General features: G+C 62.6%; 56 protein-coding genes and 2 pseudogenes (1 of these 58 running past the window's edge). 23 read left to right on the top strand and 35 right to left on the bottom strand.

Annotated features, from left to right (window positions below; genetic code table 11):
• Positions 1-346: pseudogene (locus HWY05_RS35755) on the bottom strand (RHS repeat protein); the annotation flags it as partial.
• Positions 347-687: 341 nt separating this feature from the next.
• Here HWY05_RS35755 and HWY05_RS35760 point away from each other — a divergent pair.
• On the top strand, positions 688-957 hold the full coding sequence (locus tag HWY05_RS35760) for a cupin domain-containing protein (protein WP_035560374.1): 270 nt from the start codon (positions 688-690) through the stop codon (positions 955-957).
• Between the two features lie 91 nt (positions 958-1048).
• On the opposite strand, the gene HWY05_RS35765 is transcribed toward HWY05_RS35760, so the two are convergent.
• Together HWY05_RS35765 and HWY05_RS35770 are read right to left on the bottom strand one after the other, a co-directional pair.
• On the bottom strand, positions 1049-2164 hold the full coding sequence (locus HWY05_RS35765; RefSeq protein WP_176061271.1) for a succinylglutamate desuccinylase/aspartoacylase family protein: 1116 nt from the start codon (positions 2162-2164) through the stop codon (positions 1049-1051).
• A gap of 39 nt (positions 2165-2203) precedes the next feature.
• The gene (locus HWY05_RS35770) at positions 2204-2971 is read right to left on the bottom strand and encodes a transporter substrate-binding domain-containing protein (RefSeq protein WP_176061272.1); all 768 of its coding nucleotides are present in this window, start codon (positions 2969-2971) and stop codon (positions 2204-2206) included.
• A gap of 122 nt (positions 2972-3093) precedes the next feature.
• Between HWY05_RS35770 and HWY05_RS35775 the strand changes: the two genes are divergently transcribed.
• Positions 3094-4014: a LysR substrate-binding domain-containing protein gene (locus HWY05_RS35775; RefSeq protein WP_176061273.1), complete on the top strand. Its 921-nt coding sequence runs from the start codon at positions 3094-3096 to the stop codon at positions 4012-4014.
• Between the two features lie 48 nt (positions 4015-4062).
• On the opposite strand, the gene lysA is transcribed toward HWY05_RS35775, so the two are convergent.
• The gene (gene lysA, locus HWY05_RS35780) at positions 4063-5307 is read right to left on the bottom strand and encodes a diaminopimelate decarboxylase (protein WP_244146790.1); all 1245 of its coding nucleotides are present in this window, start codon (positions 5305-5307) and stop codon (positions 4063-4065) included.
• Positions 5308-5419: 112 nt separating this feature from the next.
• Here lysA and HWY05_RS35785 point away from each other — a divergent pair, with 112 nt between their 5' ends.
• Together HWY05_RS35785 and HWY05_RS35790 are read left to right on the top strand one after the other, a co-directional pair.
• Positions 5420-6349 (top strand): LysR family transcriptional regulator, encoded by a 930-nt coding sequence (locus HWY05_RS35785; RefSeq protein ID WP_176061275.1) that lies wholly within the window; start codon positions 5420-5422, stop codon positions 6347-6349.
• A gap of 264 nt (positions 6350-6613) precedes the next feature.
• Entirely contained in the window at positions 6614-7468 is an 855-nt protein-coding gene (locus HWY05_RS35790; protein WP_035560392.1) for an oxidoreductase, read from the top strand.
• 98 nt (positions 7469-7566) lie between these two features.
• On the opposite strand, the gene HWY05_RS38520 is transcribed toward HWY05_RS35790, so the two are convergent.
• From HWY05_RS38520 to HWY05_RS35830, 8 genes are all read right to left on the bottom strand, one after another.
• The gene (locus HWY05_RS38520) at positions 7567-7977 is read right to left on the bottom strand and encodes a rubredoxin (protein ID WP_244146793.1); all 411 of its coding nucleotides are present in this window, start codon (positions 7975-7977) and stop codon (positions 7567-7569) included.
• Positions 7978-8391: 414 nt separating this feature from the next.
• Positions 8392-9381 (bottom strand): alpha/beta fold hydrolase, encoded by a 990-nt coding sequence (locus tag HWY05_RS35800; protein WP_035560396.1) that lies wholly within the window; start codon positions 9379-9381, stop codon positions 8392-8394.
• 159 nt (positions 9382-9540) lie between these two features.
• Positions 9541-10785 carry an aromatic ring-hydroxylating dioxygenase subunit alpha gene (locus HWY05_RS35805; RefSeq protein WP_035560400.1) on the bottom strand — a complete coding sequence of 415 codons (1245 nt, stop codon included), beginning with the start codon at positions 10783-10785 and terminating at the stop codon, positions 9541-9543.
• A gap of 174 nt (positions 10786-10959) precedes the next feature.
• The gene (locus HWY05_RS35810) at positions 10960-12411 is read right to left on the bottom strand and encodes a glycosyltransferase (protein ID WP_176061276.1); all 1452 of its coding nucleotides are present in this window, start codon (positions 12409-12411) and stop codon (positions 10960-10962) included.
• A gap of 57 nt (positions 12412-12468) precedes the next feature.
• A complete protein-coding gene (locus HWY05_RS35815; protein ID WP_176061277.1) occupies positions 12469-13062 on the bottom strand; it encodes a cytochrome b in 594 nt (197 codons plus the stop codon).
• Positions 13063-13463: 401 nt separating this feature from the next.
• Complete coding sequence (locus HWY05_RS35820) at positions 13464-14573, bottom strand: cyclopropane-fatty-acyl-phospholipid synthase family protein (protein ID WP_035560409.1); 1110 nt, start codon at positions 14571-14573, stop codon at positions 13464-13466.
• 61 nt (positions 14574-14634) lie between these two features.
• Complete coding sequence (locus tag HWY05_RS35825; RefSeq protein ID WP_176061278.1) at positions 14635-15411, bottom strand: DUF1295 domain-containing protein; 777 nt, start codon at positions 15409-15411, stop codon at positions 14635-14637.
• Positions 15412-15525: 114 nt separating this feature from the next.
• Entirely contained in the window at positions 15526-16125 is a 600-nt protein-coding gene (locus HWY05_RS35830; protein WP_176061279.1) for a lipocalin family protein, read from the bottom strand.
• A 188-nt stretch (positions 16126-16313) separates the two neighbouring features.
• Between HWY05_RS35830 and HWY05_RS35835 the strand changes: the two genes are divergently transcribed.
• From HWY05_RS35835 to HWY05_RS35850, 4 genes are all read left to right on the top strand, one after another.
• Positions 16314-17207 (top strand): LysR family transcriptional regulator, encoded by an 894-nt coding sequence (locus tag HWY05_RS35835; RefSeq protein ID WP_176061280.1) that lies wholly within the window; start codon positions 16314-16316, stop codon positions 17205-17207.
• 71 nt (positions 17208-17278) lie between these two features.
• Entirely contained in the window at positions 17279-18349 is a 1071-nt protein-coding gene (locus HWY05_RS35840) for a DMT family transporter (RefSeq protein ID WP_176061281.1), read from the top strand.
• Positions 18350-18518: 169 nt separating this feature from the next.
• A complete protein-coding gene (locus HWY05_RS35845; RefSeq protein ID WP_035560421.1) occupies positions 18519-18722 on the top strand; it encodes a DUF3562 domain-containing protein in 204 nt (67 codons plus the stop codon).
• A 145-nt stretch (positions 18723-18867) separates the two neighbouring features.
• A complete protein-coding gene (locus tag HWY05_RS35850) occupies positions 18868-19971 on the top strand; it encodes an FAD-dependent oxidoreductase (RefSeq protein ID WP_176061282.1) in 1104 nt (367 codons plus the stop codon).
• A gap of 55 nt (positions 19972-20026) precedes the next feature.
• Here the strand turns inward: HWY05_RS35850 and HWY05_RS35855 are convergent, their stop codons facing one another.
• Positions 20027-21499 (bottom strand): PLP-dependent aminotransferase family protein, encoded by a 1473-nt coding sequence (locus HWY05_RS35855; RefSeq protein ID WP_176061283.1) that lies wholly within the window; start codon positions 21497-21499, stop codon positions 20027-20029.
• Positions 21500-21627: 128 nt separating this feature from the next.
• On the opposite strand from HWY05_RS35855, the gene HWY05_RS35860 reads away from it, so the two are divergent.
• From HWY05_RS35860 to HWY05_RS35875, 4 genes are all read left to right on the top strand, one after another.
• Entirely contained in the window at positions 21628-21918 is a 291-nt protein-coding gene (locus tag HWY05_RS35860; RefSeq protein ID WP_176061284.1) for a hypothetical protein, read from the top strand.
• 56 nt (positions 21919-21974) lie between these two features.
• Positions 21975-22436, top strand: coding sequence for a GNAT family N-acetyltransferase (locus HWY05_RS35865; RefSeq protein WP_176061285.1), 462 nt, complete (start codon positions 21975-21977; stop codon positions 22434-22436).
• A gap of 172 nt (positions 22437-22608) precedes the next feature.
• Positions 22609-24318, top strand: coding sequence for a molecular chaperone HscC (locus tag HWY05_RS35870; protein ID WP_176061286.1), 1710 nt, complete (start codon positions 22609-22611; stop codon positions 24316-24318).
• Positions 24319-24324: 6 nt separating this feature from the next.
• Positions 24325-25974, top strand: a complete 1650-nt coding sequence (locus HWY05_RS35875) for a J domain-containing protein (protein WP_176061287.1) — start codon at positions 24325-24327, stop codon at positions 25972-25974.
• A gap of 333 nt (positions 25975-26307) precedes the next feature.
• Here the strand turns inward: HWY05_RS35875 and HWY05_RS35880 are convergent.
• The 15 genes and pseudogenes from HWY05_RS35880 to HWY05_RS35950 form a co-directional block, all read right to left on the bottom strand.
• Positions 26308-26838, bottom strand: a pseudogene (locus HWY05_RS35880) (PAAR domain-containing protein); the annotation flags it as partial.
• A 296-nt stretch (positions 26839-27134) separates the two neighbouring features.
• Positions 27135-28538 (bottom strand): MFS transporter, encoded by a 1404-nt coding sequence (locus tag HWY05_RS35885; RefSeq protein WP_035560434.1) that lies wholly within the window; start codon positions 28536-28538, stop codon positions 27135-27137.
• A 25-nt stretch (positions 28539-28563) separates the two neighbouring features.
• On the bottom strand, positions 28564-29829 hold the full coding sequence (locus HWY05_RS35890) for an FAD-dependent oxidoreductase (protein ID WP_176061289.1): 1266 nt from the start codon (positions 29827-29829) through the stop codon (positions 28564-28566).
• Positions 29822-30787: a VOC family protein gene (locus HWY05_RS35895; RefSeq protein WP_035560438.1), complete on the bottom strand. Its 966-nt coding sequence runs from the start codon at positions 30785-30787 to the stop codon at positions 29822-29824. Before HWY05_RS35895 ends, HWY05_RS35890 begins: the two co-directional genes overlap by 8 nt.
• Before the next feature lie 31 nt (positions 30788-30818).
• Complete coding sequence (locus HWY05_RS35900; RefSeq protein ID WP_176061321.1) at positions 30819-32309, bottom strand: aldehyde dehydrogenase; 1491 nt, start codon at positions 32307-32309, stop codon at positions 30819-30821.
• Between the two features lie 57 nt (positions 32310-32366).
• A complete protein-coding gene (locus HWY05_RS35905) occupies positions 32367-33197 on the bottom strand; it encodes an aspartate dehydrogenase (RefSeq protein ID WP_035560442.1) in 831 nt (276 codons plus the stop codon).
• The gene (locus HWY05_RS35910) at positions 33190-34848 is read right to left on the bottom strand and encodes a thiamine pyrophosphate-binding protein (RefSeq protein WP_176061290.1); all 1659 of its coding nucleotides are present in this window, start codon (positions 34846-34848) and stop codon (positions 33190-33192) included. Before HWY05_RS35910 ends, HWY05_RS35905 begins: the two co-directional genes overlap by 8 nt.
• Positions 34841-35650 carry an SDR family oxidoreductase gene (locus HWY05_RS35915; protein ID WP_176061291.1) on the bottom strand — a complete coding sequence of 270 codons (810 nt, stop codon included), beginning with the start codon at positions 35648-35650 and terminating at the stop codon, positions 34841-34843. The genes HWY05_RS35910 and HWY05_RS35915 overlap by 8 nt, the downstream gene beginning before the upstream one ends.
• Positions 35650-36534 (bottom strand): IclR family transcriptional regulator, encoded by an 885-nt coding sequence (locus HWY05_RS35920; protein WP_035560451.1) that lies wholly within the window; start codon positions 36532-36534, stop codon positions 35650-35652. Before HWY05_RS35920 ends, HWY05_RS35915 begins: the two co-directional genes overlap by 1 nt.
• Entirely contained in the window at positions 36531-37451 is a 921-nt protein-coding gene (locus HWY05_RS35925; RefSeq protein ID WP_176061292.1) for an alpha/beta fold hydrolase, read from the bottom strand. Before HWY05_RS35925 ends, HWY05_RS35920 begins: the two co-directional genes overlap by 4 nt.
• 59 nt (positions 37452-37510) lie before the next feature.
• A complete protein-coding gene (locus HWY05_RS35930; protein ID WP_035560458.1) occupies positions 37511-38038 on the bottom strand; it encodes a cupin domain-containing protein in 528 nt (175 codons plus the stop codon).
• Positions 38039-38064: 26 nt separating this feature from the next.
• Entirely contained in the window at positions 38065-38832 is a 768-nt protein-coding gene (locus HWY05_RS35935; protein ID WP_035560461.1) for an SDR family oxidoreductase, read from the bottom strand.
• On the bottom strand, positions 38825-39937 hold the full coding sequence (locus tag HWY05_RS35940; protein ID WP_176061293.1) for an aromatic ring-hydroxylating dioxygenase subunit alpha: 1113 nt from the start codon (positions 39935-39937) through the stop codon (positions 38825-38827). The genes HWY05_RS35935 and HWY05_RS35940 overlap by 8 nt, the downstream gene beginning before the upstream one ends.
• 49 nt (positions 39938-39986) lie before the next feature.
• A complete protein-coding gene (locus HWY05_RS35945; protein ID WP_035560465.1) occupies positions 39987-40298 on the bottom strand; it encodes a recombinase-like helix-turn-helix domain-containing protein in 312 nt (103 codons plus the stop codon).
• Between the two features lies 1 nt (position 40299).
• Positions 40300-40614: a non-heme iron oxygenase ferredoxin subunit gene (locus tag HWY05_RS35950; RefSeq protein ID WP_035560467.1), complete on the bottom strand. Its 315-nt coding sequence runs from the start codon at positions 40612-40614 to the stop codon at positions 40300-40302.
• Positions 40615-41054: 440 nt separating this feature from the next.
• On the opposite strand from HWY05_RS35950, the gene HWY05_RS35955 reads away from it, so the two are divergent.
• The gene (locus tag HWY05_RS35955; RefSeq protein WP_035560469.1) at positions 41055-42128 is read left to right on the top strand and encodes a porin; all 1074 of its coding nucleotides are present in this window, start codon (positions 41055-41057) and stop codon (positions 42126-42128) included.
• A 106-nt stretch (positions 42129-42234) separates the two neighbouring features.
• Here HWY05_RS35955 and HWY05_RS35960 read toward each other — a convergent pair whose 3' ends face one another.
• Positions 42235-43209 carry an IclR family transcriptional regulator gene (locus HWY05_RS35960; protein WP_176061294.1) on the bottom strand — a complete coding sequence of 325 codons (975 nt, stop codon included), beginning with the start codon at positions 43207-43209 and terminating at the stop codon, positions 42235-42237.
• Positions 43210-43385: 176 nt separating this feature from the next.
• Here HWY05_RS35960 and HWY05_RS35965 point away from each other — a divergent pair, with 176 nt between their 5' ends.
• Together HWY05_RS35965 and HWY05_RS35970 are read left to right on the top strand one after the other, a co-directional pair.
• A complete protein-coding gene (locus HWY05_RS35965; protein ID WP_176061295.1) occupies positions 43386-43673 on the top strand; it encodes a hypothetical protein in 288 nt (95 codons plus the stop codon).
• 102 nt (positions 43674-43775) lie between these two features.
• A complete protein-coding gene (locus tag HWY05_RS35970) occupies positions 43776-45479 on the top strand; it encodes an acid phosphatase (protein ID WP_176061296.1) in 1704 nt (567 codons plus the stop codon).
• A gap of 127 nt (positions 45480-45606) precedes the next feature.
• Here the strand turns inward: HWY05_RS35970 and HWY05_RS35975 are convergent, their stop codons facing one another.
• Complete coding sequence (locus HWY05_RS35975) at positions 45607-46281, bottom strand: DUF4410 domain-containing protein (RefSeq protein ID WP_176061297.1); 675 nt, start codon at positions 46279-46281, stop codon at positions 45607-45609.
• A 160-nt stretch (positions 46282-46441) separates the two neighbouring features.
• On the opposite strand from HWY05_RS35975, the gene HWY05_RS35980 reads away from it, so the two are divergent.
• The 3 genes from HWY05_RS35980 to HWY05_RS35990 all read left to right on the top strand — a co-directional run bounded on the left by HWY05_RS35980 (position 46442) and on the right by HWY05_RS35990 (position 48186).
• Positions 46442-46801: a DUF3564 domain-containing protein gene (locus HWY05_RS35980; protein ID WP_035560487.1), complete on the top strand. Its 360-nt coding sequence runs from the start codon at positions 46442-46444 to the stop codon at positions 46799-46801.
• Between the two features lie 382 nt (positions 46802-47183).
• On the top strand, positions 47184-47933 hold the full coding sequence (locus tag HWY05_RS35985) for a DNA/RNA non-specific endonuclease (RefSeq protein ID WP_176061298.1): 750 nt from the start codon (positions 47184-47186) through the stop codon (positions 47931-47933).
• Entirely contained in the window at positions 47926-48186 is a 261-nt protein-coding gene (locus tag HWY05_RS35990; protein WP_176061299.1) for a hypothetical protein, read from the top strand. The genes HWY05_RS35985 and HWY05_RS35990 overlap by 8 nt, the downstream gene beginning before the upstream one ends.
• Positions 48187-48201: 15 nt before the next feature.
• Here the strand turns inward: HWY05_RS35990 and HWY05_RS35995 are convergent, their stop codons facing one another.
• Both HWY05_RS35995 and HWY05_RS36000 read right to left on the bottom strand, forming a co-directional pair.
• Positions 48202-49425 (bottom strand): type II toxin-antitoxin system HipA family toxin, encoded by a 1224-nt coding sequence (locus HWY05_RS35995; RefSeq protein ID WP_176061300.1) that lies wholly within the window; start codon positions 49423-49425, stop codon positions 48202-48204.
• Positions 49422-49724 carry a helix-turn-helix transcriptional regulator gene (locus HWY05_RS36000; protein ID WP_035560498.1) on the bottom strand — a complete coding sequence of 101 codons (303 nt, stop codon included), beginning with the start codon at positions 49722-49724 and terminating at the stop codon, positions 49422-49424. Before HWY05_RS36000 ends, HWY05_RS35995 begins: the two co-directional genes overlap by 4 nt.
• A 524-nt stretch (positions 49725-50248) precedes the next feature.
• On the opposite strand from HWY05_RS36000, the gene HWY05_RS36005 reads away from it, so the two are divergent.
• The 3 genes from HWY05_RS36005 (at position 50249) to HWY05_RS36015 (ending at position 52110) form a co-directional block, all read left to right on the top strand.
• Positions 50249-50629, top strand: a complete 381-nt coding sequence (locus HWY05_RS36005; RefSeq protein WP_176061301.1) for a hypothetical protein — start codon at positions 50249-50251, stop codon at positions 50627-50629.
• Between the two features lie 249 nt (positions 50630-50878).
• Positions 50879-51223, top strand: a complete 345-nt coding sequence (locus tag HWY05_RS36010) for a hypothetical protein (protein WP_176061302.1) — start codon at positions 50879-50881, stop codon at positions 51221-51223.
• Between the two features lie 2 nt (positions 51224-51225).
• The gene (locus HWY05_RS36015) at positions 51226-52110 is read left to right on the top strand and encodes a 4-hydroxy-tetrahydrodipicolinate synthase (RefSeq protein WP_176061303.1); all 885 of its coding nucleotides are present in this window, start codon (positions 51226-51228) and stop codon (positions 52108-52110) included.
• 62 nt (positions 52111-52172) lie between these two features.
• Here the strand turns inward: HWY05_RS36015 and HWY05_RS36020 are convergent, their stop codons facing one another.
• Together HWY05_RS36020 and HWY05_RS36025 are read right to left on the bottom strand one after the other, a co-directional pair.
• Positions 52173-52751, bottom strand: a complete 579-nt coding sequence (locus tag HWY05_RS36020; protein ID WP_244146792.1) for a lytic transglycosylase domain-containing protein — start codon at positions 52749-52751, stop codon at positions 52173-52175.
• Between the two features lie 208 nt (positions 52752-52959).
• Positions 52960-53679, bottom strand: a complete 720-nt coding sequence (locus HWY05_RS36025; RefSeq protein ID WP_176061305.1) for a Crp/Fnr family transcriptional regulator — start codon at positions 53677-53679, stop codon at positions 52960-52962.
• Between the two features lie 91 nt (positions 53680-53770).
• Here HWY05_RS36025 and HWY05_RS36030 point away from each other — a divergent pair, with 91 nt between their 5' ends.
• Positions 53771-54310, top strand: coding sequence for an Mpo1-like protein (locus HWY05_RS36030; RefSeq protein WP_035560511.1), 540 nt, complete (start codon positions 53771-53773; stop codon positions 54308-54310).
• Positions 54311-54349: 39 nt separating this feature from the next.
• On the opposite strand, the gene rarD is transcribed toward HWY05_RS36030, so the two are convergent.
• Positions 54350-55246: an EamA family transporter RarD gene (rarD, locus tag HWY05_RS36035; RefSeq protein ID WP_176061306.1), complete on the bottom strand. Its 897-nt coding sequence runs from the start codon at positions 55244-55246 to the stop codon at positions 54350-54352.
• Positions 55247-55861: 615 nt separating this feature from the next.
• Between rarD and egtD the strand changes: the two genes are divergently transcribed.
• Positions 55862-55976 carry the beginning of an L-histidine N(alpha)-methyltransferase gene (gene egtD / locus HWY05_RS36040; protein ID WP_035560517.1) on the top strand. The gene runs 866 nt beyond the window's last position, so 115 of the gene's 981 nt are visible here — the first part of the coding sequence; its start codon is at positions 55862-55864; the stop codon falls past the right edge of the window.

The raw sequence follows: 55976 nt of genomic DNA on the forward strand, positions 1-55976 counted from the left end.
CGTCACCGCTGACGAAATCGGCCTCTGTTAGCGTGACGGCGCCATTACCCGGATACACCGGATCAGCGATCGGACAACTGGCCTCCGGCTCGTTTGCCTTCGGCGCCGCGCACCATTGGTCAATCAGTGCAAGGTCGTTGATACACGCATAGTTGCCCATCCCGCCGGGCGTATTACCCACCACATCGAGACGGCACGTCTTCGATCCCGGCGTCGCACCGGACTGCGCGTAGAGCGTGAGACAGTCTGTCGCATTCGCGCCGAATGCGACCAACAGCAACGCGAACATGGCGAAAACGCGCGCCAGGTTTCCCGTCATTCCGCAAAACGGGTTCTCATTTTTCATACGTTCCCCTTCTTTGTCATGCGTCGTTAGAAATCCGTAACGACCAGACGCTGAATCAGGGAGATAAAACTCAGAATAAGAGAATTCGGAAAAACGAAAATTTGAAGCGCATCTTTACGAATGTGCGGAATTAACAGGCAGCACTCGGAAAGAGCTGCGCGCGATGCCATCTATTCCTACACGGCACGCCCAGACCTCGACATGAAGCTGAAGAAAAATCCAAACGATCAAAGTTAGCGATCGAGACACGCCGCGAATGCGGCGTCGATGACGACACGCCCTGCAGAAAAACCCGCCGAGCGTTAAAGTGAATCTCCCCACCCCACAGCGAGAAAATCACCATGGATCGCGAAGCATTCACTGAAAGCCTGACGAAAGACGGTTTCCCAGAAGCCGTGGTGACCAGGAAGGAACCCAACATCACGATGGCCGTCCACACGCATCCCTTCGAGGCCAAAGCGTTGATCCTGGAAGGCGAGCTGCACATCGTCTGCGGCGACGAAGAACGGTTGTACCAGGTCGGCGACGTCTTCCACCTGGCGGCGAACAAACCGCATTCAGAGCGCTACGGTCCGAATGGCGTGACGTATCTGGTGGGAAGGAAAGAGTAGAGAACTGCAGACAGGCAACTACGGGCGAGGCGATTCCGGTTTCAATCTCAAACATCGAAACACGCCACGCCCGCAGAGAGAAAACGTAGATTCAAGCGCCCAACAACACCCCAGTCCTGAACGGGCGCGTCCCCGTCACGCGGCCCAACGGCGCACCCGTCGTCACGAAGCGAATCGCGCGGCGCATATAAAACACGCCTTCGGTATTGCTCGAAATCGTGGTGGTCTCATCCGTCAATGGATCGACGATATCGAACAGCGCCTGCCCAACGCGAATCGTCTCACCAATCTTCGCGCGATGAATGAGAATCCCGCTGACCGGCGCATAAAACTGCTCACTGCCGGCGAGCGGCGTCGCCGGCGACAGCAACGCGGGCATCGGTTTCACTTCACGTCGAATCGCCTTACGCCACACCAGATAATCGACAATCGCATCCGCGTCCTCTTGTGCCACTTCGTAGGACACATCGCGCTGACCGCGGCATTCCACCGTCACCGCAATCGCACCGTTCGGCACCGGTTTATCCGCCGGCATGTCCTGCTGCAATTTCCACCACAACAGGCTATGCGTCTCGTCGAACGATTCGCCGCCTGAGTTCGTCGCCAGCAACGACGCCTGCGCGCCAAGATACCGCGACAAAGGCTCGAACTCCGGCCACGCTGCTTCGCTGGTGTAGAGATGCATCGCCGCTTCCAGCGAGCAATGCAGATCGATCACCACGTCCGCATCGTACGAAAGCTTCAGCGAAGCCCATTGCAGCGACTCGAACTCGGTCGACGGTTTCTGCTCGGCCAGTTCCTCGGCAATCAGCTTCCGCACGAGCCGCACGTTTTCCGCGGCGTCGGAACCCAACACCTCTTTGGCCCGCGCGTTCAACTTCGTGAACTGCAGGAAATGGCGATTGAAGTTCTTCCCGCTGCCCAGATCGAAACGTCCAAGAAACTGTCCGAGCACGTATTGCCCGAGCCCCACCGGATTCGCCACCGGCACGAGCACGATTTCCGCATCCAGCGCACCCTGCTGTTCCAGTTCCAGCAAACGGCGCTTCAGTAACACCGTCGTCAACATCGCGGGCGTTTCGTCGGCATGCAGCGACGACTGGATATAGATTTTTTGCCCACGATCCGTCGGGCCAAAATGAAACGACACCAGTTCGCGGTGCGTGCCGATAGCCGGCGAGAGAAGCGGAATCGATTGCCTGTTCATGAACGGAAAGCCTGGTGCGAAAGAGTAGGAGTAAAAGAATCAATTGCCGTACGGATCGAAGTCGAAGTACTTCTTCGCGATCTGCGCGTAAGTGCCGTCCTTGAGCATGGAGGCAATCGCTCCGTTGATCGATGCCTGCAACGCCGTCTCGTCCTTGCGGAGGCCGATGCCCACACCGTGATCGCCCATGGAAAGCGGCTCGCCGACAAACGCAAAGCCCTTGCCCGCCGGCGTGCGCAGAAAGCCGTAATCCGCTTCCACGGTGCCGAGCAATGCGCCGTCAAGCCGCCCGTTCTCCAGGTCGGCGAATACTTCGTCCTGGCTCTTGTAGGCCACCACGTGCACGCCGTTCGGCGCCCAGTTCTTCAGCGCATACGACTCGAACTGCGTGCCCGACTGCACGCCGATCTGCTTGCCAGACAACGCGTTCATGCCGCCCGCGAGCGGCGAACCTTGCCGCGCGATCAGCCGCGATTTGAATTGAAACAGCTTCGATGAAAACAGAATCTGCTGCTCGCGCTTCTCCGTGATCGCCATCGACGACATGACGGCGTCGATCTTGCGCGCCTGCAGTGCCGGAATCATCCCCGAGAATTCGAGCTCCACCCACTGGCAGCGCGCGTGAATGCGCTTGCAGATTTCGTTGCCCAGATCGACGTCGAAGCCTTTGACGCTGCCGTCGGGCGCCTTGGAGTCCATCGGCGGGTAGGTCGGGTCGATGCCGAGGCGCACGGTCTGGGGCTCGGCGGCGAACGCGCCACTGCCAAAAGTCAGCGCGGCGCTCAGGATCATCAGCAGAATTTTCATGGGAGACGGAGTGTGAGGTGAGCGGAGAACGACAGCCCTATCCTATGCCGCTCTTGTGCCTCAAAGAAGTCCCGTTCAGACTATCATGATCATTTTTACCGATCACTGGACCCCCAACCGCCATGGCGTTGACGATCTCCCAGCTGCGCGCGTTCACCGCCGTGGCCGAGCATGGCAGCATCCGCGCGGCGTCGCGGGCGCTCGGCATTGCGCAGAGCGGCATCACGCAGCAGTTGCAGAACCTCGAATCGGTCCTCGGCGCGACGCTATTCACCCGCACGAATCGCGGCATTGCGCTGACCGCGCTCGGTCAGCGTTTGCTACAGCGGGCCGGCACGATCATCGGCGAATGCGAGCGCGCCGAGCAGGAAGTGCAGCAATTGCGCGGCGATTACGTCGGCGAAGTGACGTTCGGCATGACCACGGAACCGCTCGTCGACGCGCTCGCGCCGGTGCTGACGCAATTTCGCACGCGCTTCGAGCGGGTCGCGGTGCATCTGCGCACCGGCACGTCGCGAATGATGATCTCGATGATTCGCGAAGGCACGCTGGACTTCGCGGTCGCGCTGGTGTCGAAGCAGACCGATACCGCCGACCTGTCGGTCACGCCGCTTTACCCGTCCGATCCGGTGGTGGTGTGCCGCCGGGGGCATCCGAAAGCAGGCGCGACGTCCTTGGCCGAACTGGTCGATTGCACGTGGGTGGCCACGCGTTCGCCGAATCTCACGGACGATCCGCAGGTCAGCCGTCTGCACCATCTGCTCGACAGTCACGGCTTGCCACCGCCGAACATCATCGCGACGATCGAGGGCCTGTACGAGACGCTGCATCTGGTCGGCGCGACGGATTGCCTGTCGCTGGAAGCGTCGGCGGTGGCTACGCGCGGGCCGTTCGCCAGCGCGCTCACCGTCATTCCGTTGCGCGAGCGGGCGGTGGATCAGAACGTCTGCCTGCTGCAGCGCGCGGCGATTCCGCTCACGCCCGCCGCGCAGGAACTCTCGACGATGATCGCGTCGTACACGCGCACGGTGCGGGCGCGTTGATCGTGCGTTCGGTGTAGCGCGGCGCGTCGGCAATCGTGCGAGCCAGAATCAACCGAACGTTTCGAGCGCGATCAACTCGTCGACGGTTTGGCGCCGCCGGATCACGCGCGGGTGGCCGTTTTCCAGCAGCACTTCGGGCGCAAGCGGCCGGCTGTTGTAGTTCGATGACATCGCCGCGCCGTACGCACCCGCATCGTGAAACACGACGAAATCGCCTATCTCAGGTGTCGGCATCGTCCGGTTCAGCACGACGCCACCCTCCGCTTGCGTGAAGACATCGCCGGCTTCGCAGAGCGGGCCGGCGACGGCGAACGCGTTCAGCGCTGCACCGCTCGGCGTGCCGTCGCGTTTCAGCACCGTCATCTCATGATGACTGCCGTACAGCGACGGCCGGATCAGATCGTTGAATCCAGCGTCGACCAAAGCGAACTGCCGCGACGGACGACGATTCAACGCATGCACCTCGGCAACCAGCACGCCCGCTTCAGCGACGAGGAAACGTCCCGGCTCGATTTCAAGCCTCACGCGATGCCCGACATGCGCCTCGATCTGCCGACGCGCCGCGTCCCACAACCGGAAATAATGCTCGACGTCGATACGCGCGTCGCCGGTCTTGTACGGCACCGACAAACCTCCGCCGGCCGAGATCGTTTCGATGTCGTGGCCTTGAAGGCCTTTGACCGCGTCGACCATCGCATCGCAGACCCGCGACAGATGCCCATAGTCGACGCCCGAGCCGATATGCATGTGCAGCCCAACCAGCTTCAATCGATAACGACGCACGATCTCCAGCGCCTTCGGCACGTCATCGAGCCAGATACCGTGCTTGCTGTGTTCGCCGCCCGTGTTGGTCTTGTTGCTGTGTCCGTGGCCGAAACCTGGGTTGATCCGCAGCCACACACGATGGCCTTCGGGCGCATGTCGGCCGACGCGTTCGAGCATGTCGAGCGACCCGGCGTTGACGGTAATGCGATGCTCAACCACGGTGGCGAGCGTCGTGTGATCGATCAGATCCGCCGTAAAAACCACGCCTTCAGGATCGCCGTCCGGCGTGAATCCCGCGGCAAGACTGCGTGCGATTTCACCGTGCGACACGGCGTCGACCCTCACGCCAGCGTTCCGCATCAGTTTCAGAATGTGCAGATTCGAACACGCTTTCTGCGCGTAGCGAATCACGTCGAAACTGCGCAGCTCGGCGATCCGTTGACGGATCACGTCGGCGTCATAGACCCATAGCGGCGTGCCGTGCTGCCGGGCAAGTTCGACAAGTTGTAGCGGATTGAATGGCGTCACGGTTCCCGGCTCTCGATGTTCAAGCGTTGGCATGCATGACATGATGCGGAGAAGTTGGCATTCAGTAAAATACCTATTCTTCAATGATCCATTCATTTCTGATATACCTATCATGGCGCTCACCCACCGGCATATCGAAGTCTTTCGCGCGCTAATGACGGCGGGCAGCGTCACCCGCGCCGCCGAAATGCTCTTCACCTCGCAGCCCACGGTAAGCCGCGAACTCGCGCGCATGGAGCAAAGCATCGGCTTCGCGTTGTTCGAACGCGTGCATGGGCGGCTGCGTCCCACGTTGTCCGCGTTGACGCTCTTCGACGAAATCAAGCGCGCGTATGTCGGCCTCGAAAGGGTGGCCTCCACGGCGGCGAGCTTGCGTGAATTCCAGGGCGGGCAGCTTTCCCTCATCGCGTTGCCCGCGTTTTCACATTCCATCCTGCCGGGCGCGTCGAAACGCTTTCACGACGCGCAGCCCGACGCGAGTCTGTCGATCGCCACGCAGGAATCGCCCTTTCTCGAAGAATGGCTCACGGCGCAGCGGTATGACCTCGGCCTCACCGAGCACGGCGCGCCGCCGGCCGGCACCCGCCTGACGCCCCTGCTCGAAGTGGACGAGGTCTGCGTGCTGCCCGACGGGCATCCGCTGCTGGCCAGGCGGGTGATCGCGTTGAAGGACTTCGCGAACCAGCCGTTCATCAGCCTGTCGTCGAGCGATCCCTACCGGATTCAGATCGACGAAGCCTTCGCTCGCGCCGGTATCGCGCGTCGGCAGACCGTCGAGACACCCACCGCCGTTTCCGTGTGCGGTTTCGTGCGGCAAGGCCTCGGCGTGGCGATCGTCAATCCGCTGACTGCGCTCGATTTCGTGGGGCGGCAGTTGCATATCCGCCCGCTTGCTGTGTCGCTACCGTTTCGCGTGAGTGTGATTCATCCGGAGCATCGACCAGCTCATCCGCTCGCCGGCGCGTTCGTTCAAGCGCTGCAAAGCGAGGCCGCCGCGCTGCGGCTACAATTGAAAAGTCACACCGGACGCAAGCAGCCATAACGCCGTTGTCCGATCAGCGACAGCTACGAGACGAACCGCCTTGACCGTCCTTCGCGGCGAGCGAGGCGCGTTAGGTCCCTTCTCAGCACACGGCCGTTCGCATCGCGCGAACCCACGCCGATCCACCCGGCAATCAGACCGGGCACGCTTCACGCTAAGCACCGTAGCAAACCGATTGCGGACGTGACCTGCGCATTGATCGCGCATTCGTGCCGTATGAAGTGTTCCCACGTAAGTCGTAGACCATCAACCGGAGTTTCCCAAATGATGAATCGAGACAATCCCGTCTGGCTGATCACAGGCTGTTCCACCGGCTTCGGCCGTGAACTCGCGAAGCTGGTGCTGGAGCGCGGCTGGCGCGCGGTGGTGACCGCGCGCGACGCGTCGAAAGTGAAAGATATCGCCGAAGCGCACGGCGACCGCGCGCTAGTGTTGCCGCTCGACGTGACGAACCTCGCGCAGGTCGAGGACGTGGTCAAGCAGGCGAAGCAGCGTTTCGGCCGCATCGACGCGCTCGTCAACAACGCGGGTTACGGCTATCTGGCCGCGGTGGAAGAAGGCGAAGACGCCGAAGTCCGCGCGATGTTCGAGACCAACGTGTTCGGTCTGGTCGACATGACGAAAGCGGTGCTGCCGATCATGCGCGAGCAGCGCGGCGGGCTGATCGTCAATGTGTCGTCGATTGGCGGCATTACGAGTTTCGCGGCGACCGGTTATTACCACGCCACCAAGTACGCGGTCGAAGGTTTGTCGGAGTCGCTGGCGGCGGAGGTGAAGCCGCTCGGCATCGACGTGCTGATCGTCGAGCCGGGACCGTTCCGCACGAACTGGGCGGGACCGTCGATCAAACAGTCCGCCACACTGATCGACGACTATGCGAGCACGGCCGGCGAGCGCCGCAAGCAGACCGAAGCGCGCAGCGGCAAACAGGCGGGCGATCCGGTGCGCGCAGCGCAGGCGATCATCGACGCCGCGCTGTCGGATACGCCGCCGTTGCGTCTGCTGCTTGGCAAGATGGCGCTCGAATTGGCGCGCAAGAAGCTTGACTTCATGCGCGGCGATTTTGATGCGTGGGAAGCGGCTACGGTAGGTGCGGATTATCCGGAAGGGGCGGGTTAAGGGCGCCGGATGGCCCGGCGTGTTTTGCCGGGCCGTGATTTTGTCGTGCTGTTGCTGGGGTCGATCAGCCGATCAGCCGATCCGTCGGTCGACCAAACTCAAAACTCAACCAACGCAAAATCTTCCTTGCCCACGTCGCACAGTGGGCAACGCCAATCCGCCGGCACATCCGCCCAGCGGGTGCCCGGCGCGATATTCTCTTCCGGCAGACCGGCGGCTTCGTCGTAGATCCAGCCGCAGATCACGCAGACCCATTGCTTGAAGTCATCCACCAGGACTGGCGCGTCGGCTACCGGCACGTCCGCCACTTGCGCATCCGCCGACGCGTCGAGACTCACCACCAACGGCGCGGCAGTTCCGCCGCTCGTCCCGGCGAGACGCGCCTGCAGGCTTTCCAGCAGCCGCTGCGCCTCGGCCAGCGTCAAATCGATCCAGTACGGATCGCCGGCGCCGTCATTGAGCCGCTCGGCGGAAAACTGGATTTCTACGGCTACGCCCTTCTTGTACATGGCAAATCGGAATATCGAGGAAGCCGGCAGCGCGTCCCGCAAGAAGACTTCTCGGGGAGCACACCGGCATAGGTCGGAAGCGTCAAACTGAAACTTCGCGGCGGGGTCAGACGAACTGGTTCAGCACGATGGCGGCAATCAGGCCGGCACCGCCGATGAGGCCCAGCAATTGCAGCAGAGTGAGGGATTTACGCGATGCGGTAGGGGTTTGTTGCGAAGTCACGGGCTGGGTCTTCAAAGTCGGAAAAAGCGAAATGGTACACGGGTCCGCGACCGGCACATGCCGTTTAGCGCAAACCCGCGTGCATCAGATGCAATATCGGATGCCATTATCGCCGCTCGACGGCCGCTCATTAACTACCGAACGGAGATGGACTCATTCCCCAGGCGGCGCAAAGGCAATGGCAAAACCCGCTACGAAACCACCGCCTCGCTGGCGCGTTCCGACACCACGGCCACGATCTCGGCCACCGCAGCGGGTTCGAGTGTGAGACCGATATGCCCAACGCCCGGCACGATCGTGACCGGCACCACCCGCCCCGCGTCGGCGAAGTCACCGGCAAAGGCTTCGGCATGGAACGCTTCGTCGTTAGCGCCGACCAGCACTTCGAGCGGTCGCCGCGTCGCGCGAATATTGGCGCGGTAGTGATCGTGCGGGCGGAAATTCTGCATCAGGTTGTACGAGTACTGCGGCGTGAGTTTCGCCGCCGCCTCCGGCGTCAACGCGAAGGCCACGGTGTGCAGATGATTGAACACCGTGATACGCAGCTTGTTGAGCAGAACCAGCACGATAGTCCGCGGCAGCCCCACATTCAGCCAGCCGCCGCCGCCGGGCACCGTGCTCGGCGCATTATGGTGAAGCAACGGCGCAAGCAGCACATAGCGCTCGAAGGCCAGTTGCCGTGCATCGCCTGCATAACGCAGTACGAACCCGCCGCCCGCCGAGAAACCGGCCAGCGTACGCGGCCCACGCGGCTGCACTTCGTCGAGAAAATCGCTGAGGTCGTCTTCGAGCTGGCCGATATACGCAATCGTGCCTTTCCTGCCCGATTCGCCATGGCCGCGTACATCGGGCACATAAACGTCGTAAGCGGCCGCGGCGAGCGCCTTGGCCAGCGTATGCAGGCTCACGCCACTCGCCGACGAGCCGTGAATCAGCACCACGCTGCCGCGCACCTGCGCGACGCGGCTGGCATAAAGCCGATAGGCGAGCGCGGTGTTATCACGTGCGGTGAAACGGTCTAGAGGGGGTAAATCAGAGGTATCGATCGACTTGAAAGGCGCGTTGATCGAATCGAGCGGCGGCGGCGGTTTGGGACCGCCCTTCACAAGCGCCCACGCCACAAAGGCGAGGCCCACCAGGAATACGACAACCGGCATAACCGTATGCAGTTCGGTACTCATCGAATGAGCCTCTCAGGCGATTATTTATGTTTATAGCTTTCCCGATCGATGAACCCGCGCCCCGCGCATGTGTGTTGTGCCGCCCCGCCGCCCGGCTCGCCGCTCATCGTCGCGGATGATTGTACGGTTCCAGGCGGCGCGAAAAAACTCAAATATCTGTTATTCGGTCGCAGCCCGGTCCGGCCGGTCGTGACGCGAATCCCAGAAGCGAATCACCGATGTGTCGCCCGTGCCGGCGCCCACCACCTGATCCGGCGCACCGCTTTCGCGCAGCAACGCGCGCAGTTCGTTGATCACCGGAAACACCTCGTGATTCCAGTCCGAGCCCTGCGAATCGTGTGCGCGTTGTTCGGCTTCGACGATCTCGCGGTCTTCCTTGAAGATGCGTTCGGTGAACCAGACGAGCAGCGGCCACGCCAGATTCAGCACGCCGGGAATACCCGGTTTGCGAATCGACAGCAGGCCGAACGTGCGGTTGGTGCGCTGCTCGCGATCGAGCGGCACATAGATGATCCACAGATCCATGACCAGCGTGTTCTCCGACGTGCGGATCTGCAGCGTCTGATACGGATACTGCGTGCGGATCGTCATTACGTCTTTGTCGTTGTCGCCGCCGGTCTTGCGGCTCTGGCCGAACACGATCGCTTCGCCGATCGGCTGCTGGCCGGCCATACGCGCGAACGTGTAATCGACCTCGACCCAGCCGTCGCCGCGCCGACGGCCCAGCGAGCGTGCCCGCATCTGACCCATCTGCCGGCGGTGCAGGAACTGATGGTTCATGTCCATCAGGTTCTCGTGCATGAACGAGTAATGGCAATTCACCGGACGGCCGAAACGGCGCGTCTTGTACTTCGGGTCCGAGACCGAGCCGAGCGGCGGCAACGCGCGTTCGTCGGCCAGCGCGGGATCGCCCGGAAACACGAAGATCAGGCCTTCCACTTCGCGGCACGGATAAGCGCGCACGCCATTGGGCAGACGATCCTTGCCGAGATACGGCACGTCGATGCACTTGCCCGAGCAGTCGTAGGTCCAACCGTGGTAACCGCAGCGAATCGATTCGCCCTCCACCACGCCCTGATGCAACGGCACCTGCCGATGCGCACAGCGGTCTTCGAGCGCGAACGCCTTGCCGCTCTCCGTGCGAGCCAGCACGATCGGCTCGCCCGCGAACGTCACGCCATGCGTCTTGCCGCGCTTCACTTCATGCGACCACGCGAGCGGATACCAGTAGTCAGGGTGAATACCGACGCGGCGCAGATCGCGCACCGGCGCGTTAGTCGCGGCCTGGTCCGGCGTATGCGCGTCAGCGGACGCATGAGCGCTTTTCGACGATGCGTCATGAGCCGGCGGCGCATCGATAGTTGCTTCGACGGTGTCTTGTTCGAACGGGGGAACAGCATGCATAGGTGGGGCCTCCGTGCACGAGCGGATAGAAGGTAGCCGCCTGATTACCAGCGCGGCATCGCCCGTCAGTCTACTCGAAGCGGGCCCCGCCTGGGGTCCCCGGACGCACCCTGGGCCGGCCCGGCGGGCCGTCCAGCGATGCGAGCGCGGCTTGGCGCGCCAAAAAAACCGCCGCTAGCTTTCGTCGTGCGCGACCAGCCCGGAGCGCCGTTGCACGCCCCACGAGCGTCCGCCGCGCAGAAAATGCAGCCAGCCGAGCGCTGCGCCCACGTGCCGCACCAACTGGAACGTGAAGGGCTCGGCCACGGCCGCCAGCATCGCCATGCCCAGACTGGAGCCGCTGCGCTCGCCCGTCCAGCGGCGGTAGAGATGAATGCTCCACAGATAGAACGCGAGGTCGATCGCCGTCTTGATGCCGATCACGCTAAAGATCGAGATGACGATCGCGCCATGCCCGCCGAATAGAAACGCGAGCAGCAAGCCGAACGCGGTCAGCCCGTAGATCGGCTGCATCGTGTCGATCGCCTTGACCGGCAGCATCAGCATGCCCAGCGTGCCGTAGCGCGGATTGCCGGTCATGTCGCGGTTCCAGTACTGGGTTTGCAGGAAGCCCGCGAACCAGCGGCGGCGTTGCCGCAGAAAACTGCCGAGGTTGTCCGGCGCGTCGGTGCGCGCATGCGCTTCGCCGACCACCCGCACGTCCCAGCCGAGGCCGTGATCGACCGAATAGCGGCGCAGCCGGTGAATCAGTTCGTAGTCTTCGACCAGACATGCCGGGTCGAAGCCGCCCACATCGACCAGCGCGTCGCGTCTGAACGAGGCGAACGCCCCCGAGATCAGCAGCAGACTATCGGCGCGCATCCACGCAAAACGGGCGATGAAGTTGCGCATGTACTCGTAGGTCTGGAACCACTGGAAGATGCGGCCCGACACCGTCTTGCCGCAGACCGGCACCAGAATGCCGGCGGCGGCGACCAGCTTCGGCTCACTCGCGAACGCGGCGCGCATGGCGTAAGTGGCGTCGTCGTCGAGCAGCGTGTCGGCGTCGACGGTCATTACCGTTTCCGTGGTCATCAGCGTGATCGCGGCGTTTAGCGCGCGCGCCTTGCCGCCGTGCGGCACACGCAGCCAGAAGAGGTTCGGATACAGCGCGCTCGGTGCGCTCAGCACACCGTCGGCGGCTGCGGTCAGGCCGAAGCGTTCGATCAGCAGCTCGCGCGTGTGATCGGTGGAGCCGTCGTCGGCAATCACGATCTGCGCCGGACCGTGCGTCTGCCGCAGCAACGCGGCCAACGTCACCGGCAGCACGCTCGCCTCGTTATGCGACGCGACGATCACGCCCATGACCGGCAGGTTGCGCTGGTCGTAGTCGGGTTCGAGCGGCGCCGTGCGGCGCATCAGCGGCAACGACTTCCACGTGACGAACGCCAGCAGCAACGTGTCGTACAGCACGTAGGCGATGCCGGTCGACCACGCCAATGCGCCTTTCAGAAAGAAGGCGCGCGCGAACAGCAGCACCCACAGGGCGAGCACGCTGAAATGAATCAGCGAGCTCAGCGGTGTCGTGCGACGCGGCAGGATGCGTGGCGACGCAAGGGCGAGCGCCTGTTCCAGGGTTTTCTTCAAAATGACGACGAATTCTTCGAGGCTGCGGTTAAAGGACTCAACGAAGCGCGATAGGGCTCACGGCACCATGCGCTTCAGCACCGACTTGCGATCAATCCACTGATGCTTCAGCGCACCGCCAATGTGCATGGCCAGCAGCGCATAGAGCGCGTAGCCGAGCCACGTATGCAACGCGCCGAACCGATCGTGCAAGCTCTCCTTGAGCGTCGGATCGAGGTTCATCACATAGCCGATACGCGGCCACGGAAACAGGTTGAACAGCCGCATGGGATGCGTGGCCGCGTCTTTCCACGCGGAATCGTGCAACCAGCCGGACAGCGGCAACGCGATCATCAGTAGATACAACAGGAAATGCGCGACATGGGCGGCAATTTTTTCCCACGACGGAAACTCGCGCGGCAACGGCGGCGGCTTGTGCGACACGCGCCACAAGATACGCATGAGCGCGAGACCCAGCACCGTGATACCGATCGACTTGTGCGTATCGACCACCGGACGCACCCAGTCGTCGGGCAGCGAATCGGCGCTCAGACCGAGCACCACGTTGCCGATCATCAGCAGCGCGATCAGCCAGTGCAGCGTCATCGCGGTGCGCGTGTAGCGGGCCGATACATCGTTCGAGTCAGACAGAGAATTGGCTTGGGTGTTCATCGTTGTGTTCCATTCGCGAGCGCAGTGCCGCGAAAGCTGTTTGAAATGCCGGCGATGCCGAAGCGATCAGGCGCCCGACTCAATTAACAAAACGCCTAAGTGTGGCCTTTTATTCCGCCACGCGCGTAAAGGTGTGTTTCAGATTATTTCGATGCGGCGTGACGGGGGCGAGACCGATGCGGTCAGCGCCGTGTGATCAGCGCGGTCGATTCGGTCCGCTTGTCGAAAAGGGGGCGATGTCGCACGCACGGAGTCGTCGGCCGCCATGATCCGCGGCGGCAAATGTCAGATTGTGCCTTTACTGCGTCGCGCGTGCCTGGCGCGGCGAGACCCGTAGGCGGCGCGCCGGGCGACGCGCATTCAGCGGGGCGACCTGCCGTGGGCAGATCGCCGGTCGTTGCTCAAGGCTTCACGAACCGATAATGCCCGACGCCCCACTCATTGCCGTTCGCGTAACCGAACAACTCCGCGACGGCCATATAGAACATGCGCCAGCGCTGCAACCACACGGCCGCGTCGCGCGCGCCGTAAGTGTCGACGAGCATCGGCATGACGCGCTCACGCGCGGCGTCGAGCGCGGCCAGCCAATGATTCGCCGTGCGCTCGTAGTGCGTGCCGCTGACCCACCATTGCCGCTCCATCCGCAGATGGTCCTGGAAGTTCAGCAGCAGCGCTTCGGACGGCATCGTGCCGCCGGTGAAGAAGTACTTCGACATCCAGTCGCTGCCGTCCTGCACCTGGAAGTGATACGCAAGCGTGCGATGCACGAAGATATGCACGAACAGTTTCGCTTCGGCATCGTCGCGCAGCCAGCGCGCGATTTTCGCGAGCAGCAGGCCGTAGTTTTTCATATGCTCGAACATCTCGATCGACACCACGCGGTCGAAGCCCTCGCCCAGTTGCGCCTGATCGAATTCGAAATCGACAACATTGCCCGTGACCACGGTGAGGTTCTGCAAACCCCTTTCCGCGGCGCGCGCTTCGATGAAAGCGCGTTGTCCGTGCGAGTTCGACAGCGCGACGATTTGCGCGTGCGGATAGCGCGCCGCCAGCCACAACGACAACGAACCCCACCCGCAGCCGAGGTCGAGAATCCGCTGACCGTCGGCGAGTTCCGCGCGTTCGGCATAGCGTTCGAGCATGGCGGCTTCGGCTTGCGCGAGCGTCTCGGTGCCGGTCGGATACAGGCAGCACGAATACTTCAGATGCGGTCCGAGATGCGCGTGGAAGAACGACGCGGGCACCTCGTAATGCTGCGTGTTGGCGGCTTGCGTTTCGATAGCGATCGGACTCGCGCGCAATTCGTCGAGCAGACGGTTGAGCCGCTGCGCACGCACCTCGCCGTTGTCGAGCGCTTCATCGCGCAGACGCTGCCGCATCAATTGGCGCATGCCGAAGCGGATCAGGCCGTCAGGCAGCCAGCCGCGCTCGCAACTGCGGATCAGCCAATCGTCGCCGGGTTCGGCAGGGGCGGACGGCGGGATGGTGTGGTCGGTGGTGGAAAGGCTCATGAGGCTAACTCCCATCATTCATGTATTTGTCGGGACGCGCACTTGCGCTTCGGTCGATATTTCAATGCCGCGGCGGCCACGGAATCAGCGCGCTGGTGGTACGCATGTACTCGGCATAACCCGGACGCCGTTTCGCCATGCTTTCTTCGAGCAACGGAATGCCGGACAGCTTGAGCAACAAAAACGCCATCAGCACCGGCGGCAGCAACGTGAACCAGGTCCACGGCGTCCCCACCGACAGCGCGATATACGCCAGCCAATGCACGCATTCGAAGAAGTAATTCGGATGCCGCGAATAGCGCCATAACCCGGCACGGCACACGGCGTCGCGATTGGCCGGATCGGCCTTGAAGCGTTTCAGCTGGCGGTCGGCCAGGGCCTCACCGATCACCGAGGCGATCCACAGCGCCACAGCCAGCAACATCCAGCCGATGGCCGGCGCTTGGGTCCGGTACGACGGCACCAGAAACGCGATCGACAGCAACATCGACACCACCACCTGCAACTGGAAGAACCAGAACATCTTGCTCGCGGCCTCATCGCCCCATTCCTCGCGAAAGCGGTGATAGCGCGCGTCTTCGGGCTGACCAAAATTGCGCCGCCACAGATGCGTGCCAAGCCGCACGCCCCACACCAGCCCGCCCAGCGCGGTGAGCGCACGCGTGAGCGGATCGCCATTGCCGAGCACGGCGTAAAGCACCGCGACGAGACCGAGCGAATACGCCCAGATCGGATCGATCATGCCGGCGTTGTCGGTCTTCAACTGCCACGCCCAGGCGGCGCTGAAGATCGCGACGAGGCCGATCAAGGCAATCACGGCGGCGGCAAGTGGCGGCATAAGGCGCTCATTCAGTAACGATGCGGGTTATACGCGGTGAAAACAGGATCGGATGCGGCAAGCGCGACGCAGGCGACCAACGTGAAGCGCTGACGCGCGAACGCGCCCGACGCCCTAGTTTTTATCGCCCGGCGAAGCAAAGCCCGCCTTGCCCAACTGATCCGGATGCTGCGGCACGCGCCTGAAACGCGACGTGTCGTAGCCCATCGCATCGAGACGGGCGAGCATCGACCGGTAGGTGTCGTCGCTCATATCGGGCTCGCGCGAAAAAATCCAGCCGAGGTTTTTGCCCGGATAACCGAGGATCGTGTAGCGATAGTCGGGATCCACGTACAGCGTGAGTTGCGCGACGTGAACCGGCCAGAAGATCTGCACGCTCCACTCGCCGCCCTCCTTGCCCGGCACCGGCGTGTCCAGAAACTGATAGTGCTTTTCCGGCGAGTCGAAGCTTTTCTTGCGCGCGTAGTACGAGTCGTCGATCTTGCCGTCCGGACGCAATTGCCATTCCGCACGGCTCGCCACCATGTCGCGCTCGGCAAAGTACGGAATGTTCGCGATGATGTACCAGCGGCCCATATAGCGCGGCAAATCGACCGGCACGGTGGTGAGCGGTTCACTCGCGCGCGGATTCGGATTGGGCGGATCGTTGGAACAGCCGGCGAGAGACAACAGCAGCACGGTCGCAACGGCGGCAGCGGAGAACAGGCGGCGCATGGCAAGGGCCTCGAACGTAGCGTCAATAAACGTATTACGTTCGACGGGGCCGGATGGATGCGCGCGCATTGGTACGTGAATCGGTTCGGCTGAATCGGCGTGGTGAGATGAACGCCCATAGCGGACTGAAAGCCACTAAATAATGCTACATTTCGCCCATTCCAGACTTTAGTGCTCGAATCGACCGAATGGACAACCTCAGCGGCATCGTCGCCTTCGTGCAAACGGCGGAGGCCTCCAGTTTCGTCGCCGCGTCGCAGCGGCTGGGCGTGTCGCCGTCCGCCGTCGGCAAAAGCGTGGCGCGACTCGAACAGCATCTCGGCGTGCGCTTGCTGCAACGAAGCACGCGTCGCGTCAGCCTGACCGACGACGGCGAACGCTTCTACGAGCGTTGCCGGCAAATCCTCGACGCGCTAAGCGAAGCCGAATCGATGATGCTGGAAGCCAACGCCGTGCCGCGCGGCCGGTTGCGCGTGAGCCTGCCGACCATCGGCTATCGCTTTCTGCTGCCGATCCTGCCGGCGTTCGCGGAGCGCTATCCGGAGATCGATCTCGAACTGGATTTCAACGACCGCATTGTCGACGTGATCGAAGGCGGTTTCGACGCGGCGATCCGCAGCGGCAACCTGGCCGATTCGCAATTGATGGCGAAGCGCCTCGGCCCGTTCCGCTTCGTGCTGTGCGCGTCACCCGGTTATCTGCAACGGCGCGGCGTGCCGCTCGCGCCTGCGGACCTCGCCGATCATGCATGCCTGCGGTTCCGCTTTCCGACTTCAGGCAAATTGCAGCCCTGGGCGTTTCGCGGGCAGCCGGAAGAAACGGCCGCGCGTTTTCCCACCGCGTTGACCTGCAACAACATGGAAGCGCTGCGGGCAGCCGCCGAAGTCGGTCTGGGCATTGGCTATATGCCCGATTTTCTGGCCCGCGACGCACTCCGCGCGGGGAGGCTGCAAAGCGTGCTCGACGATCACCTGTCGGACCCCGGGCAATTTTCGGTGCTCTGGCCGTCGAGCCGCCAACTCTCGCCGAAGCTGCGAGCGTTCGTGGACTTCCTGTCCGAACACGTATTCAGCGACGCATAACGCCGTCGATCAGTTCGCGCTATCGTGTCTCGTGTCTGGCACGCCCGCTGTTCCCATCCGATTGGGCCATCATGTCCCTCCGCTTTAACGCCGCTTTCACCGCCTTGCTCGCCGCCGCGCTGTTCGGCGCGACCACGCCGCTTGCCAAGGCGCTGCTCGGCGCGTTGTCGCCGTTTCTGCTGGCCGGGTTGTTTTATCTCGGCAGCGGCCTCGGTTTGGCCACCGTGATTCTGGCACGTCGCATCAAAGGCAAAGGCAGCGCCGCTGGACAATCCGCCGTTCTTCCCCCATTCCCCTTACGCGAAGCACCGTGGCTGGCCGGCGCGATTGTCGCCGGTGGCGTCGCGGGTCCCGCGCTGTTGATGCTCGGTCTGCAAACCACCCCAGCCGCCACCGGCTCGCTGCTGCTGAATCTCGAAGGCGTGTTCACCGCGCTGATCGCGTGGATCGTGTTCCGCGAAAACGTCGACGTGCAGGTGTTTCTCGGCATGGCCGCGATCGTCGCGGGCGGCGTGGCGTTGTCCTGGCAACCCGGCACGGTGGGTTTGCCGCCCGGCACGCTGCTGCTGGTCGGCGCGTGCGCATGCTGGGCAATCGACAATAACCTCACGCGCAAAGTGTCCACGCACGACGCCATGTTCATCGCCTGCCTGAAAGGACTCGTGGCCGGTTCGGTCAACGTGGCGCTCGCCCTCGCCCTCGGCGCATCATGGCCGACGGGTGCGACCGTCGGGTTGGCGATGCTGACGGGTTTTGCCGGCTACGGCGTCAGTCTCGTGCTGTTCGTCGTCGCGCTGCGCCATCTCGGCAGCGCGCGAACCGGCGCTTATTTCTCGGTCGCACCGCTGTTCGGCGTGACGCTGTCATGGTTGCTGTGGCCCGAGTTGCCGCCACCGCTGTTCTGGGTCGCCGCCGCGTTGATGGCGCTCGGCGTGTGGCTGCACATCCGCGAACGGCATGAGCATCCGCATACGCATGCACCGCTCGATCACACGCATCGCCACCGGCACGACGCGCATCATCAGCACGAGCACGACTTCGCATGGGACGGCGAAGAGCCCCACACCCATCCGCATGAACATGCGCCGCTCACGCATGTTCATGCACACTTTCCTGACATACATCATCGTCATTCGCATTGATTTTCGGCGTCGCCGCGCTGCGCGGCGACTTGCTGCACCGCAAGACAAAAATCTCTGTGAAACAGTGTGTGCGATAGACCGATTCAATTGGCATCGGCGCGGATCGCATCCTCTAATGAAACTCCTGTTGTCCGTGCCCGCTGTCCAACCCGCCTCCCCGGAGAGTTTCATGTCCCAACCCGAGCCAAATATCGATGAAGTCGTGAGAAGCATCGCAGAGGAGACCGACACTCCCACGGAAACAGTGTCGAAGATGTACGAAGACACCTTGGCCACTTACCGTCACGAAGCGCGCGTATTCGATTACGTGCCGCTGTTCGCAGCGAAAAAAGTGCGCAACCAGCTTCGCCATAACCCGCATCGCAAACACTGACACGGCGCGCGCGGAGACCACCGCCTGCCGGGTTTTGCGTCGTGTCGATCAGTCCGCTCGCGCGCCGATCCGCACGAACCCTTACCGATTATTTTCTTTCCGCTGCTAGACTCTGTGCCGGAACCATCGACTCGGGGGAGTGGGCATGCGGGTGACAATCGTAGGAGCGGGCATTGCCGGGTTAAGCACGGCGTGGTCGCTCGCGAAACTGGGACACGACATCACATTGATCGAGCAAGGCTCGATTCCAAATCCACTGGCCGCTTCGGGCGACCGGACCCGAATGATTCGCCGCGCCTATGGCGACGCCGACGGCTATGCGCGCACCATGGCCGAAGCATTCGATAGTTGGGATCTGCTGTGGAATGATCTCGGCGTGTCCCACTATGCGAATTGCGGCGTGCTCGGCATTTCGCAATTCGCCGGCGACGACGCCGAGCAATTTCGCGTCGGCCTCGACCGTATGCAATTCGAGTACGAACAACTCGCGCCGCAAGAAGCGGCAGAGCGCTATCCCTTTCTCGACCCCGCCACGTTTCGCTACGCGTATCTCGATCAGGACGGCGGTGCGCTCTTCAGCGAGCGCATTGCGCGCGACATGAAAGCGTGGCTCAAGATGCGCGGCGCCGATATCCGTACTCATACGAAAGTCCTCTCGGTCGACCCGCACACCGCTTGCGTGCGTATCGACGACGACAACATCGTGCGCGCCGACCGCCTCGTGATTACCGCGGGCGCATGGACGTTGCAACTGTTCCCCGCGCTGGCCGAAACCTTGATGACGTTCCGCAACGTGGTCGCCTACATGGAGCCGCCCGCGGATCTCGAAGAGGCGTGGGCGAATGCACCGGCAATCGTCGACATCGGCGGATCGAGCGGCGGTTATGCCCTGCCGCCGCTCGACGGCATTGGTCTGAAGTTTGGTGCGGGCATTCACAAGGTCCACGCGCTCGACCCCGACGCCGACCGCATCGCGACACACGGTGAAGGCAACAGTGTGCGCCGGCTGTTTGCGCCGCCGTTCAGCCGCATTGGCGATTACACGGTTTCCGAAGTCAAAACCTGCATTTACACCTTCACTGCCGACAGCCGTTTCTTCTCGAAGCATATCGGCAACACGCTGGTGGTGTCCGCGTGCTCGGGGCACGGTTATAAATTCGGCGCGGCGATAGGCCGGCGCGTCGCCCAGGCGCTCGATACGGACGACGACGCAATGCTCGCGCGCTGGCTCAGAGCCGAGGCCGCCTGAACGGCTTTCGGCGTGACGGAACCCGCTGTGACGACGCGAAATGCCTAACGTGTCGTCACAACAACCCACGCACCACCGCAGCGAGCCGCGCCACCAGCGCATCCGCCTCCTGCGGTTTCACGCCCGCGTAGCCGAGCATGAAGCCGTTGTAATGCTCAGCGTCCCGCTCCGGATGCTGACAGAACGCGCTCAACGCGGCGATATGCAAACCGTGCTCGCGCGTCGCGGCACTCACGTCCTGATCGTGCAACGGCGCGTCGAGCCGCACCGTCAGATGCATGCCGCCGCCGTCGGACGACACCGTCACCAGATCGCCCATATGGCGCTCGATCGCTGCTACCAGCGCGCTGCGGCGTTGCTGATAAAGACGCCGCATGCGCCGCAAATGCCGCGCATATTTCCCGCTATCGATAAAGTCGGCCAACGCAATCTGTTCGGCCACGCGCCCCTGCCGCGCGATCTCGCTGAGCGTGTCGTCGACCTGCGTCACGAGATGCGCGGGCACAACCATGAAACCCATGCGCAGCGCCGGAAACATCGTCTTGCTGAAGGTGCCGAGGTAGATCACCGGCGCGTGCTCGACGAGCCCTTGAATCGACGGTAGCGGCGGACCGCTGTGACGCAGTTCGCTGTCGTAGTCGTCTTCGATGATCCACGCGCCGCGCGCCACGGCGTTATCGATGATCGACCAGCGCCGCTCCAGGCTCAGCACGCTGCCGAGCGGATACTGATGCGACGGCGTGAGATACAGCAAGCGCGGCGGCGTCTGTTGCCAATCATCGGCGGTCGGCGCCATGCCGGCGGCGTCGACGGGAATCGGCACCAGTTGCAAACCCGCAGCCTGAAACGCGGCTTTCGCGCCGTGATAGCCGGGGTCCTCGACCCACACGCTATCGCCGGCATCGGCGAACATGCAGGCGCAGAGATCGAGACTCGCCTGCGTGCCCGCGGTGATGAACACCTGCTCCGCGGAACAGCGCACACCGCGCGACACGCGTACATATTCGGCAATCGCACGGCGCAGCGCGGGATGGCCCGAGTTGTGGCCATATCCCAGTTCGCCGGACGGGACCGCACGCCATGCGCGCTCCATCGACGCTCGCCATTGCGCGAGCGGGAATTCGTCGAGCGCGGGCACGCCTGGGCGGAACGGTGTGGGGTCGTCGGGACTGGTGCGTTCGCGCGGCAGATCCGTGACGCGCCGCGATAGCCCACTGCCGGACGACTGCAGCCGTCCTACTGCCTTGGAAGCGGCACTATCCGCGCCACTCACCATGCTGACGATCGAACCGTGCCGGCTCGCGGCAATAAAGCCTTCTTCGGTCAGCCGTTCGTACGCGTACAACACCGAGTTACGCGCAATGCCCAATTGCTCGGCCAGCGCACGGCTCGCGAGCAGACGGCTACCGTGGCGAATCGCGCCGTCGAGAATCGCGCGGCGCAGGCTTTCGTAAAGCAGATCCTGTTGCGTGAGCTTGCGCCCACCCAACGTTCGCTCGACGTTCGACATCAACAGACCGTAGTCCAAATCGTGGCTCCAAATTTTTCTCTTCTTGTGGAGCTAACAATGGTGCCACAAATTTCTTATGCTGATGGTTCGGGCGCTGCCGCCACGCTGTAAGCCTCTACGCCTTTACGCCAGAAGAAGGGACCACGATGATGAATACGCAGACACGAGAAACCGCAACCCTGCGCGCCAGTTACGGCGCCTCGGCAACGTGCTGCGTAGCGCTGGCGTGCGCCGCATGCATTTATGGCGCGTTCGATCCTGCCACGACCGCGCGCGCGAATCTGGACGCCTGCTTGCACGAACGTCTCGCGCTGCACGGCGACGCAGCGGACGCGGCTGCGTCGGGCGCCGTTGCGCAAGTTGCACGAGTGGCTAGCCGTGACGAACGCGAGCAGGCGCTCAGCGCGGCGCTCTACGCCTGTTCGACTCAACCTTAGCGTCGTCCCGGCGGCCTGCCCGCAAGACGTCATCCACTCACGAGGAACTTAAACCCATGTCCGACCCGATCCAGATTCGCCCCGCCGCGCCCGCCGACTTCGACGCCTGGCTGCCGCTATGGGACGCCTACAACGCGTTCTACGGCCGCTCGGGCGAAACGGCCCTGCCGCGCGAGATCACGCGCATCACCTGGGCGCGTTTCTTCGATGCCTACGAGCCGATGCACGCCATGGTCGCCGAACGCAACGGCCAACTGCTCGGCATCGTGCATTTCCTGTATCACCGCCATACGACGATGGCCGCGCCCACCTGCTATCTGCAAGACCTCTACACGCTCGACACCGAGCGCGGCAAGGGCGTGGGCCGCGCGCTGATCGAAGGCGTGTATGCGCGAGCCCGGGCGGATGGTCTGGAGCGCGTCTACTGGCAAACCCACGAAACCAATCAGACCGCGATGAAACTCTACGATCAGGTCGCGGATCACTCAGGCTTCGTGGTGTATCGCAAGGCGTTATAACGCCGCAGGTTTTCGATTCCCGCCCCGCCGGCGGACCGTGCCGCTCAAGTTTTACGTGCGGCTTGCCGTTATCGCCATTGGACGGAGCTACTCGCGGCTCCCGCGCGGTTGATCCGCGGCAACTTGGGCGATCTCCTCATGGAGGGGCGCGAAACGGAATCGGAAACTGACCATGCCTTCGATCATCGGCATCGATCTTGGAACCACGCATAGTCTCGCGGCGGTCTGGCGCGACAATCAGGCTGTCCTCATCCCGAATGCCTTGGGTGAGACGCTCACGCCTTCGTGCGTTTCGATCGACGACGACGGCTCGATCCTTATCGGCCGCCCCGCTCATGACCGTCTGCATACGCATCCCGAGCGTACCGCCGCGAACTTCAAGCGCTACATGGGCACGAACCGCAGCGTGCCGCTCGACACGCAAACCCTGCGTCCCGAGGAACTGTCCTCGCTGGTGCTCAAAGCGCTGAAGGCGGACGCCGAAGCCTTTCTCGGCGAAACGGTCCACGACGCGGTGATCGCCGTGCCCGCCTATTTCAGCGACGCGCAACGCAAAGCCACGCGCATTGCCGGCGAACTGGCCGGGCTCAAGGTGCGACGGCTCGTCAACGAACCGACCGCGGCGTCGCTCGCGTATGGCGTGCATCAGCGCGATAGCGAACGCAAGTTCCTGATCTTCGATCTGGGCGGCGGCACGTTCGACGTGTCGGTGCTCGACTTCTTCGAAGGCGTGATGGAAGTGCGCGCCAGCACCGGAGACAATTTTCTGGGCGGCGAGGACTTCACCGAGGCGTTGGTCGAGCTGTTCTGCCAGCGCAATAGCCTGAAACTCAACGCGCTCTCGCCGATCGCCGCGCAACGTCTGCATCAGCAGGCCGAGCGCGCGAAACGGCAGCTCACGCAGCACGGCGCCGATAGCGTCACGCTCAAGCTCGCAGTCAACGACCGCGACGCCACGCTCGAACTCGACACAGCCGCCGCCGAACGTGCCTGCGAGCATTTGTTGCAACGGCTGCGCAAGCCGGTGGAACGGGCGTTGCGCGATTCGAAGATCGCCGTCGACGCGCTCGACGAAATCATCCTCGTCGGCGGCGCGTCGCGCATGCCGATGGTCCGCAAGCTGGTCTCGAAGATGTTCGGCCGCCTGCCCGCCGGGCACCTGAATCCCGATGAAGTCGTGGCGCTCGGCGCCGCCGTGCAGGCGGGTCTCGTCACGCGCGATGCAGGGCTCGAGGAAATGGTGCTGACCGATGTCGCGCCGTATAGCCTCGGCATCGATACCGCCATCCAGCTCGCGCAGGACCAGATCGTGCCGGGGCATTTCCTGCCGATCATCGAGCGCAATACGATCGTGCCGGTGAGCCGCATGCAGCGGATTTTCACGGTGCGCGACCGTCAGCAGAGGCTCAGCATCAAGGTGTTTCAGGGCGAAGCGCGTCTGACCCGGGACAACGTGCCGCTCGGCGAATTCGCGCTCGACGTGCCGCTAAAACCGGCAGGCGAAGCGGGCGCGGATGTGCGCTTCACTTACGACGTCAACGGTGTGCTGGAAGTGGAAGCCACCGCCTTTCCCGGCGGCGAAAAGCGCGCGATGGTGATTGAAGAAAACCCCGGCGTGATGACGCCGGAAGAAATCCGCGAGCGGCTCGTTGCGCTGAGCGCGTTGAAAATTCATCCGCGCGATCAACTCGAAAATCGCACACTGTTGACGCGTGCCGATCGTGTCTATGAAGAAACGCTCGGGGACCATCGGCAGTATCTGGCCGCGCATATCGCGCGTTTTCAGGCGTTGATCGAACGGCAGCACGCCGATGAAATCGCCCTTGCGCGCAGCGACCTGAGCGCGCTGCTGGATCGCTTCGACGTGCATGTGACTTACTGATCGGCCATGACTACGAGTTCTGACAACACCTGGCCGTGGGACGCGCTCGGCATCGAATCGAATGCGGATGAGCGCGCGGTGCGCCGTGCTTACGCGAAGCTGCTGAAACAACAGCGGCCGGATGAGGATACCGACGCGTTTCAGCGTCTGCGGTATGCGTATGAGTCGGCATTGCAGATAGTGAACGGCAAGGCGTTTTCGGCAATGCCGGCGACGGTGTCGACGATGTCGATGCCCACGCCCGCGGTGCAAACCGTCCGCGAACCCGATGCGTTCGACAGCGCGGTGCAGCTCTGGCAAGACTTCGTCGCGCAACCCGATCAACTCGCGTCGCGCCGTTCATTGGAGACGCTGTTCGGCTCCATCGTCAACATTCCGACGCGCGAAGAACTCGAATGGCAAGCGCTGTGTCACTGTCTGAACGAGGACACACCGGCCGAACTGCGTATGAATCTGAACGCCGTGCTCGGGTGGCGGGACAACACCGCGCATCTGCGCCGGCGCAACGCGCCCATTGCGAATCTCGCGCTGGACCGCGTATTCGCCGACGAGGACTACAACGCGCTGCGTTTGCGCTTCATGAACGCGATGGCGCTGCTCGAAGCGCCGGCGCCATCCATCGCAACCGGCGCGAGAGCGTTGCTGCGTGCCGGCGTGCGCACGGAGATGGAGCAGTTGTTGACCGCACTGGGCCACTACCATCCGAGCGTGGTGCGTCTGCGATTGGATCGCGAGAAGGTCGAGTTCTGGGGCAGTTGCCTGAAATTCCGCGTCGGCGTGGGCCGCCTGCTGGGTCCGGCGCTCGCGTTGAATGCGTGGTGCGGCGTGCTGTTCGCCACCGCCTCGCTGAATCCCGCGAGCGATCGATTGTTCGATCAATGGGCGGCGCCGCAACTCGCCATTCTTCTGTCGACGCTGATGCTCGCGCTGGTCACCCTCGCCGCGACAAGCGTGCTGCTTTCGGAACCGCAGCAACAGCGGTTGCGCGCATTGCGTTCCGTCGGTTGGCTGCGTTATGGCTGGATTCCTGCGTGGCTAGGCGCCACCGCCGCGGCGTTGTGCGAAGACGGCAATGGCCGTTCCACCTCGATTGCGATGATCACGCTTGGCGTCTGCACAATCTGGGCGACGCTGATCCACGGCTGGCCGTCTATCAAGCGGTTGGCGATTCTGGCTGTCGCCAACGCCAGCGCGCTCGGCTTCGTGGGCCACTGGATCGCTACCGACCCGCGTGCATGGCCGATGCCGTTTGCCCATGGCGTGCTGTTCGCGTTCTTCCTCTCGTTCGCGCAAGCCGAGTGGCGCGATTGGCTCGCGCGCCGGCCGCGTTTGTCGTGGGCTTGTCTGCCGATCTGGTTTGCGGGCTTCGTCGCGTTGATCGTGCTGCTGTTGCAGCGTGAAGAGCGCTCGCAACAGTTCGCGTGGGCGCTCTTTGCGGTGATGTCGGCGGCGGGGGGGGTGCTGGAGGCGACGCGCTGGAAGGAAATGCGTACGGCGGTGCCGGCGTTTTTTCGCGGTTATGTGAATATGTTCTGGATGGTGTTGGCTGTCGTGAAACCGGACATCGTTGCTTGTGTGGGCGCGGGGTTGATGAGTATCTGGATCATCGAGGGTGTCAGGCGGCGGCGTGGGTTAGCCGGCAACCAGCAAGAATAGTCGGCCATGGCGACATGGTTGCCGCGCGGCGGTCTTATCCAGCAGTCGCTTTCCACCATAGATACGCGCCGGCCGAACCCACCAATAGGGCAGTAGCCGTATAGAAGACGGCTGGCTTTCTCAGCACGTCCAACCTGTTGGCAGGCGCCATTTCTTGGTTGTCCAGGTCTGAGAAATTGATGCCTCGATCTCTCGGAAAGAGGCTAATCAACATCACACCACCCGAGCCAACAAAAAGTACAAGCAGAAGTATCAGTAAAGGTTTTGTCACCTCAAAACCCTCATCGTTTCATCCACCAAACCGTTAAAGGTGGTTTGAGCGCCGGCCATACCTCACTCCAACATCGCAGACAACAGAGAGTGGACGAGCGATCGAGAGGGCTTTTCATAGTCGATCGCAAGCTCGACTTTCTGGCAGGGAGTAGCGTTCGGCCGCTCAAAATGAACAATGTTGTTAGCGTCGAACGTGCCATGCGCGACCGAGCCATCAGCAAAATGAGCACAACACCGTAGGCCCTCACAGCTTCCTCTTTCATTAAGAGCAAACCGTATCCAATGGTCACTTGCCGGCGTTTCGTTTAGCGATGCGCCGTCTGCACCGAGCCCCATGCGAGCCAACGCGTGCGCTTCAAAACTCATCGTCATGTCTGACTGGGAAGCGAGCATCACAGGAAGCGGGTAACACTGACATGCACAAACATCACCTTCCAGCGCCGCTTGCTTGCCCATTAGGTTCCCTGCCCAACGAGGACCTCGTGGGACGATTTTCCCCGTGGAACGGCATGCGGGGCACTCGACAGTTGCGCCAACGAAAGTCAGTTGCGTTCCGTGGTGAGACATGAGAGCAATGCCTTCGGTGGCAGTCCCCCCCGGCTGAAGACTTGTCGCCGACTTTCAGATAACTACGTTTCATCGCCATTTCCGTAATTCAGTCATCCGAACAAATATCACATTCTCGAAGGCATGAGCAATTGAGAATTTGTCAATAATTGATGTCGAATCGACTTATGCGGATAACACCGATCGGCATCTGAGAAAAATCCGAAAGCCTCTCGGCATTGCCCCAACAACAAAGGGCGCACCACCCGGTGCGCCCTTTGTCTTCCTGCCATCGCGGTACTACCCATCACCGCCCACCAAACCCCTTACACGAGCAACGCTCAAGCCTCCAACTGCTCCAGCACCTTGCCCTTCGTCTCGATCCCAAGAAAATGCACCGCGATCGCCGCAACAAACGGCACAGCCGCAAGAATATAAAACGCGACCTGCAAGTTACCGCCGATCATCGTCTTCGACACGATAGCCGGCGCAAAAATCGCCGCCACCTTCAACCACGCGCCGCCGACGCCGCAACCCATCGCACGGATACTGGTCGGGTACAACTCCGGCGTGTACACATACGCCGTGATAAACCCGCAAGCCAGGAACCCGAGCGAGAACGCGCAGCACGTCGCCACCACATACACCGACGAATCGTGGAACACGCCGGCCAGCAGCAATGAAATCGCGCATGCCACAAACGACAGATTGATAATCGGCTTGCGTCCCACCTTATCCACCAGCAGCGCGCAGGTCAGCGACCCCACCACGCCCAGCACCGAAGCCGCCACCGCCAGGTTCAGCGCCAGTTGCAGCGGCGCGTGATAGACCGTGCGATAGATCGTCGGCAGCCAGGTCGAGAGACCGTACTGAATGAAGCCGCAGGTCACCCACAGCATCGCCACGGCGAGCGTGCGCTTCAGATACGCCGGACCGAACAGGTCGCTCATACGGCGCTTCGGATGACGATTGACCATCGCTTCGAATTCGGCCGACTGCGTCACCGGCGGCAACGGCCCCTTCGTGGCGCGTTCGAACGCATGCACGGCGGCGTCGGCGTCGGCCATCCGTTCACGTTCGGCGAGCCAGCGCGGCGATTCCGGCACGAGCTTGCGCAACACGAAGAACAGAATCAACGGCATGCCGCCGATAAAGTACATGACCTGCCAGCCGAAACGCGGCACGATCCAGGCGCCCAACGCATTCGACGCGAGCAGCCCGACTGGAAAAACGATTTCATACAACAGCACGAAACGGCCGCGACCATGCGCACGGCTGATCTCGTTGATGTACGTCGCGGCCACCGGCAGTTCGCCGCCGAGCCCCAAACCCTGAATCACGCGCAGCACCAAGAAAGCGGCAAACGTCGGCGCAAAACCGCACGCAATACTGGTAACGCCGATAATCCCCGAGCTCAGCGCAATCGCCCTCACGCGGCCCTTGCGTTCCGCGTACCACGGAAACACGAACGCGCCGATCAGTTGCCCGACCGAACCGGAGCCGATCAGAAAGCCGATCTCCCACGGTGTCAGATGCCACTTCGCGATCAGAATCGGCAGCGTGGCCGCGATGGCGATCACGTCGAAGCCGTCGAAGAACGTCGCGAGTCCGATCAAAATACGCGCGCGCACCTGCATCGCGTTGCCTGGCAAACGCTCCAGACGCGCGATGATCGAGCCCCGGGTGACAGGGCCTGAGACACCGGCGCTGCTGCGGTCCCCCATAGTGTTATCGATGGTTCTCATGCCGTGGTGCCGTCCGTAGATGTGGTTAGGCAAGCGCCGTCGAGGCGTCGGTCAGGGTGGCAAGGTCGATCGTCCGGCCTTGGTTCATCCATTTGCGCGACAGTTTCAGTTCGCGCGGCGTGTTGATGGCGATCACGCCGCGAATCGCGCCGTCTTCCAGATGAAACAGCGTGGCGCGTTTGCCCGGCAAATCGCCGCGTACGGCGAGCTGCGCGTCGGCGGGAATGTCGCCGAGAATTTGCAGATTGACGTCGTACTGATCGGACCAGAACCACGGAATATCCGCGTACGGTTCGAAGTGGCCGAGCAACGCTTTCGCCGTGGAGATCGCCTGGTTCTGCGCATTGGCCCACGATTCGAGCCGCACGCGGCGCTTCAGCCACGCGCTCGGATGATTGGCCACGTCGCCGCACGCGAAAATGCGCGGATCGTCGGTCGCGCCGAAATGATCGACCACGATGCCGTCTTCCACCTTCACGCCCGCCGCTTCAGCCAGCGCCGTATGCGGCGTCAGACCGATGCCGGCAACGGCGAAATCGGCGTCCAGCGTCGAGCCGTCCGCGAACGTCGCGCGAATCCGGTTGGCGTCGTTCGGATGATCTTCGAGCTTCACGAGCGACGCATTCAGACGCACGTCCACGCCATTCGCGCGATGCAGGTCGAGCAGGAAACCGGAGACCATCGGCGGCAACGAACGCGCACACAGACGTGGCGCGCCTTCGACCACCGACGCTTCCACGCCGAGCTTGCGCGCGGTGGCCGCGACTTCGAGGCCGATCCAGCCGCCGCCCACCACCAGCACACGTCGACTCGCACGCAGCCGCTCACCGAGCGCGACGGCTTCGTCGAGCGTGCGCAGATAGGCAATGTGCGAGGTCTTGACGAGCGCGTCCGGCAAACGGCGCGCCGCGCCGCCCGTAGCGATCACCAGACGGTCGTACTGCACTTCGCGGCCCGACTGCGTGCGCACCATGCGTTGTTCACGGTCGATCGAGCTCGCGCAATCCGGCTGCCACGCTTCCACGTTCAACGCGTCGAAGTCGTCGGGCTTCACGAGACGCACGGTGTCGATATCCGCTTCGCCGGCCAGCACCGCTTTCGACAGCGGCGGGCGTTCGTACGGCAGATGCACTTCGTCGGCGATCATCACGAGGCGGCCGTCGAAGCCTTCCTTGCGCAGCGTCTTGACGACCCAGCCGGCCGCCTGTCCGCCGCCGATCACGACGGTCGTGCGCGGCGCCTCGAGTCCTTCGTGTGCGGCTTGCGCCTTGGCAACAGCAGCGTCAGTCATTTTTCCGCTCCGTCATGAACTTGCCTTCCGGCGCCTTCGCGTTCTTCTGCCGCCGCGTATTACCGTCGATGCCGCCGTCGATCGCCCATTCGGCGAACACGGTCGGACCCGGTTCGAAGTCACGCGGCTGCCAGTCGGGTGTGAGTTGATCTTCGTCGGCGTAATACTCGATCAGGCCGCCGGCCGGATTCTGGAAGTACCAGAAGTACGCCGACGACACCGGATGCCGTCCCGGTCCAAGCTGCGTATCCCAACCGCAGCGGCTGATATGCATGCCGCCGCCGAACACTTCGTGGATATCGCGCACGGTGAACGCGACGTGATTCAGACCGCGCTTGCCGCCCGGCAACGCCAGCAGAAAAATGTCGTGGTGGCCGCCGTGCGGCGCGCAACGCATGAACGCGCCGCGGCCCGGATAGCGGTCCGACATCTCGAAGCCGAGCAGTTCCTGATAGAACTTTTCCTGTTCGGCGAGCTGGTTGGTGAAGAACACCACGTGACCGACTTCGACCGGTTCGGCGCGCTCGTAAATCGTCGACGGCTGATCGACGCGCAAGGTTTGCCCCCACACGTTCGACGGCGAGCCGTGAATGTCGAGCGCGCGCTTGCGGGTCACTTCCACGCGAATCGCCATACCGTTCGGATCGATACAGCCGACCGCGTCGTCGGTTTCGAAATGACCCGGTTGACCGGCAAAGCGGCCGCGCAGTGCGTCGAGTTCCGCTTTCGTGGCGACGCCCCAGGTCACTTCGCGCAACGTCGGGCCTTCTTCGAACGCGGGCGGCAGCGACGCGTCATTCGCGTCCACCGCGAGCACCGTGCAACCGTTCAGCGTTTCGAAGCGCGCATGCGTTTCGTCGTGCGCGACTTCCTTCAAGCCCCAGTCCGCGAAAAAGCGGCGGCAGGCGGCCAGATCCGTCACGCCGTAAATAATCTGTTCAATGCCGAGAATCGTCATAACGTGCCTCTTGCGGTTCCTGCGTGTCGGTTTAGTTGGCCCACGCCAGCGGCGCGTCGTTCAAGCCCCAGTAGAGGCTCTTCTGTTGCATGTATTCGCGGATGCCGAGCCGGCCCTTCTCGCGGCCCATGCCGCTCTCCTTCCAGCCGCTGAACGGCGTCGAGATCGAGAACAGCTTGTAGGTGTTGATCCAGATGGTGCCGGCTTCGAGCGCGCGGGCAATCCGGTAAGCGCGCTTGTAGTCGCGCGTCCAGATGCCGGCGGCGAGGCCGAACACGCTGTGGTTCGCATCTTTCAGCAACGCGGCTTCGTCGTCGAACGGCATGGCCACCAAAACCGGGCCGAAAATTTCTTCCTGGCAGATGCGCGCGTCATTCGTGAGGCCTTCGAGAATCGTCGGCTGAAAGTAGGTGCCTTGTTCGCGGCCATCGCCGACCGGACGCTCCCCGCCGCACAGCAGGCGGCCGCCTTCTTCGAGACCCAGCGCGACGTAACGCTCAACCGTTTCGCGATGCGCCGCCGTAATCAGCGGACCCATTTGCGTTTCCGCACGCGACGGATCGCCGACGCGCAGCTTGCGCGCGCCTTCCGCGAGACGCTTCATGAACGCGTCGTAGATCGAGCGCTGCACGAACAACCGCGACCCGGCAATGCACGCTTCGCCCGACGAACTGAAAATACCGTACAGCACGCCGTTGACCGCGTGATCGAGATCGGCGTCGTCGAACACGATGGTCGGCGATTTGCCGCCGAGTTCCAAAGAAACCGGCATCAGCTTGTCGGCCGCGATACGCGCGATGCCGCGACCTACTTCGGTGCCGCCCGTGAACGACACTTTCTTCACCAGCGGATGACGCACCAGCACGTCGCCGATTACCGAGCCCTTGCCCGGCACCACGCTGATCACGCCCTTCGGCACACCGGCTTCTTCGCAGATGCGCGCCAACGCCAGCGAGATCAAAGGCGTCACTTCAGCGGGTTTCAGCACGACGGCATTCCCACCCGCCAGGGCCGGCGCCAGCTTCTGCGCGTCGGACGCGATCGGCGAATTCCACGGCACGATGGCCGCGATCACGCCGATCGGTTCGTAAATGCTCATGGTCAGATAATCGCCACGCGAGGGCGTGACTTCTTCGTCGAGCGTTTCGAGGCAAGCCGCGAAATAGCGGAACGTGTTGGCGGCACTCGCCACCAGCACGCGCGTTTCGCTTATCGGCTTGCCGTTGTCGCGACGCTGCAATTGCGCGAGCGCTTCATGACGCGCCATGATCAGATCGGCGATGCGATACAGAACCAGCGCGCGTTGATGCGGCTTGAGTCCCGACCAATCCGCTTTGCGCCATGCGATGTCGGCGGCTTCGATGGCGTCGCGGGCGTCGTCGGCATTGGCCGTCGAAATTTCCATGTTGACCGACTGATCCGCCGGATACAGGCTTTTGTACGGGTTGCCACGCCCTTGCCGCCATTCGCCGCCGATGAAAATATCGCCGTTGGGCACGAGGCTGGTATCGAAGTGAGTCATGTCGGTCATTCCGGTTTGCTTGCTTCTGCTAATGGCTTAGGGCTTGAGGCTTAAGGCTTAAATCACGCAACGTGCCGCGCGATTGCGCAGCGCGCGAATCGCGCTGTAAGCGGTCAACGCGGACGTCTTCGGGTTATCCGGCAGCGGCTTGCCGCACATTTCTAGCGACATCTCGCCGAACGCGCCGCGCGCGAGAATGCGGTGCACGTTGCGCGTCACGTTCGGGTCCGCGATCAGGCGCACCGTGGTGTGGTCCAGACCGAGACCAGCCAGCGCAATCGTCGCGGCCACGTTGGCGTTCTTCGGATACAGCCGCGCCGCTTCGCGCGCGCTGCCTTCGAAGATCACCGTCTCTTCCGTCAGCGCATTCAGATCGCAGACCTGTTCCGCCGGCGTACCGAGCCAGCCGGTGGGCGGCTTGCGGCCGGTGTACAGCACTTCGTCGAGGCCGCCCAGTTTCGCGGCGGCCAGCGCATCCACGCCGCCAATTGCGCCGGAGAGCAGCGTCAGCGTCGCGTCGCCTTCGTCGGCGGCGGCGGACAACGCGTCGAGCAACAGCATGTCGGACAGCGCACCGATCGAAGCCACCGCGCAATCGGTGCCGGCCTTCAGCAACGGCACCACGTGATCGACCAGCGCGCTGTGTCCCGCGCACTCCAGCGCGAAATGCGGCTGGCTGCTCAACGCGGCCACGGAGGCCACCACGTCCACGGACGACCCCACTACTTCACGCACCGACGCCATATGACGTTCCGGCACGATCACGTGCGACACGCGCACGGTCGGATCGGCAGCGACCGAGCGATACACCGCCTGGCCGATCGCGCCGAAACCGATCATCGCGACGTCGACGGGTGCGTGATGCCCCGCGTAGCCGGCGTCATGCATGTTCCGGCTCCTCTTTCTTGACCGGCGGACCCGCGAACGCGGTGGCGAACGAGCCGACCGACAGCATGTCCACTTCGACCAGCACCGGGCCGGCCTTCGCCATGCCTTCGCGAATGATCGCGTCGACCTGATCGAGCGATTTGACGCGGTAGTGCGTGAGCTTCAGGCTCTCGCAGAACTGCGCGAAATCCGGTTGATGCAGATCGACGTAGCAGCGCCGGCCACCGTATTGCGCGTCCTGAATGTTGCGGATCACGCCGTAGCACTGGTCGTTCATCAGCACGATCATCACGTTGGCGTTTTCCTGCACGGCCGTGGCGAGTTCGCCGACGTTGACCATCAAGCCGCCATCGCCGACGAGACACACGGTCTTCGCCGCGCTACCAGCAAGCGCCGCGCCGATGCCCATCTGCATGCCCTGGCCAATACCGCCGCCGAGCGCATGCACGCCCGCGCGCGGCGAGAAGATCTGCAGCATCCGGTTGCCCCAGGTGCTGTTCGAGATCGTGACGTCGCGCACCCAGTTGTAGTCGCGACCCACCGCGCCTTGCAGCGCGTCGACGAGTTGCTTGTATGGGCCGAGGCCCTTGCCCACATCGGCGACGGCGCTAACGCGCGCGGCGGAAAGATCGGCGGCGAAGGTCGGATCGACCTTGAGGCGGCCTTCGAGCAGCGTCGCCAGTTCTTCGAGTACGGCGGAGGCGTCGCCGTGAATGAACATCTCGTTGCGATAGCCGCGGTTGTCGGCGAGCGCGTCGGCGTCGATGCGATACAGCGGCTGCGGCAGCGCGAGCTTGTACTTCAGCGTTTCATTGCCACGCAGACGCGAACCGACGACCAGCAGCGCATCGCAAGTCTTGTAGAAACTTTCGACCGCCGCGTGCACATTGAACGCGCCGAGCGTCGCCGGATGATCTTCCGGCATCACGCCACGGCCTTGCACGCTGGTCACCACGCCGAAGCCGAGGGCCACCAGACGTTCGACCGCCTTGGCCGCGTGACGCGTGCCGCCGCCAAGCCACAGCAACGGGCGCTTCGCGTTGACCAGTTGCTCGGCCAGTTGCGCAACGCGCTGCTTGCAATGCGTGAGCGTCGTGATGTGCGGCGCGGCCAGGTCGGCGGGCCATTCGACTTCAGCCGCCTGAATGTCGATCGGAATCTCGACGCTCACCGGGCCGCTCGGTGCGGTTTGCGCAACGCGCACGGCTTCGCGGATGGTCGGCAGCGCGGTGTCGACCGAGCGCACGCGAAACGCGGCTTTCGAAATCGACGACAGCATCGCGAGTTGATCCGGTGCTTCGTGGATATACGCGAGGTCCTGATCCAGGTATTCGGTTTCGATCTGACCGGTGACGTGCAGCAATGCGGTGCCGGCGGTCAGCGCTTCGACCATCGCGCCCGCTGCGTTACCTGCGGCGGTACCCGTGCTGGTGAACGCGACGCCGAGGCCGCCTGACACACGCGCCAGACCGTCGGCCATATTCACCGCGCCGGCTTCGCCGCGCGCGCCGACGTAGCGGATCTTGCCGCGGTTATGGATCGCGTCGAGGATCGGCATGTTGTGGATCGAGATCACGCCGAATGCGGTTTGAACGCCGCATTGCTCGAGAAAGGCGGCGATCAGTTCGCCAACGGTGGTTTTTTTAGACATGTCGTGCAACGCCTCCAGAAACATCGATATGACTGCCCGTCGTGTAGGACGACAGCGTCGTAGCCAGATAAAAGAGCGCTTGAGCGGCTTCTTCGGGGCGACCGAAGCGGCCTAGCGGAATGTTTTTCTTGCGCGCCAGTTCGGCGGTCCAGTCTTCCCAGCTCTGACCCGGCTGCGCTTCTTTCGCGTGACGGCGGCGCCACTGACCCGAGTCGACAATGCCGATCAGAATCGAATTGACGCGGATACGCTGCGGCGCGAGTTCCACCGCGAGCGACTTGATCAGGTTCTGCACGCCGGCGCGTGCCGATGATGTCGCCACCATGTGCGGCTCCGGCTGCTGTGCAAGCAACGAGTTCACGCAGACGATCGCGGCGTTGTTACCAGCGCTGGCCGCGTCACGAAGCATCGGCAGGAACGCGCGGGTCGGGCGGATCACGCTGAAGTACTTGAGGTCGAGTTCTTCACGCCAGGCGTCGTCGGTGGTGTCGGCGAAGGTCGACACGCGACCCTGGCCCGCGTTGTTCACCAACATGTCGGTGCGGCCGAAGCGCGCTTGCACCGCTTGCGCGAATGCGCTGACGTCGTCGGTATCGAGCACGTCGCAACGGCGCGCGAGAAGCGGTGCGTTGGGAAACTGCGCGTTCAGCGCGGCTTCCGCTTGCGCGAGACGCTCGGTGTCGCGGCCGCAGATTGCGACCGAGGCGCCGGCTCGCAGAAACAGTTCGGCAGTCGCGAGGCCGATGCCGGACGAACCGCCCGTCACCACCGCCACCTGCCCGGTCAAGTCGATTTGAATCATCAGAGCCCCAGTGCCTTCATGTATTTGCTGCCTGCATTCGGCCCATTCTTCGGCCGGTAGTTGAGCCGCTGCGAGAGTTCTTCGGCTGCGCGGCGCACCTTGTCGATCAGTCCGCTGTCCAGCAACGAGGCGTCGATCTCGTGGCGCGGAATCGTCGTCGTGATCACGGCGACGATCCGACCCGTGTCATTCCGCACCGGCGCGCTGACCACCGAAATACCGCGTTCGAACGACGACTCGCTGATCGCAAAGCCGCGCTTTGCGTCGTCGCGAATCCGTTCGTACAGGTCTTCCAGCGTGATCGGCGTCTGTTTCGTGAAGCGTTCGAGTTCCGGTTCGGGATACAGCTTCTTCAGGTCGTCGAGCGTCATGTCGCCCATCAGCACCTGACCGTGCGTCGTCGCGTACGCCGGGAGACGCGTGCCGACGTTGACCTTCACCGAGCTGAAAATCGGTGCGTGGCTTTGTGCCTTGGCGACGAACACCACATCGCGTCCGTCGCGAATCACGATATGGCTCGTCAAGCCGGTGTCGTCGCGCAATGCCTCGATGATCGGCAGACCGAGGTCGGTCAATTCGAGCGAGCTCAGATATTCGAAACCGAGCCGCAACACCGCGACGCCGAGGCGATAGTTGCGGTCTTTATCGGCGCGTTCGAGAAAGCCAAGCGATTCGAGCGTTTGCAGCAGACGGAACACCGTCGTGCGGGGAATCTTCAGGCGCTTCGATAATTCCGGTGCGCCGAGAACCGGCTCGCGTGGCGAGAATTCCGTGAGGATCCTCAGACCGCGTTCGAGACCCGGCACGCGGTAGCTGGCTTCGCTACCGGTGTCGTTGCGGTCGTCGTCCGCGTCGCGCTCGGCGTTGATGAGGTCGGGCGTCATTCAGGGCTCCGTTGTCCGTCGCTCGCGCGGCAGAACGTGTCGATGATCGCGGTAGTCGCGGCGGGCGCTTCGATATAGCCGGCGTGCCCCGCGTGCGGCACGACCTGCAGTGGGGTGCGCGCCGCCAGCGCGAGTCGCTCGCAGGCGGCCGGGGGCGTAATGGTGTCGTCCGCGCCGACGGCGACATTGATGCGCCCGGTGTAGCGCGCGAGGTCGGCGGCAAGATCGGCGTTCGCGAGCAGATGCGTGGCCTGCGCGTAGCCGTGCGGGATCACGCGCGACATGTTCCAGCGCACCCACGCGCGGGCTTCGTCGTTGGCTTGCGCGGACACCATGTTGGCGCTGCGTTTTTCGGCGAGACCTTGCGGGCCGAGTTCGGTCAGCATCGCGAGGCGCTGGTCGCGCTTCGTGTCGCGTACGTCGGCGGAAGCCGCGCCGTAGCCGCCAGCCGGCGACAACAGCAGCAAGCCGGCCACGCGCTGCGGATACGCAACAGCACACGCACCGGCAACGATCGCGCCCAGCGAATGGCCCACCAGCACGCAACGTTCAATACCGAGCGCGTCGAGCCATTCGTTCAAGACCGTTGCGTAATCCATGGCGTTCGGCGATTCGGCCGCGACCGGCGTGGACGCGCCATAACCCGGCGCGTCCCACGCCAGCACGCGGCGCGTCGCGCCGAGCACTTCAAACTGCTGCACCCACGAGGCCGCGCCCGAACCGATACCGTGCAACAACACCAGCGGCAACGCGGTGCCGTTGCAATTGCTGTCGCTGTCCGCGTACGCCACTTCGCGATAACTCACCGCGCGCTGCGAAGCCAGCCCGATTTGCAGTGCCGGGAAACGCGCAAGGCGAGCTTCGAGCCCGGCGTGCGTGGCGTGCTGATCGGCGGTAACGGTCGGAACGGCGGACATGATTTCCTTCGTGGGTGTTTTCAGGGCGCTTAGGTGCAACTCGATGCAACGAAGCGCGCTTAGCGCTTGAGCTTCGCCAGCGGCGAATCCGGCGGATACGTCGGTGTGATCGGCTTCGGCGAACCGAGCATCACGCACATCAGCGCGTCTTCTTCGCCGACGTTCACTTCCGTGCGGTACACGCCCGGCGGCACCGAAATCAGATCGCGCTCGCCGAGCACGGCTTCCCACGTCTCGCCGTCTTTCTCGCAGACCACTTTCATCTTGCCGCGCAGCACGAAGAAGATTTCCTCGACGTCCATATGAATATGGCTCGGGCCGATGTTGCCGGCCGGAATCACCATCGTCGAAAACGTGAAGCCGCCCGCGGGCACCGTGTTCATGTCTTTCGCGACGCCCGTGCCGCCCGTGCCGACGTAGCGCATTTGCGCGCGGCGGTACTTCGGGTCGTAGTCGGCCTGGAACTTCAATGCGTCCCAGTCGTAGCGACGGGTTTCCAGGCGCGCGACGCGGCTGTCCAGCCATTGGTCAAAGCTTGCGTCCGCGGGTTGTTCCCACGATTTGCGTTCGAGTTCGGCGTCCGCCATCTCTTTCTCCTTTCGATTCGACAAGATCAATTCATCACGAAGCCGCCGTTCACCGGCAGCAACTGGCCGGTCACGAAGCGCGCGGCATCGGACAACAGGAACAGCACGGGCCCGGTCACGTCGTCGGGCACCTGTGCGCGCGTCAGCGCGCGGCCTTGCAGGTAATACTGATGACGCTCGGCGGGCACGTAGGCAGTCGCCTCGACTTCAGTCAGGCCCGGTGCGATCGCGTTGACGGTCACGTTGTGCGCGCCGAATTCACGCGCGAGAGAACGGGTCATCGAGATCACCGCACCCTTGCTCGCCACGTAGGCGAGCAGCTTCGGCGCGCCCCACATCGCCGTGTCCGACGCGATGTTGACGATGCTGCCGTGGCCCGAGTCGCGCAGATACGGCAGCGCGGCGGTGCTCATCAACCAGGTGCCGCGCACGTTGACGTTCATCACGGCGTCCCACGTGTCGACCGACAACTCGTCGGCGAACTTGCCGCCGGAGTTGGTGATCGCCGCGTTGTTGATCAACGCGTCGAGACCGCCGAGTTGCGCCGCGGCCTGCTGCGCGAACTGCGTGATGCTGGCAGGATCGGCGAGATCGAGCGGCAGATAGCTCACCGCGTGCCCTTGTTCAACGAGCGACGCAGCCAGCGCGTTGCCTTCTTCATGCAGCACATCGCCGAACACCACGTTCGCGCCGGCTTGCACCAGCGCGCGGACGAACGCCGCGCCGAGACCGCGCGCGCCGCCCGTCACGAGGACGCGCCGGCCGGTGAGCGCTGCGAGCGCGTCGTTATGCATGGCTGTGGCCTGCTTCGGCTTGTGCCGCTGCCGCCGTCGAGCCGGATTCAGCATTCGCCGCTTGCGCGCGATGCGCTTCCAGCGCCGCAAAATCCTGCTGCGCGCGCTGACGCAGCATGCGTCGCACACGCGTCATACCGACGTCGTGCTGATAGAGGAATTCCTGATCGCGTGCATTCGGCGCCATGCTTTCCAGCACGTAGCGGTCTTGCTCCAGCACCGCCCAATGCAAACCTTCCAGACGATTGCGATACATGAAGCGCCACGCGTCGCGCTGCCAGCCGGACACTTTGCGCGTGCGCCAGAAGTACACCTGGCAGTGGCTTTCGTCGACGGGAACGGCGAAGCCGATGATCCCGAAGTTGCCGCCCGGGCCGAACTTCTTCTTGTACGGAATCGCAAGGCGCATCCACAGGCAGCCGGTTTCGCCGAGTTCCACCCAGTCGAAGTTCACGTCGCGCTGGCCGACCTTTTCGAACATCAAGCCAGTTTCGGTTTTGCGCACGCGCATGTCGGCCTGCTTGTCGCCTTCGGCCATGGAGTGCGACGTCGCGTGCAGATACGCGCCGTGCATCGGGTCCATCACGTTGTCAATCGCGTACTGGTAATTGCACTTCCAGTTCGACATGCACAGGAAGTTCGCGTATTCCTCGCCGACCAGTTCTTCCGGCAGCACGAGCGGCGTCGGCTCCTTATGCGCGTCGTCGCCGAACCACAGAAAGATCGCGCCGGCATGTTCTTCGACCGGATACGACTTCACGCACTTCTGGCCTTCCAGCGGACAGTTCGACACGGCCGGCACTTTGGTGACCTCGCCGCTGCCGTCGATCTCGATACCGTGATACCAGCATGCAACGCTACCGCCAAGATTCCAGCCGAGCGACAGACGCGCGCCGCGATGCGGGCAGCGATCTTCGAGCGCGCGAACCTGACCTTCCTTATCGCGCCACAGCACGATCTGATCGCCGAGGCGCGTAATGCCGACCGGCGCGTCGCCGACTTGCCAGCTCGGTGCGACGGGATACCAGTAATTACGCAGACCTTTGTCCAGATAGGACTGGATCGGATCGGCCGCGCTTTGGGTCGTTGTATTGGGGGACGTCATCAAAAGACTCCGGAAACGAAAGCGATGAAACGTGTTCGGGAAAGCGCGCTTATTCGGCGAGCAGGCGGAATTCGGCGGCGAGGCGGTCGGCGTCCCACGTGTTGCCTTCCGGGGTGCGGAAGCCCACGCGATTCAAACCGTCGGCCACTTCCTGCAACTCCACCGCGCCGGCGTCGAACACTTTTTCGAGTGCGTCGCCGAAGTCGTTTTCGTACTGGGTCGGCTCGGCCTTACGCGTTTGCCAGATGAAGTTGCCGGTTTCGCCCGGCTTCTCGATCACGCCCTTGCCGGCGACGTTATTCGGCTGCGGCGCGAGCCACGGCTTCAGGAAGGGATTGAAGTTCACGATTTGCTCTCGCATGTCATTCCACCTTGATCTGGATTTCTTCGCCGGCGAGTCGCACTGAGTACATCTTCAGGTCGCGGCCGCCGGGCTCTTTCAGGCATTTGCCGGTCGGAATATGGAACACGGCTTCGTGCAGCGGGCATTCGACGGTGTCGCCGTCGATAAAGCCCTGCGTCAGCAACGCGAACGCATGGGGGCAGACGTTTTCCAGCGCGTACAGCGCATCGCCCACCTTGTAGATGCCGATTTCGGTGCCGTCGAGCTTGAACTCGATCGGCGCGTCATCGGACAGATCGCCGGCATGGCCGGCGCAGCGCCATTGTTCAGTCATTTCTCGCCTTCTCCTGAAGCCTTATGTTCCACCTAAGGAACATCAGTTCGTGTATGGATAATTATAGGAGTGGCTTCAGTGAGAAAAAATAAAAATCTGAACCGCCTGGGGAAAACACCGACTGTGGCTTTCGCAACACAGCATTGCGTGATTCGGCCGAAATCTTTGAATCGCGCGCAGCGCCTTCTGGCGCTTGGTTCAGACGTTATTGGCAGACAAATCGAAATGCACCGATGCGGGTTTGTACGGGGTCCGAAAATTTATTTTGACCACTTCTAGAGTCACTATACTTTCCATAGGCGATACAGACGCCCATAGGTGGAACATAAAGCGGTGCAGTTTTGGCGCATAAACCCAAAGCTGCAATCAACCCCAAAGCAAGGATCAGGGACGACGACATCGGCGCAGGCCAATCCGTCGTGTGATCAGGAGAACCAACGGTGAAGCACATCATTGCGGCCGGCTTGACGGCAATCTGCGCAACAACTGGCGCATGGGCGCAGAGCAGTGTGACGCTATACGGCAGTCTGGATGCCGGTATCGCGTACATCAGTAATGCGGGCGGCAGTTCGAAGTGGATCGAGGAACAAGGCAACATGCAGCCGGACCGCTGGGGCCTGAAGGGCGTCGAAGATCTGGGTGGCGGGCTGAAGACGGTTTTCCAGTTGGAAAACGGCTTCTATACGAACACGGGCGCCTTCGCTAAAGCGGGCGTGCTGTTCAATCGGCAGGCGTTCGTGGGATTGAGCTCGGACAAGATCGGCACGGTGACGCTCGGCCATCAGACGCCGTTCAGCTTCGACGTGCTGGGTCCGCTGAGCACGGCTTATCTGGCCGCCAGTTGGTACGCGTTCCACCCGGGCAATATCGACGAACTCGCCGACACGGGCGTCGTGCCGTTCGACAACTCGGTGAAATTCCGTTCCGCGAGTTTCAACGGCTTTTCAGTCGGCGCGATGATGGGTCTCGGCAATACGACCAACTTCTCGACCGGCAAGACACTGAGCTTTGCGCTTAGCTATGCGAACGGCCCATTCAAGGCCGGCGCGACATATGCGAACGAGCACGACCGCACACCGTCGATCATTACGACGGGCATCACCAACTTCCAGGGGGTGGCCGCGGCGACCTACACGGCGGACAAGGTCGAGAACATGGGCGCGGGCGCGTCCTACCAGTTCGGCAAGCTGCTGGTGCATGGTCTGTACACGCGCGTGAAGCTGGAATACGCCGGTCATTCGAACACGTATCAAAGCTACGATGCGGGCGCGAATTATCAGTTCACGCCGTTCAATAGCATAGCCGGTGGTGCCGCGACCACGACGCTGGCGGGACATCGCTGGACGCAGTTCGAGATCGGCGATATCTACGCGCTGTCAAAGTCGACGCAGCTGTATGTGAACGCGCTGTATGAGCGCGCGGGCTCGAATACGGACGCCGCGTTCTTTACCGCGGGTGTGTCGAGCGGTCGGAATCAGACGATTTTCCTGACGGGGATTCATCACTCGTTCTGATACGTTGATCGTCTGATACGGGACGGCAGCGCAAATGCAAAAGCGCGCGAGTCGGCTGTGAACACAGCCTGACTCGCGCGCTTTATTTATTGAGTGCGCGGCAGAATCAGTTCGCCGCAACCGGCCTGCGACGTGCCTGCGCTGCGGTCGGATCGTCCGGACGCGGGCGATAGCTCAAACGCTCAGACAATTCGAGCGCCGCCTGGCAGACCGAGATGATGAGCGGCTCGCGCTCCTCGGCCTCGCCGATATCCGAACGCGGAATCGTAACGGTCAACGCGGCGGCGATCTTGCCGCTCTGATCGCGCACCGGCGCGCTCACCACGGAAATACCGCGCTCGAACGACGCTTCGCTCAACGCATAACCCAGCGCCGCACTTTCGCGCACCCGGCCGTACAGTTCTTCGACGGTATTCGGCGTGCGTTCGGTGAAGCGTTCGAGTTGCGGCTCGGGGTACAACTGGCGCAATTCCTCGAAACTCAGATCGCCCATCAGCACCTGGCCATGCACGGTGGCATGCGCCGGCAGACGCGTGCCGACATGTACCTTGACGGAGCTGAACATCGGCTCGTGGGTTTGCGCCTTGGCGACGAACACCACGTCGCGCTGATCGCGAATCAGCAGATGGGTGCTCAAGCCGGTGGCGTCGCGCAGACGTTCGAGAATCGGCGTGCCGACGTCGGTCAGTTCGAGCGAACTCAAATACTCGAAGCCGAGCCGCAACACCGCGACGCTCAGCCGGAAATAACGATCGCCATTCACGCGTTCGAGAAAACCGAGCGCTTCGAGCGTCTGCAACAAGCGGAACGTGGTGGTGCGCGGAATGCCGATGCGTTTCGACAATTCGGGCGCACCGAGCACCGGTTCGCGCGCGCTGAACTCAGCGAGAATCCGCAGCCCGCGTTCGAGGCCCGGCACGAGATAAGTCGATCCGCCGGCGCTCTCTTCGTCCGTGGAATCGTGGGACTCGGCGCCTTCCATCTGAGCCGGCGACAACGCATCGTCCGGCGAAATCGCGGCCGCCTCGCCACGTGGCTTTGCCTGCTTGCGTCCCACTCCTGTTTGCTCTTGTTTTGCCATCTTGGCTGCCGTTTCTGCGGTTCATCGTAGTCAGATCAGCATCATAGCGCGAAGCACCCGGCGGTCATTTATCGACGCCGCAGCCCATTCGCGCGGTGCTATCCTTTGATGCGGTCCACTGCGCGCCGCCTCACTGCCGCGCTTTCGCTCCGCTCAAGCGTCCGGAGGTCACGCTCATGTCCGATTCCATCCAGATTCAGGTTGCCGACTCACATCTGTATCCGGGCTGCGCGGTACGCATTCCGCATTTACCCGAGTCGGCCCGCGAGGCGGCCGCCATCGTCGAATTCGCGGATGGCTCCGGCGCGAAGGCAACCTGTCACCGCCGCGCGCTCGACGAACTCGAATTGGCCGTGGACCGCTATGCGACCCAAAAGCGTCACCCTGTTGATAGTCGACAATGGCTGCTGCTCGCCGTCGATGCAACGCACAATAGTTGGCGCGTCAAGCGCCGATTGCCTTAGGCCGCGTCTTGCGGCTCGCCCGGATCTGCCACCGTTGGCGCACGCGCACGTTCTCGCCGTGCGCGGCCCCAGCGCCCGTCACGCCCACTCTGGAAACGACCGATGACCGACCACGACTCCACCCTGCCGCCCAACGCCAACAACGCTGACCACACCGACAACGCCCCCGACGATCCCGAACGCCGCCGCGTTCTCACCGGGCTCGCGGCGGTCGGCCTCGGCATCGCGCTAGCGGGCTGCAAGACCGAGCAAAGCCTGTCGGGCGACGGCGCACCGCGCAGCGCCGCCGACTTGCGCCTCGATGCCGCGCTGCACGATCAGGTCAAGCACATCGTGGTGATCTATGCGGAAAACCGCAGCTTCGCGAATCTGTACGGCAACTTCCCCGGCGTGCAGCATCCGCTCGACGCTGTCAGCGCCGAGCGCTATCTGCAATTCGACCGCGATGGCAAAACGCCGCTGCCGCGTTTGCCGGCCATCTGGGGCGGCCTCGTGCCGCAAGCGCAGGAAGTGGACGGCAAGCGTTACATGATCGCGCAGAAGGACCTCGGCAATCTGCGCAACCAGCCGTTCCATATCACCGACGCGCAAGGCGCGCCGCTGCCCAACGGCGTGATCACGCGCGACCTGGTGCACCGCTTCTATCAGAATCAGATGCAGATCAACGCCGGCCGCAACAATCAGTTTGCCGCGTGGGGCGATTCCGGCGGCCTCGTGATGGGGCACTACCGCAATTCCGCCGACACGCTGCGTCTGTGGAATCTGGCGCAGCAATACACGCTGTGCGACAACTTCTTCATGGCGGCTTTCGGCGGTTCGTGGATGAACCACATCTTTCTGATTTCGGCGCAGCCGCCGTTCTATCCGGACATTCACAATAGTCCGGCGAAAAAGCTGGCTTCGGTGGTGGAAGGCGACGATCCGACCGGCACGCGGCTGAAGCTCGCGGCAGACTCGCCCGCGTCCGCGCTCGACGGTCCGCCGAAATTCGTCAACGACGGCGCATTCACCGCCGACGGCTACGCCGTCAACACGATGGCGCCGCCGTATCAGCCAAGCAATGTGCGGCCGGCCGAAGGCGGCAATCCCGCGTTCGCGGATCTGTCGAATCCGCGTGTGCTGCCGCCGCAAAACTACGCGACGATCGGCGACCGGCTGACGGACAAAGGGGTCGACTGGGCGTGGTACAGCGGCGCGTGGCAATACGCGCTGGATCACCAGGATACGGGCGCGGTGCCTGACTTCCAGTATCACCATCAGCCGTTCAACTACTTCGCCAATTACGCGCCGGGCACGGCCGCGCGCCGCCAACATCTGCGCGATGCCGGACTCGGCAACGACGCCACGAGCAATCGTCTGATCGCGGATATCGACGCGGGCCGTTTGCCCGCGGTCGCGTTCTACAAGCCGCAAGGCGATCTGAACATGCACGCGGGTTACGCCGACGTCGAATCGGGCGACCGCCACATCGCTGCGGTGATCGACCATATCCAGCGCGGACCGCAGTGGGCGAACACGGTCGTGATCGTCACCGTCGATGAAAACGGCGGCTGGTGGGATCCGGTGTCGCCGCCAAAGGGCGATCGCTGGGGTCCGGGCTCGCGAATTCCGGCGCTGGTGGTGTCGCCGCTCGCGAAGAAGGGCTACGTCGATCACACGGTGTACGACACCAATTCGATTCTTCGGCTGATCACGCGCGTGCATGGGCTGGCGCCGCTGGACGGCGTGATGGCGCGCGACCGCGCGTTCGCGAGTAATGGGCTCGCGCCGCTGGGGGATTTGACGGGAACGTTGGATCTGGCTTGAGCGAAGGGGCGACGCAAGTTTTTGGTTTTTTCGCGCGCGGTGCGTTACGTGCGCTGCGCGTGAACCGTGCGCTGCGCTCGCGGCTAAGTGCCGCTGCTGGCGCTGCGCTTAGCCGCTTTACGTCGTCTTACTGCGCCGCGCCATGCAGTTTGGCGATCACCGCGTCCGAGATCTCCTGAGCGGTTTTCTCGATCGTCTTTTTCTCGTCGCCTTTCGCCATCACGAATTTCGCGGCGATCACGTAGGGATTCAGCTTGATGACCGCGCCCGGCTTGTTCTTGCTGTCGGCCTCTTCAACGGCCTGATAGAGCGGCGGCAGATCGGCCGCCCCCAGGCTATCGCACGAGACCGCTACCTGAATAGTGTTCTGGCCGGCGCCGAAGCCGACCATTGCACGGCGCAGACGATTGCCGTCGTCGACGTTCAGAAACACGCCGCGCACCTGCCAGCCCGCTGGCGGCAACGGTTGACCGGGTGCGCTGCGACGCGCATCCACGCCGCCCTTTTTCAAATCGTCGGTCAGCGCGTCGGCCATCTCGTCGACGATGTGTTTCGCGTGGTCCTGCGGATTTTTATCCTGCCCCAACGGGCCCGGCCCGCTCGGCAGCAAACCGCGCAGACGGCGCACGCGCTGCCCTGGGCCACTGTCCGGCGTTACGTTCGCGACGTCGAGGTCGAAATCAGCCACATAGACAATCGGCGCCGGCGCGGCGAACGGCGCGTTGTCCGCCGCGACGCCGGACATCGCTGCCGTAGTCAGGCATCCCGTCACCACCGTGTACCGCAGCAATCGATGCAGCATGGCGCGCCTCCGCGGACGTCATCACGACGCGGCTATCGTACCGCCGCGTGCGTGGCGCGTTCGTTTTTTTCGTGTCGGAACCTGATACTTCTAGACTTGAATAACGCACGTCGCCGCCTAGACTGGTATAGCCAAACTTCGCAATCTGTACGGAACTGCCATGCGCCTAACCATTCTCATCAACGGTTCGGATCCCACCGTCAGCCACGACTACGCCGTGCTATGGCTCGACACCGAAGAACATCGGTGGTCGAGAGAGGCGCATCAAGGGATCGATCTTCCGCCATGGGGCGAGTTGCACGACGAGGACGGCGTGACGACCCTCTGTGCGCCCAGCACGGATGCGCCGCTGTGCACGTTGCGTGGCTTGCATGTGGATCGCAAGCAGCGCGTGAGCGCGGCGCAAGGCGCTGCGGCCTGGACGGCTCTGCCGACGCGCGCGCCGACAAGCGGATTCTGGCGGTTGCAGGCGGTGGATCGTCAGACGGTCCGTGCCGAGAATAGCGTGTTCGGTAATTGAGTTCTGGCGCTTTCTTTTGTGTCGGTAGGAATGGCTTTGTGTCAGTGCGAGCACGGTCTTGCTGAAGAGAAATTCGCACGTGCGTTCGCGTCTTCCTTGCCGAACTTCTCTCGTTGAATTTCGTCGTTTATGCCTTTAAGCCCGTCTTAAGTTTCCATCCGTAGAGTTGGAACTCCACGCATTAGGGTCGCTGCAAAGCGGCCCGTTTTTTTTGGTGCGACGCGATTGCGACCACGCCGCGCACACCACATTCACGTCTCTTCTTCAACGCGGCACACCGTAGCACTCCGCTTTCTTCTTCCGGTTTTTCGCAGTGTTTCGCATCGCTCGAATTGCGCTCGCGACGCTATACTTGCGGCCCTATCCCTCGACCGACCGACACATGAAGAAGTGGTTTGCCTGTCTGTTATTCGCTGTTGCCGCACACGCGAGCGCAGCGCCCTCCTGCACCGAGTTCACTCCAAACGCGCAATGGCCGGTTCTGACCAATCAGAAGATGGCGCCGAAAACGCGCATGCTTTGCTATAGCGATTTCGCGGTGCTGCATTCCGGTCTCACGCACGGTCCGTTGTGGTCCGCCGAGCATCTGACGCCCGACCATATCGAAGCCGCCAAAGACATGGTGCGCACCAACAAGTTCTTCGAAGACGCGCGCTTGCCGGACGGCGAAGGCGCGACGCTCGCGGACTATAAGCGCAGCGGTTTCGATCGTGGTCATATGAGTCCGGCGGGTAATCGCTGGAATCAGGAGGCGATGGCGCAGTCGTTCTCGCTGGCCAATGTCGTGCCGCAGAATCGCGAGAACAATCAGCGGCTGTGGGCACGTATCGAAACCTCCGTGCGCAAGATCGCGATGTCGTACGGCGATACGTATGTGGTCACCGGTCCGCTCTTCAACGGTCAGCAGTTGCAGACCATCGGACCGACGCGCGTGTTCGTGCCGACGCAGTTGTTCAAGGTCGTCTACGTGCCGTCGCGCAAACTGGCCTTCGCAGTGATGGTGGACAATGTCTCGACCAACCGTTACGACATCAAGACGATTCACGAACTCGAAGCCGCATCGGGCATCCGTTTTCCGGGCATTCCGGAGAACCTCAAAGATCAGCGACCGGGAGGACTAAAAGGTGTTTAAACCCTATTCGAACGATGACGACGTGCTCAACATTCAGGGCGACGCGTTCACACTGAGCAACGGCACGACGCGCGTCGTGCTGAACGGCACGCTGGAATTGACGCAGGATCAAGCCGGGCTGAAAGCAGCGCTTGCGCTTAAGGCAGCGGTGGATGCCGTCGTCGCCGCGTTGCAGGCGCAAGCGAATCTGCCTGCGAAGGTGAAAGACGAACCGGATCTGAAACCGGGCGTGGTGCGGAATCCGTTTCAGTGACGTGTCGGTGAGGAATCAGACCATCCGCGACTGATTCTCTTTGACGGCACGCTCCATCACGTCCAGCGTTTCACTCGTGATAGGCAAGCCGTCGGCAAATTCCCGGAACGTTGACGCAAGCGTAGCAATACGTTCGATGGCAAGCGACGCCATGCGCGGTTCGACACCGGTCATGCCTGCAAGCTTCATCAGATGCTCGCGGCCAGGGGCCCTTGCCTCGCCGCAGATGTCCATCTGATGCTCACCGCCGGGGCCGCCGTTGAACGTCAGATCGTACGCGGGCGAGAAGCGCCAACGGTCGTCCGATGCCAGCACGAAAGAAAAGTTTTTGGCATGGTCATCGCGATTGTTGAATACGACGTTGAACACGCACCGCTCAAACGCTTGCTGAACTTCGCGCGCGTCGCGCGTCATGAACTGCGTCAACCGCAAAAGCGTGACGTAGTCCATCTGCGGCACACGGAAATCGGCGTGGGCCACGCCTGCTGCCGTGTGCATCGGCACCCGCTTGCCTTCGGTGCGGTCGAACCGCTCTATGCCGAACGCCGATAGCGAGGACCCAAGGTCAAAGTAGCGAGTAACGGGCATTCGAAGATCACACGCCGCGGCGATCACACCGTACATTGCCTCGACGGCGCAGACCTCCTTGTCGTCGTGCTGCGCCGGGAATTTCACCAGCCACGGTGTCCCGGCACCCTGCTCGGTATTAGACATCCGGTTGGAGTTCGGGTCGAAGTTGACCAGAACTTTCGGGCGGGCGCCGTGCGGCGAGCCACCCATTAAAGCCAGCTCGCGCAAGAGTGGCTCGCTTCCGTCAACCATGACCTGCCGGACGTCTTGAGCAAGCGTGATGAGTTCGACATCCTGAGGATCGAGCGCTTCACCGGCGTTCGGCTCAAAGGCGAGCGCACCCATCGCTTTTTCGCCGATGAACGCAAGGCGGTCGAGCGGAGACAGGCGGCGTGTGTCCCAGCCCTGCTTGCGGAACAGCCGGTCCATCAGGAGCATGCCCCAGCCATCCGGCAACGCGTCGCTCACGAGTCCCGGCAACCCCAACTGATACGCCGGAAAGTTTCCGTAGGTGGTGGGTGCAAGCGGCATCTTGAACGGAGACAGGCTGAGGCCTCGCTGTAGTGCAGCCGCTGAGTATTCGAACAGAAGATCGGTGCCGTCGTCAGCGAGCTGACCGAGTTCGAAACGCTCGCCCCAGCCCGCGTAAATGACGCTGAGTTTCTTCATGACGATCCCCGGGAAGCACGCTGACGCCTGACGTTGGCAGCCTCCATGGCCTGAATCGATCTCGGCTTCGTATTGAACACGTTGCCCAACTCGCCCGCCAGGCCCAAAGCCATGACCGCGCGAAGGAAGTTGTCGAGCGTTGCCTGGCCATTCAGCTCGATATTGCGAAGGGCCCGTTCCGATATGCCCGCGCGGCTCGCGAGCTCTTCCTGCTGAAGATTTTGGGCAAGGCGATGCTCGCGAAGCCGCTGGCCCAGTTCGCGAGCAACCTCTTGAGAACTTGCAAGCTCAAAGTTCATTTTTGCGCCGGTTAGGTGGCTGAATGACGGTTTATCGGCAATATTCTACCGATTAGCCGACGCACGGTCAAATTTTTATCGAAAATTAACCGGCGTGAATTTGCCGTTTAAAGCCAAAAAATGGCTTTAAACGGCATGTATTTACCGATTAAATACCGATAGCACCTCAATTTTCGAGGCGGAGTTCGCAGCTAACGTTCATGCCCCGATGACGATCCGAATGGCACGGCTTTCCCCCACTTTTTCAACTCCTGAACTTCGCTCTCTCCACTCAGTTCGTCCTCACGCCGTCCGACAATACGAAAGACAAAATACTCGCCGATTTTCGTCCTCACCTTCGCCGAGCTAGCACCATGTTGCCGCACGCAATGCCCCCCCTGATTCAGTACCCCGACATGTTTCAGCCGTTACGTTTTGTCACCAGAGCGTCGTCAACTCCTGTCTTCCGGCCAACGTTAAACCGGCAGCGCTGAACACATTCAGCCGCGATACAAGAAACCACCGGTTTAACCAGGAGTAACACCATGAAGACGCTTTTCGCCGCTCTCGCTTCCGCTCTCGTCGTGTCGACCGCATTTGCTCAAACGGCCGCACCGTCCGCCGCGCAACCGGCACAACCTGCGCAAACGCAGGCCGCCGGTCAAGCGAACCTGAAGGCCAGCACCGCCGTGCAAACCGGTGCAACGGACGAAGGCGCCGCGACGACGAAAGCGCCGACCAAGGCCGCGAGCAAGTCGCATGTGAAGAAGGTTGCCGCTCACCACACGGCCAAGCCGCATAAGGTCACCAAGAAGGCCGCAGTCGAAACAAGCGCCGCGAAGAGCAAGACGGAGAACGCGAAAGAGGCCAGCAATGCCCCGGCGAAAGTCGACGGCGCAAAGACCGACACGACCAAGACGCAATAACACGTGATCGGTTTCGGCACGCATCGGCCATGCATGGGTAGTTAGTCGAAGCCGCACTGTGCCGTTCAGGGAGGGCGAGTTTACGGACTCGCCTTTTTTTTGCGCGTCTCGTGAGAGAGCATGCGTCCACCGTCAGAAAGTCCGCATGATTTTTTCAATCGGCACGCGAATTTTTGCACTGCGTTTACCCGCGGAAGTCTAATCTCGAACTGTCTTGATCAACCCTGGCGTCGACGAACGCCGGATTAAATGGCACTCACACAAACCATCGATAGCTTCGCTCCGCAACCGCTCAACGCACCGCCGGCCCCGTCACGTAACAACGTTTTTCCCTTCCCCTCGGCGCGCGTGCGCCTGCAAGTCGCTCTGCCGCATCTCCCGCACGACCTTCCCGGCACCCAGTTGCGCGCACTGCTTCACTCGCCGCTCGGCGTGTATGTGGTCAGTACCGAAGCCGATCGTGACGAAGTGCGTGTGCAACTCAACATTGCGCGCGACGATCTCGACTTCACCCTGCACACCCTGATCTCGACCCTCCCCGCCGCGTTGATCGGCCCCGTGACACGCGGCAGTACGACCGCAAAGGTGCGTTGATCATGTTCTCCGGTATCTGGTTGCCCATCGTTACGCCACTGCGTAACGGCGAAGTCGATATCGACGCGCTGCAGCGTCTCGCCGATTACTATCTGCGCACGGAAATCAGCGGTTTCGTTGCGCTGTCCACGACAGGCGAAGCCGCTTTGTTACAGGAAGCCGAACGTCTCACCGTGCTGCAAGCGCTCACGGAAGTGGTCGGCCAGCGATTGCCGATGCTGATCGGCGTCGGCGGCTCGAACACGCGTGATGTCCTGCACGATATTCAGCGCTACGAGCGCTGGGATTGCGCCGGCTATCTGGTGTCCGCGCCGTCGTATGTGTGTCCGGATCAGGCTGGCGTGCAGTGGCATTTCGACCAGGTGGCGCTCGCCACCGAACGCCCGATCGTGTTGTACAACGTGCCGCACCGAACCGGCGTGACAATCGCGCCGGAGACGGTCGCGCGGCTCGTCGAACACGCGAATATCGTCGCGATCAAGGAGTGCGTGAGGGAACACTTCGAGAAGCTGAGCGCACTGCCCGTCAACGTACTGTGCGGCACCGACGAAGCCTTCGACGACTGCCTGCATCACGGCGGCGCAGGCGGCATTCTCGCCAGCGCACATGTTTGCGCGGATCTGCTGATCGCGGTGCAGGAACTGATCCATGCCGATCGCGCGATGGACGCGCGTACGCTATTCGCCAGTTTGCTGCCGGTGTTGCGTCTGCTGTTCGCGGCGCCGAATCCGTCGGCCATCAAGGCCATGCTCGCCTTCGATCATTCGCTCAGCGACGAGACCCGCATGCCGATTACGCGTGCACCGGCGCAACTCGTCGAGCGGTTGAGCACGGCGCGCGACCGCTTGCAGGATCTGCGCGCCGAGTTTGCCGGCGCGACGAACTGAGCGGTTCGTCTTCCACGTCGCCGTACCCATCGCGAACTAAAAACGCGCCGCGAATGGCTTCGTCATTCGCGGCGCAGACTCGCGTCGAAACTTTGCATGCGCAACACAACGCGCCGCGCGTAGCCACGACCGCCGCCGCTATAGCGAAGCAACGCAGCTTCGAGATCGCCGCCGCTCGCGTCGAGGTAGTCGCGCAAAATCGTCGTACCGATACGCACGTTGATCGCCGGATCGGACAGATCGGTCGTCACGGCGATCAATTGCGGATGTGCTGCGGGCAGCACCTGCATCAAGCCTCGCGCACCAGCCACACTCACCGCGTGGCGATCGAAGCTCGACTCGACCGACATTACCGCGAGCAGCAATACCGGCGAGATCGCACGGCGGTCCGCTTCGGTCAACACGGCACGTGCGATCTTCATCGATTCCATCGGCGCGACGCGGAATTGCGCGCGTAGCATCGCGGTGATGTCGCTGAGCGATGGGAGCGTGGACCCGGGCGTCGAGTCGCTCGTCGAGGTGCTCATTGAAGCGCTGATCGAATTACCTGCGACCGCAACCGTAGTCGGTATGGCCACCGCCGACTGCGCATCGGCCGCCTGCGCGGCAACGCCGAACGAAAACGCGATCGCCGCGAGCATCGTCGTCAGGCGAGATGCCGGGCAAGTTCGCCCGGCTTGTCGTTGTCTCTGCACACCATCCAGAACGCTATTTCCATGCATGTTTTCGCTTCCTGACCCGGAGTGTCTCGACCTTACCGGGCTTGGTATAGCGAATCGCCAAAGAAACAGGGGCGCGCCGTAAAATGCTTATAAAGATGCCGCGCGATCCGGCGGGGCAGTGCGTGTTTCACTCCGCGGCAGGATCGAGTTCCGCTAGTGCGCCGAGTTTTTTTGCATCGATAATTTCGATCTCGGCGTAGCCGAGCTTCAACGCCCCTTGCGTTTCGAACTGCTTCAGCACCTGGTTGATGGTCTGCCGCGACAACGCCAGCATCATCGCCAGATCTTCCTGCGGCACCTTCAGCACGCGCCGCAGTGCGCCAGGTTCACCATAACCCCCCGCCATGAGCAGTAACCGGCGCGCCACGCGCTGCGCGGCAGGCAGTAACGCGGCTTCTTCGATTGCGTCGAACGCGAGGCGCAGCTTTTGCGTCAGCAGCAAACCGAACACATGCCAATACGCGGGCGACCGTTCGAGCATTGCGGCAAGCACGGCGCGCGTCACATGAAACAGCACAGAATCGCGTTCGGCATACGCGTTATGGGTTCGCGGCCGATTGTCGAACAGCGCGATCTCGCCGAACCAGTTCACCGGTTCGATCACGGCAAGCAAGGCCTCCTTGCCGGCCGAACTGGCCGCGCCAATTCTCACCAGACCGTCGAGCACGCAGTAGAGGCCGTCGTCGGAGTCGCCCCGTGTGAAAAGCCGCTGCCCGGCAACGAGGCGCTCCACGCGCCCCGCTTCGATCAACTGCGCCTGCATGTCGGCCGGCGCCGAGCGGAACCACGCGCTGCGCGCCAGCAGCGCGCTCAATTCATTCTCGTTCGATGAAAAACTCGCAGTCATAGGACGGCATCCGTGCCCGATTGTCGGCTACCCGATGGTTTCAAATTCCGCTGCCCGCGATTATGCTGACTTTGACGGACGAGGGGCATCCATGAGAACGCTGACGCAACAACTGACGCAATACGCGGCTTACCATCGCGACCGGCGCAATATCGCCACGCATTTCATCGGCATTCCGATGATCGTGGTGGCGCTTGCGGTTCTGATGAGCCGTCCCGCTTTCGCGGTCGGCGCGTTGCCGTTTATGGTGTCGCCAGCGTGGCTGTTATTCGGCGCGGCGACTGTTTATTACCTCGTGCTCGACGTGCCGCTCGGCGTGATGATGGCGGTCGTGTCGGTCGTGTGTGTCGCGTTCGGGCAGTGGATCGCCGCGCAATCCACTTTGATCTGGATTGCGACCGGCGTTGGTTTGTTTGTGATCGGCTGGGTGTTTCAGTTCATTGGCCATGTGGCTTATGAACATCGCAAGCCGGCTTTCGTCGACGACGTCATCGGACTGATGATCGGCCCGCTGTTCGTTCTCGCGGAAGCGTTGTTCGGCTTCGGCTGGCGTCCCGCGCTGCGCGAGGCGATCGAAGCGCAAGTCGGGCCGACGCGTATCAATGCGGAGCGGGCGGCGGCGCATCACTGAGCCGCATGGCATGGCATAGCGCGACACGTCGTAAGCGCTTCAATTCGGCGCCAATCGAACCAGTCGCACACTATGCAACGCGGTCAACGCGACCGCGATCCAGATCGGGATATACGTGGCCAGTTGCGCGGCGTTCAGCGTTTCGCCGAGCAGCATGATCGAAACCAGCACGAGCAACACCGGCTCGACATAACCGAGAATGCCGAACAGCGCGACCGGCAACAGGCGACTCGCCTTCAGATACGAAGCGAGCGCGAGCGTGCTCAATGCGCCGAGGCCTGGCAGCAATAAAAACCACATGTCCAGACGGCCGCCAATCGCCGCCAGCGACCCGCCGCTGATCGCGAAGACAATCGCTGCCGGCAGTAGCAACGCCATTTCGACGGTGAACATGGCGAGCGAATCCTGATTGATTTTGCGGCGCAATATGAAGTACGGCGGATAGCCGAGCGCAACGAGCAAGGTCGGCCACGAGAAGGCACCGGTCGCCCACAGTTCATGGGCGACGCCCGCGGCGGCGCAAATCACGGCGAGCCACTGCAAGCCGTCGAGATGTTCGTGATAGTAGAACCGGCCGACCAGCACCATCACCAGCGGCAACAGAAAATAGCCGAGCGAGACTTCAAGCATGCGGCCATGCAGCGGCGCCCACAGAAATACCCACAGTTGCGCGCCCAGCAGAACGGCGCTGACGATCATCGCCACACCGAGTGTCGGCTCGGTCACCATGCGGTAAAGAAGCTGCCGGAGAATCGGCAGGCGCTTACGCAACGCGACCAGCAGAAGCGCGCCGGGCACGGTCCAGATGATCCGCCACGCGAAGATATCGAGGCCACTGAGCGGCGCGAGCAGCGTTGCGTAAGCGGACAGTAATGCAAACAGCGCGGACGCGCCGACAGACAACGCGATGCCGCGCTTTGGGTCATACTGGTTCATTGCACGGTCCGCGGCGCGATCGCGGTAATGGGCGAGGCAGTTGCAAATCCCGTTGCAAGCGATGTTGTTTGCAGCGCAGCATCCGGCAGCGCGGCGAGGCGGGTCGTCATTAGCGGCGTGTCTCTTAAGCAGGCGGTGCAGTATGGCGAGCTGTGTCTACGAGCTCACTGCGTTCCAGTTTTTCAGTCGGTTCATCAGGCAGCGCAAGCCGGCATTCTAGACGGGTTGGTCATACACGGCTTTGCGCTTTCCCGTCATCAAGCTGCAAATTATTCCGTGCGCATCACGTATCGATGCACTAGAACTTAACTTCACGCGCGACCAGCCAAGCGTGGGCTTTTCATCCGGCAGCGTCTCTCGCAGCCACCCAAGCCGGCTCAAGCGCGAATCTTGCTACGAAGTCTTGCGACGCTGTACGCCTTGTCGTTCGCAACGCCCCGCTGAAATTTCTCATGGGCGATACAGCTTGTGCAGCATCCCCGAGCCGGGCCGGCACAACACGTCCAACGGACGAGCCCGCCCGACTCTTCCGCGGCATGCCTCGACAGCGTTTCAACATGCCTGTCACCGCACTGCCGGCAACTCCGCTCACCGAATGTGACTACTGGAGCCACCATGACCCAGCCAGCCCTCTCGCACGATGCTTCACCCGACTTCCGCTCCACCTTCGCCGCCGAAGTCCGCGCCGGACTCACGCACACGCCGCAAAAGGAACTGCCGTCGAAGTATC

Source organism: Paraburkholderia sp. BCC1876 (assembly GCF_902833695.1).
In the GTDB taxonomy this organism is placed as follows: Bacteria; Pseudomonadota; Gammaproteobacteria; order Burkholderiales; family Burkholderiaceae; genus Paraburkholderia.

Excerpts from the sequence above, each read along its gene's own strand:
- HWY05_RS35760 (WP_035560374.1), top strand. The coding sequence starts at position 688 with ATGGATCGCGAAGCATTCACTGAAAGCCTGACGAAAGACGGTTTCCCA.
- HWY05_RS35765 (WP_176061271.1), bottom strand. The coding sequence starts at position 2,164 with ATGAACAGGCAATCGATTCCGCTTCTCTCGCCGGCTATCGGCACGCAC.
- HWY05_RS35770 (WP_176061272.1), bottom strand. The coding sequence starts at position 2,971 with ATGAAAATTCTGCTGATGATCCTGAGCGCCGCGCTGACTTTTGGCAGT.
- HWY05_RS35775 (WP_176061273.1), top strand. The coding sequence starts at position 3,094 with ATGGCGTTGACGATCTCCCAGCTGCGCGCGTTCACCGCCGTGGCCGAG.
- HWY05_RS35785 (WP_176061275.1), top strand. The coding sequence starts at position 5,420 with ATGGCGCTCACCCACCGGCATATCGAAGTCTTTCGCGCGCTAATGACG.
- HWY05_RS35790 (WP_035560392.1), top strand. The coding sequence starts at position 6,614 with ATGATGAATCGAGACAATCCCGTCTGGCTGATCACAGGCTGTTCCACC.
- HWY05_RS38520 (WP_244146793.1), bottom strand. The coding sequence starts at position 7,977 with ATGTACAAGAAGGGCGTAGCCGTAGAAATCCAGTTTTCCGCCGAGCGG.
- HWY05_RS35800 (WP_035560396.1), bottom strand. The coding sequence starts at position 9,381 with ATGAGTACCGAACTGCATACGGTTATGCCGGTTGTCGTATTCCTGGTG.
- HWY05_RS35805 (WP_035560400.1), bottom strand. The coding sequence starts at position 10,785 with ATGCATGCTGTTCCCCCGTTCGAACAAGACACCGTCGAAGCAACTATC.
- HWY05_RS35815 (WP_176061277.1), bottom strand. The coding sequence starts at position 13,062 with ATGAACACCCAAGCCAATTCTCTGTCTGACTCGAACGATGTATCGGCC.
- HWY05_RS35820 (WP_035560409.1), bottom strand. The coding sequence starts at position 14,573 with ATGAGCCTTTCCACCACCGACCACACCATCCCGCCGTCCGCCCCTGCC.
- HWY05_RS35825 (WP_176061278.1), bottom strand. The coding sequence starts at position 15,411 with ATGCCGCCACTTGCCGCCGCCGTGATTGCCTTGATCGGCCTCGTCGCG.
- HWY05_RS35830 (WP_176061279.1), bottom strand. The coding sequence starts at position 16,125 with ATGCGCCGCCTGTTCTCCGCTGCCGCCGTTGCGACCGTGCTGCTGTTG.
- HWY05_RS35835 (WP_176061280.1), top strand. The coding sequence starts at position 16,314 with ATGGACAACCTCAGCGGCATCGTCGCCTTCGTGCAAACGGCGGAGGCC.
- HWY05_RS35840 (WP_176061281.1), top strand. The coding sequence starts at position 17,279 with ATGTCCCTCCGCTTTAACGCCGCTTTCACCGCCTTGCTCGCCGCCGCG.
- HWY05_RS35845 (WP_035560421.1), top strand. The coding sequence starts at position 18,519 with ATGTCCCAACCCGAGCCAAATATCGATGAAGTCGTGAGAAGCATCGCA.
- HWY05_RS35850 (WP_176061282.1), top strand. The coding sequence starts at position 18,868 with ATGCGGGTGACAATCGTAGGAGCGGGCATTGCCGGGTTAAGCACGGCG.
- HWY05_RS35860 (WP_176061284.1), top strand. The coding sequence starts at position 21,628 with ATGATGAATACGCAGACACGAGAAACCGCAACCCTGCGCGCCAGTTAC.
- HWY05_RS35865 (WP_176061285.1), top strand. The coding sequence starts at position 21,975 with ATGTCCGACCCGATCCAGATTCGCCCCGCCGCGCCCGCCGACTTCGAC.
- HWY05_RS35870 (WP_176061286.1), top strand. The coding sequence starts at position 22,609 with ATGCCTTCGATCATCGGCATCGATCTTGGAACCACGCATAGTCTCGCG.
- HWY05_RS35875 (WP_176061287.1), top strand. The coding sequence starts at position 24,325 with ATGACTACGAGTTCTGACAACACCTGGCCGTGGGACGCGCTCGGCATC.
- HWY05_RS35885 (WP_035560434.1), bottom strand. The coding sequence starts at position 28,538 with ATGAGAACCATCGATAACACTATGGGGGACCGCAGCAGCGCCGGTGTC.
- HWY05_RS35890 (WP_176061289.1), bottom strand. The coding sequence starts at position 29,829 with ATGACTGACGCTGCTGTTGCCAAGGCGCAAGCCGCACACGAAGGACTC.
- HWY05_RS35895 (WP_035560438.1), bottom strand. The coding sequence starts at position 30,787 with ATGACGATTCTCGGCATTGAACAGATTATTTACGGCGTGACGGATCTG.
- HWY05_RS35900 (WP_176061321.1), bottom strand. The coding sequence starts at position 32,309 with ATGACTCACTTCGATACCAGCCTCGTGCCCAACGGCGATATTTTCATC.
- HWY05_RS35905 (WP_035560442.1), bottom strand. The coding sequence starts at position 33,197 with ATGCATGACGCCGGCTACGCGGGGCATCACGCACCCGTCGACGTCGCG.
- HWY05_RS35910 (WP_176061290.1), bottom strand. The coding sequence starts at position 34,848 with ATGTCTAAAAAAACCACCGTTGGCGAACTGATCGCCGCCTTTCTCGAG.
- HWY05_RS35915 (WP_176061291.1), bottom strand. The coding sequence starts at position 35,650 with ATGATTCAAATCGACTTGACCGGGCAGGTGGCGGTGGTGACGGGCGGT.
- HWY05_RS35920 (WP_035560451.1), bottom strand. The coding sequence starts at position 36,534 with ATGACGCCCGACCTCATCAACGCCGAGCGCGACGCGGACGACGACCGC.
- HWY05_RS35925 (WP_176061292.1), bottom strand. The coding sequence starts at position 37,451 with ATGTCCGCCGTTCCGACCGTTACCGCCGATCAGCACGCCACGCACGCC.
- HWY05_RS35930 (WP_035560458.1), bottom strand. The coding sequence starts at position 38,038 with ATGGCGGACGCCGAACTCGAACGCAAATCGTGGGAACAACCCGCGGAC.
- HWY05_RS35935 (WP_035560461.1), bottom strand. The coding sequence starts at position 38,832 with ATGCATAACGACGCGCTCGCAGCGCTCACCGGCCGGCGCGTCCTCGTG.
- HWY05_RS35940 (WP_176061293.1), bottom strand. The coding sequence starts at position 39,937 with ATGACGTCCCCCAATACAACGACCCAAAGCGCGGCCGATCCGATCCAG.
- HWY05_RS35945 (WP_035560465.1), bottom strand. The coding sequence starts at position 40,298 with ATGCGAGAGCAAATCGTGAACTTCAATCCCTTCCTGAAGCCGTGGCTC.
- HWY05_RS35950 (WP_035560467.1), bottom strand. The coding sequence starts at position 40,614 with ATGACTGAACAATGGCGCTGCGCCGGCCATGCCGGCGATCTGTCCGAT.
- HWY05_RS35960 (WP_176061294.1), bottom strand. The coding sequence starts at position 43,209 with ATGGCAAAACAAGAGCAAACAGGAGTGGGACGCAAGCAGGCAAAGCCA.
- HWY05_RS35965 (WP_176061295.1), top strand. The coding sequence starts at position 43,386 with ATGTCCGATTCCATCCAGATTCAGGTTGCCGACTCACATCTGTATCCG.
- HWY05_RS35970 (WP_176061296.1), top strand. The coding sequence starts at position 43,776 with ATGACCGACCACGACTCCACCCTGCCGCCCAACGCCAACAACGCTGAC.
- HWY05_RS35975 (WP_176061297.1), bottom strand. The coding sequence starts at position 46,281 with ATGCTGCATCGATTGCTGCGGTACACGGTGGTGACGGGATGCCTGACT.
- HWY05_RS35980 (WP_035560487.1), top strand. The coding sequence starts at position 46,442 with ATGCGCCTAACCATTCTCATCAACGGTTCGGATCCCACCGTCAGCCAC.
- HWY05_RS35985 (WP_176061298.1), top strand. The coding sequence starts at position 47,184 with ATGAAGAAGTGGTTTGCCTGTCTGTTATTCGCTGTTGCCGCACACGCG.
- HWY05_RS35995 (WP_176061300.1), bottom strand. The coding sequence starts at position 49,425 with ATGAAGAAACTCAGCGTCATTTACGCGGGCTGGGGCGAGCGTTTCGAA.
- HWY05_RS36000 (WP_035560498.1), bottom strand. The coding sequence starts at position 49,724 with ATGAACTTTGAGCTTGCAAGTTCTCAAGAGGTTGCTCGCGAACTGGGC.
- HWY05_RS36005 (WP_176061301.1), top strand. The coding sequence starts at position 50,249 with ATGAAGACGCTTTTCGCCGCTCTCGCTTCCGCTCTCGTCGTGTCGACC.
- HWY05_RS36010 (WP_176061302.1), top strand. The coding sequence starts at position 50,879 with ATGGCACTCACACAAACCATCGATAGCTTCGCTCCGCAACCGCTCAAC.
- HWY05_RS36015 (WP_176061303.1), top strand. The coding sequence starts at position 51,226 with ATGTTCTCCGGTATCTGGTTGCCCATCGTTACGCCACTGCGTAACGGC.
- HWY05_RS36020 (WP_244146792.1), bottom strand. The coding sequence starts at position 52,751 with ATGCTCGCGGCGATCGCGTTTTCGTTCGGCGTTGCCGCGCAGGCGGCC.
- HWY05_RS36025 (WP_176061305.1), bottom strand. The coding sequence starts at position 53,679 with ATGACTGCGAGTTTTTCATCGAACGAGAATGAATTGAGCGCGCTGCTG.
- HWY05_RS36030 (WP_035560511.1), top strand. The coding sequence starts at position 53,771 with ATGAGAACGCTGACGCAACAACTGACGCAATACGCGGCTTACCATCGC.
- rarD (WP_176061306.1), bottom strand. The coding sequence starts at position 55,246 with ATGAACCAGTATGACCCAAAGCGCGGCATCGCGTTGTCTGTCGGCGCG.